The following is a 57,671-nucleotide window of genomic DNA, read 5'->3' on the forward strand; positions in this document are numbered from 1 at the left end:
CCCACTCCGAGATCATCGGCATGCAGCCGGAGGGCAACTGGATCAGTCGGGCGCCCTCGCTCAAGCGCAAGGCGATCCTGCTGGCCAAGGTCCAGGACGAGGCGGGCCACGGTCTCTACCTCTACGCGGCCGCCGAGACCCTCGGCATCAGTCGCGACGAACTGGTCCAGCTGCTGCTCGACGGTAAGCAGAAGTACAGCTCGATCTTCAACTACCCCACGTTGACCTGGGCGGACGTGGGCGCGATCGGCTGGCTGGTGGACGGCGCGGCGATCGTCAACCAGGTGCCGCTGTGCCGGTGCTCCTACGGCCCGTACGCGCGGGCGATGATCCGGGTCTGCAAGGAGGAGTCGTTCCACCAGCGCCAGGGCTACGAGATCCTGCACACCCTGGCGCACGGCACCCCGGCACAGAAGGCCATGGCCCAGGACGCGGTGGACCGCTGGTGGTACCCGTCGCTGGCCATGTTCGGCCCGCCGGACGGCGACTCCACCCACTCCGCCCAGTCGATGGCCTGGAAGATCAAGCGCTTCTCCAACGACGACCTGCGCCAACGCTTCGTCGACATGTGCGTCCAGCAGGCGGAGATCCTCGGGCTGCGCATTCCCGATGACGACCTGCGCTGGAACGAGGAACGGCAGGCGTACGACTACAGCCAGCCCGACTACGACGAGCTGATGCAGGTCATCAAGGGCAACGGGCCGTGCAACCGGGAGCGGATGGCGCACCGCCGGGCCGCCCACGCCGACGGCGCATGGGTACGCGAGGCCGCCGCGGCGTACGCCGCCAAGCGAGCGGACAAGAGGGAGAAGGTGGCCGCGTGAGCAACGAGCACTCGCCTCTGTGGGAGGTCTTCGTGCGGGCGCGGCGCGGGCTGTCGCACACCCACGTCGGCAGCCTGCACGCCCCGGACGCCGAGCTGGCCCTGCGCAACGCCCGCGACCTCTACACCCGCCGACAGGAGGGCGTGTCGATCTGGGTGGTGCCGGCGGGCGCGATCACCGCGTCCAGCCCGGACGAGAAGGACGCCTTCTTCGACCCGGCCGCCGACAAGGTCTACCGCCATCCCACCTTCTACGAGGTGCCGGACGGGGTGGCACACCTGTGAGCGGGCCGTTCGGCTTCGCCCTCGCCCTCGGCGACGACGCGCTGATCGCCGCGCAGCGGCTGGCCGAGTGGACGACCCGCGCGCCGGAGATGGAAGAGGACATCGCGCTCGCCAACATCGCCCTCGACCAGCTCGGCGCGGCCCGGCTGCTGCTGTCGTACGCGGGTGAGCTGGAGGCGGCAGGTCGGGACGAGGACGCGCTGGCGTATCTGCGTGACGACCGCGAGTTCCGCAACGTGCTGCTGGTCGAGCTGCCCAACGGCGACTTCGCGGTGACCATGGCGAAGCTGTTCTTCCTGGCGGCGTACCAGTTGCCGCTCTACACCGCGCTCGCGTCCTGCCCGGACGAGCGGCTGGCCGCCATCGGCGCGAAGGCGCGCAAGGAGTCGGCGTACCACCTGGACCACGGCGCGCTGTGGGTCAAGCGGCTCGGCGACGGCACCGAGGAGTCGCACCGCCGGATGCAGGAGGCCGTCGACCACGTCTGGCCGTACACCCACGAGCTGTTCGCCGCGGACCCGGCAGCGCCGGTCGACCCGGCGGGCCTGCGGGCGGCGTTCGACGAGACCGTCGGCCCGGTGCTGGCCGAGGCGACGCTCACCCGCCCGGAGCGCGGCTGGGCTCCGACGGGCGGGCGGGCCGGCGTGCACACCGAGCACCTGTCCTACCTGCTGGCCGAGATGCAGGTGCTGCACCGCGCCCACCCCGGGGCGCAGTGGTGACCGACGCGCGAATGGCGGCGGCGAGCGTGGTGGACCCGGAGATCCGGGTGATCACCATCGACGAGCTGGGGATCCTGCGCGCGGTCGAGGAGGACCGGGCCAGTGGCCGGGTCACCGTCACCATCACCCCGACGTACACGGGCTGCCCCGCCATGGACGTGATCCGGGCCGACGTCCGGCGCGCGCTGGCCACGGCCGGTTATCCGGACGCCGAGGTGCGGACGGTCTACAGCCCAGCGTGGAGCACCGACTGGATCTCCGATGTCGGGCGGGCCAAGCTGGCCGCCGCCGGGATCGCCCCGCCGTCGCCGGCGCCCGCCCCCGGCGTGGTGGCGCTGACCCTCGCGGTCCGCTGCCCGCTCTGCGGCTCGCCGGAGACCGAGCAGGTCAGCCGGTTCGGCTCGACCGCGTGCAAGGCGTTGTGGCGCTGCCGTTCCTGCTCCGAACCCTTCGACCACCTGAAGGCGCTGTGACAGTCACCATCTCCCGGCCGGTCCGCCGCCGGCCGGCCTTCCACCCGCTGCCGGTCGCCGCCGTCGACCGGCTCACCGACGACTCGGTCGCGGTCACCTTCGCCGTACCGGAGGAGTTGCGGGAGGCGTTCGCGTTCCGCGCCGGTCAGCACCTCACCGTGCGGCGGGTGACCGACGACGGCGACGACGTGCGCCGGTCGTACTCCATCTGCTCCACCCCTGACGACCTGGCCCGGCACGGCCGGCTGCGGATCGGGGTGCGGGAGATCCCCGGCGGCGCGTTCTCGGCGTTCGCCTGCGGCGCGCTGCGCCGCGGCGACACCGTCGAGGTGATGACGCCGCTGGGCACCTTCACCACGGCGTTCGCGGCGGACCGGGTGCGCCACTACGGCGCGGTCGTCGCCGGCTCCGGCATCACCCCGGTGCTCGCGCTCGTCGGGACGGCCCTGGCCGTCGAGCCGGCCAGCACCTTCACCCTGGTGTACGGCAACCGCACGGCCAACCGGGTCATGTTCGCCGAGGAGCTGGCCGACCTGAAGGACCGCTACCCCACCCGGCTGCACCTGGTGCACGTGCTGTCCCGGGAGCAGGGTGAGTCGCCGCTGCTCTCCGGGCGGATCGACGCCGAACGACTGGAACGCCTGCTGGGCACCATCGTGCCGGGCGAGGTCATCGAGGAGTGGTTCCTCTGCGGCCCGTACGGCATGGTGGTCGACGCCCGGGACGTGCTGACCGCGCGCGGGCTGCCGGAGTCGGCGGTGCACACCGAGCTGTTCCACGTCGACGCGCCACCGGAGCCGGTGGCCCGCCCCGTCGACCAGCCGGGCACCGGTTCGGACGTCACCATCGTGCTGGACGGTCGGTCGTCGAGCTTCACGATGGGCCGCGAGGAGCGGGTGCTGGACGCCGCGCTCAAGGTGCGCGGCGAGCTGCCGTACGCCTGCAAGGGCGGCGTCTGCTCGACCTGCAAGGCGAAGGTCGTCGACGGGGCGGTCACGATGGCCCGCAACTACGCCCTGGAGCCCGACGAGCTGGCCGCCGGCTACGTGCTGACCTGCCAGTCCAGTCCGACCACCGACAGGCTCACGGTCGACTACGACGCCTGACGGCCGACTCGCGGACCGTGTGGCGTGCCGGACGGTCCACGGTCGATACCGAGCCTGTCGAGCTGCCCCAAAGATGGGGCAGTCAGGACGGCCGCACGGTGGGCTGGCCCCCGGCCCGGGGGGTGCGCAGCGCATCACAGCCGTCAGCACCCGTCCGGGAGAGGGCGCGGGGCGGGCGTAGGCTCGGAGGCGTGACGGTGAGCCGGGAGATCGACGACATCCTGCAGCGTGGCGCGGACGGCGGGCGGATCACGCCCGAGGAGGCTCTGCTGCTCTACACCGAGGCGCCCTTCCACGCCCTGGGCGAGGCGGCGGACGCGGTGCGCCGGCGGCGCTACCCGGACAACATCGTCACCTACCTGATCGATCGCAACATCAACTACACGAACGTCTGTGTGACGGCGTGCAAGTTCTGCGCGTTCTACCGGGCGCCGAAGCACGCCGAGGGGTGGACCCACCCGACGGAGGAGATCCTGCGTCGCTGCGGCGAGGCGGTCGAGCTGGGCGCGACCCAGGTGATGCTCCAGGGCGGCCACCACCCGGACTACGGCGTCGAGTACTACGAGGAGCTGTTCTCCTCGGTCAAGCAGGCGTACCCGCAGCTGGTCATCCACTCGATCGGCCCGAGCGAGATCCTGCACATGGCCAAGGTCTCCGGCGTGAGCCTGGACGAGGCCATCGCCCGGATCAAGGCCGCCGGCCTGGACTCGATCGCCGGCGCCGGTGCGGAGATGCTGCCCGAGCGCCCGCGCAGGGCCATCGCCCCGCTCAAGGAGTCGGGTGAGCGCTGGCTGGAGGTCATGGAGCTGGCCCACCGGCAGGGCGTCGAGTCGACCGCGACCATGATGATGGGCACCGGTGAGACGCACGCCGAGCGGATCGAGCACCTGCGGATGATCCGCGATGTGCAGGACCGCACCCGTGGGTTCCGGTCGTTCATCCCGTGGACGTACCAGCCGGAGAACAACCACCTCAAGGGTCGCACCCAGGCGACCACGCTGGAGTACCTGCGCCTGGTCGCGGTGGCCCGGCTCTTCTTCGAGACCGTGCCGCACCTGCAGGCGTCCTGGCTGACCACCGGCAAGGACGTCGGGCAGTTGTCGCTGCACATGGGCGTGGACGACCTCGGCTCGATCATGTTGGAGGAGAACGTCATCTCCTCGGCCGGCGCCCGCCACCGCTCCAACCTGCACGAGCTGATCGGGATGATCCGCTCCGCCGACCGGATCCCGGCCCAGCGGGACACCCTCTACAACCGTTTGGCGGTGCACCACACGCCGGCCGACGACCCGACCGACGAGCGGGTGGTCTCGCACTTCTCCTCGATCGCGCTGCCCGGCGGCGGCGCGGGGCGCTCGCTGCCGCTGGTCGAGGTCAACTGAGGTCGATCCCGCCCCGACCGTTCGGCTGACCGGGGATCATGCTCCCGCCCGGCAACGGCGGCGGTACGGGTGGTCCCCGCCGTCGCACCGTCAGGCTGCCCGCCACGGGGGTGGTGGAGATGATTGGCGGCCGCTACCGTCCCGCCTCGTATCCGTCGTCACCGCGGGTGGCACGGATCGCTGGAATCGGCCCGACCGCCCGGGTGACGGTGATCTGATGGGCTGGTCAGGGAGTGTCCTCCATCGGCCCATGAGGGTCGTTCATATAACGCACGGCGGTACGGGCGGGATGGGTGACCATTCCGCCCGTATCGTGTGCCGGGTCCAGTCCGGACGGTTGAAATTCGTCCGCCGCGCTGGCGGGGGAGATCGACCTCCGATAACGTCCGCTCGGTCCCACAACCATTCATTCTCTTCTTCCCTACACCCCCGGGGGACTGATGACAGCCTTCCACCGCTCGACGCTGGCTCGTGTCGGCGTCGTGGCACTGCTCGCTGCCGGTGGCCTGGCCACCGTTGCCGCCCCGGCGCAGGCCGCCGACCAGGCTGACCTGGCCCTGGTGCCCCTCAGCTACGAGTTGGCCCAGGGCGTCAAGGCGGCCAAGGCGAAGCCGTTCAAGTTTCAGGTCGACAACACCCGCAGCTCGGTCGACGCCAAGGACGTCCGGGTCACCGTGGAGACGAAGGGCCTGAAGAACCGCAAGGTCGGCGTGCTCACCCCGGTCGGGTGCGACCTCACCGGCACGACCTTCACCTGCCTGCTCGGCGATCTGGCGGCCGGCACCACCGAGGACTTCGGCATCCCGCTCTTCTCGACCGGCGGTCGCGGTGACGCCGGCACGCTGGTGGTCACCATCAGCTCGGCCACCGCCGACCCCAACCCGCGTGACAACACGGTGCGGCACGACATCACCGTCGCCAAGCCCGGTTACGACCTGACCTCCTGGGTGCAGGACGTCTACGCCGACGTGGCGGTGGACGGCGACGAGGCGGGCGAGTCCGGCCTCAAGCCGGTCAAGCGGGGCGAGACCGCGCCGCTGGACTGGGCGGTCTACAACGACGGCAGCCGCAAGGCGACCGGCGTGGCGTACGGGATCACCCTCCCGGCCGGCGTCACCTTCGCCGAGCTGCCGGAGAGCTGCGTCGAGCAGCCGCTGGGTGGGTTCGCGAACGCGTACTGCGAGGACACCGGCGTGGTGCTGAAGCCGGGGCAGTTCTACACCGCCGACGTGCGGGTGAAGGTCGGCGCGGACGTGACCGAGCCGGTGCTCCGACCCGGTTTCGTCTGGGCCGCCGGCCTGGAGGCCGCTGAGGGCAGCCCCGAGGAGCAGCCGCAGGTGGCCTCCAGCGCGCAGCGGCGGGCGTTCACCGAGACCGACGAGGTGGACAACACCGCGCAGTTCGACGTCTTCGTCGACCTGAGCGCGCAGCCGACCCCGACGCCGACGGCCACCCCGACGGCGACTCCGACGCCGGGCGGCACGACGACGCCGGGCACGACCACGTCGCCGACCACCGGTGGCGGTGGTTCCGGTGGCGGTGGGTTGCCGGTGACCGGTGTGCAGGCCGGCCTGATCGGCGGCATCGGCGGTCTGATCCTGCTCGCGGGTGGGGCGCTGCTGGTGCTCTCCCGCCGGCGCAAGGTCGTCCTGGTCGCCCCGGGCGACGAGACCTCGACCGACTGACGTCGGCACGATCTGAGAGATAGGCACGATCTGACGTAGGCACGACGCGAGGGCGGGGTGGGCGACCACTCCGCCCTTTCGCCTGCCGGGCCGCGCGGCCGTCCGCCACCGCCGGCCGCGTCGACGCTCCCGGTTGCCATGGGGTACGCGGACCCAGCGGTCGAGGGCTTGAGCGTGGCTGGCAGAGTGGAGCGGGTGAGCCGTACACCGCAGGGCCAGCGCGCCAGCCTGGACAAGCAACCGCACGAGGTCGCCGCGATGTTCGACGGCGTGGCCGAGCGCTACGACCTGACCAACACGGTGCTCTCCTTCGGGCAGGACCGCTCCTGGCGTCGGGCCACCCGCGCGGCGCTCGGGCTGCGGCCGGGCGAGCGGGTGCTCGATGTGGGCGCGGGCACCGGCGTCTCGACGCGCGAGCTGGCCCAGTCCGGGGCGTACGCGGTCGGGGTCGACCTGTCGCTGGGCATGCTGTACGCGGGCAAGCGGGTTCGTCCCGAGGTGCCGCTGCTGGCCGGGGACGCGCTGCGACTGCCGTTCGCCGACGCGAGCTTCGACGCGGTGACCATCTCCTTCGCGCTGCGCAACGTCAACGACACCGACGCGGCCCTGCGCGAGCTGGCCCGGGTCACCCGGCCGGGTGGACGGCTTGTGGTGTGCGAGTTCAGCACCCCGGTCAACCCGGCCTTCCGGACGGTCTACCTGTCGTACCTGATGCGGTCGCTGCCGGTGGTCGCCCGCGCGGTGTCCAGCAACCCCGAGGCGTACGTCTACCTGGCGGAGTCGGTCCGGGCCTGGCCGGACCAGGCCGCGCTGGCCGGGCGGGTCGCCGCGGCCGGGTGGGGTCGAGTGGCGTGGCGCAACCTGACCGGCGGCGTGGTCGCGCTGCACCGGGGGATCCGCGAGTAGCGCGGAGACGCCGCGACGCCGCGACGCGTTTCAGGAATATCCGACTTTAGTCCACTTTGCCCCGTACGCTCGTCCGCATGACCGGAGCAGACCGGGCGGACCCGGTGGCCGCCACCGACGATGACGCGGCCGAACTCATCGCGCAGCTGCGCGCGTTGGCCGGCGCGGATCCGGCGGACGTCCGGCAGGTGGTCGCCGAGGTGCTGGCCGCGCTGGACCGGGCGGCCGGTGGCGCGCTGCGGGAGCATCTGCCGGAGGCGATCCGGGTCGACGCGGGCCTGGACGCCTCCCGATCGGCCTGACACTCGCCTGCTGTGGACGGTCGCCGGCTGTCACATCGGCGAGTTAGGTACCCCTGATCCTGCGCAGGTATGACGCCGGTCATACACTCGTCCCGTCTGGCTTGTGAAGCATTTCACGAGCGTGCGGGAGGAGGCGCGAATGACCGCGGTGGAACACGACGCCGACGTCATCGTCGTTGGCGCCGGTCCCGGTGGATCGGCTACTGCGTACCACCTGGCCCGGCACGGCGTACGGGTGTTGGTGTTGGAGAAGACCGAGTTTCCCCGGGAGAAGGTCTGCGGCGACGGGCTGACCCCGCGCGCGGTGCGCCAGCTCATCCGGATGGGCGTGGACACTTCGCCCGAGGCCGGCTGGCTGCACAACCGCGGCCTGCGGGTGATCGGCGGCGGCGTACGCCTGGAACTGGACTGGCCCGAGCTGGCCAGCTTCCCCAACTACGGCCTGGTCCGCACCCGACTGGACTTCGACGATCTGCTCGCCCAGCGGGCGGTCGCGGCCGGCGCCAAACTGCGGACCAACGTCAACGTGCTGGGCCCGGTGCTCGACGGCGACGGCCGGGTGACCGGCGTCGAGGCGGAGGTGGGGCCCGGCAAGGAGCCCGCCACCTTCCATGCCCCGCTGGTCGTGGCGGCCGACGGGGTCTCCGGTCGGTTCCCGCTCGCGCTCGGGCTGGCCAAGCGGGAGGACCGGCCGATCGGCGTGGCCGTCCGCCGCTACTACCACTCCCCGGTCAAGCACGACGACGACTACCTGGAGTCGTGGCTGGAGCTGCGCAGCAAGGACAGCGGCGACAACCTGCTGCCCGGGTACGGCTGGATCTTCGGGCTCGGTGACGGGCGGGTCAACGTCGGCCTCGGCGTGCTCAACTCGTCGTCCGCGTTCGGCAAGACCAACTACCGCCGGCTGCTCACCGACTGGCTGGCCAACACGCCCGCCGACTGGGGCATGACCGACGAGGCCAACGCCGACGGTCCGATCCTCGGCGCCGCGCTGCCGATGGGCTTCAACCGGGTGCCGCACTACACCCGCGGGGTTCTGCTCGTCGGCGACTCCGGCGGGATGGTCAACCCGTTCAACGGCGAGGGCATCGCGTACGCCATGGAGTCCGGCGAGCTGGCCGCGGAGGTGGCGGTGCAGGCCCTCGCGCGTCCCGCCGGGCCGGAGCGCGAGCGGGCCCTGATGGCGTACCCGAACGAGCTGAAGGCCCGGCTCGGTGGCTACTACCGGCTGGGCGGCATCTTCGTGAAGCTGATCGGCCGTCCGGAGATCATGCGGATCGCCACCAAGCACGGCATGCCCCACCCGACGCTGATGCGTTTCGTTCTCAAGTTGTTGGCCAATCTGACCGACCCCCGAGGCGGGGACGCGATGGACCGGGTCATCAACGCAATGACGAAAGCCGCGCCAGCCGTCTAGAGCGACGGCATCGGTGCTGGTCACAGCCCCGACGCCGACAAAGATCGACCCCCGCCGGCAGCCACCGCGAGGGACGTGAATAGTGTGATTTTCGTCAAGCACCGAGGGCAGGGAAGGACGAGCAGGAGAAAACGATGTCGCTCTCGCCTTACGCACCGATCATCGGGCTGTTCGCCCTCGCCGCGGCGTTCTCGCTGTTCTCTGTCGGCGCCGCCCGCTTCGCTGGTCCCCGTCGATACAACAAGGCCAAACTCGAGGCTTACGAGTGCGGCATCGAGCCCAGCCCTCAGCCGGTCGGCGGCGGGCGGTTCCCGATCAAGTTCTACCTGACGGCGATGCTCTTCATCGTCTTCGACATCGAGATCATCTTCCTCTACCCCTGGGCGGTCTCGTTCGACGCTCTGCCGATCTTCGGCTTCGTGGAGATGGTCCTGTTCATCGTCGCGGTCTTCGTCGCGTACGCCTATGTGTGGCGGCGCGGCGGCCTGGACTGGGACTGAGGAAGGAACGTCAGATGGGCATCGAGGAGAAGCTCCCCGCCGGCGTCCTGCTCACCTCGGTGGAGAAGCTGGTCAACTGGTCCCGGAAGTCGTCCGTGTGGGGCGCCACCTTTGGCCTGGCCTGCTGCGCGATCGAGATGATGGCCGCCGGTGGTCCGCACTACGACATGGGCCGCTGGGGCATGGAGGTCTTCCGGGCCTCGCCCCGGCAGGCCGACCTGATGATCGTGGCCGGCCGGGTGAGCCAGAAGATGGCACCGGTGCTGCGCCAGATCTACGACCAGATGGCCGAGCCCCGCTGGGTGCTCTCCATGGGCGTCTGCGCCAGCAGCGGCGGCATGTTCAACAACTACGCGATCGTGCAGGGCGTCGACCACGTCGTGCCGGTCGACATGTACCTGCCCGGCTGCCCGCCCCGGCCGGAGATGCTCATCGACGCGATCCTCAAGCTCCGCGAGAAGATCATGTATGAGCCGCTGGGCCCGAACGGTCGCAAGATGCTGGCGGCCCGCCAGGAGCGCGGCGACGTTCCGGTCGTGCCGTACGGCTCCATGCCGTCCTCGTACCGCAACGACAAGGCCCGGCGTGCCGAGTGGACCCAGGCGGTCCGCGAGGGGCGCGAGGAGCAGTTGCGGATCGAGAACTGGATGAACGCCCAGAACCACCTTCACGCGCACAGGGGCCCGAAGTGACCGCACCGAACGACAGGAACAACGACGGGGGTGTGCCGGTGCCGGTCACCCCGGCCGGCGCCAGCGGCACCGCCCCGGCCGAGTACCCGCCGTCCAGCCCGGCGGGGCGCGGCATGTTCGGCAACCAGGGCACCGGCGACGTGTCCGGCTACGGCGGCCTGGTCCGCCAGCGCCAGCCCATCGAGGAGGCGCCCCGGCCGTACGGGGGCTACTTCGACGAGGTCCGCGACGCCCTCGAAGAGGCGTACCCGGCCTTCGGCGACGCGATCGAGAAGGTGGTCGTCGACCGGGGTGAGTTGACCCTGCACGTCCGCCCGGAGCGGATCGCCGAGGTCTGCCAGGTGCTGCGCGACGACCTGGCGCTGCGCTTCGAGCTGTGCTCCTCGGTGTCCGGGGTGGACTACCTCGGCGCCGACGAGCGCCGGCTGCACGTGGTCTACCTGCTCACCTCGATGACCTACCGGCGCCGGATCCGGCTGGAGGCCGCGGTCTCCGTCGAGTCGCCGCACCTGCCCAGCGTCACCGCCATCTACCCGACGGCGGACTGGCAGGAGCGGGAGGCGTACGACATGTTCGGCATCGTCTTCGACGGCCACCCCAACCTGACCCGGATCCTCATGCCGGACGACTGGGAGGGCCACCCGCAGCGCAAGGACTACCCGCTCGGTGGCGTGCCGGTCGAGTACAAGGGCGCCGAGATCCCGCCGCCGGACCGCAGGAGGTCGTACCAGTGACCACGTCGAACTACGCGACCGAACGCGAGACCACCGAGGGCAGGGTCTTCACCGTCACCGGTGGGGACTGGGACACGGTCGTCTCGGGCACCGACCCGATCAACGACGAGCGGATCGTGGTCAACATGGGTCCGCAGCACCCGTCCACGCACGGGGTGCTGCGGCTGATCCTGGAGCTGGAGGGCGAGACGGTCCGCGAGGCCCGCTCGGTCGTCGGCTACCTGCACACCGGCATCGAGAAGAACCTCGAGTACCGCAACTGGGTCCAGGGTTCGACGTTCGTGACCCGGATGGACTACCTCGCGCCGATCTTCAACGAGACGGGTTACGCGCTGGCGGTCGAGAAGCTGCTCGGCATCACCGACGACGTCACCGAGCGCGCCACCACCATCCGCGTGCTGATGATGGAGCTCAACCGGATCTCGTCGCACCTGGTCTGGCTGGCCACCACCGGCATGGAGCTGGGCGCGATCTCGATCATGCTGTACGGCTTCCGCGAGCGGGAGTACATCCTCGACATCTTCGAGACCATCACCGGCCTGCGGATGAACCACGCGTACGTCCGGCCGGGTGGTGTCGCGCAGGACGTGCCGGACGAGGCGATCGTCAAGATCCGCGAGTTCCTGAAGATGATGCCGAAGAAGCTCAAGGAGTACGAGGACCTCCTCTCCGGTCAGCCGATCTGGATCGAACGGACGAAGAACGTCGCGGTGCTGGACGTGACCGGCTGCGTGGCGCTCGGCATCACCGGTCCGGTGCTGCGCTCGGCCGGGCTCGCCTGGGACCTGCGCAAGACCATGCCGTACTGCGGCTACGAGACGTACGAGTTCGACGTGCCGACCCACCCCGACGGTGACGTGTGGGGCCGCTACCAGGTGCGGCTCGCCGAGATCCGCGAGTCGATGAAGCTGGTCGAGCAGGCGTTGGACCGGCTGCGGCCGGGCCCGGTGATGGTCGCCGACCGCAAGATCGCGTGGCCCGCGCAGCTCGCCATCGGCGTCGACGGCATGGGCAACTCGCTGGAGCACGTCGCGAAGATCATGGGTCAGTCGATGGAGTCGCTGATCCACCACTTCAAGCTGGTGACCGAGGGCTTCCGGGTCCCGCCCGGCCAGGTGTACGTCGGCATCGAGTCGCCGCGCGGCGAGTTGGGCGTACACGCGGTCTCCGACGGCGGCACCCGGCCGTACCGGGTGCACTACCGGGAGCCGAGCTTCGTCAACCTCCAGGCCCTCCCGGCGATGGCCGAGGGTGGCCTCATCGCCGACGTGATCGCCGGCGGCGCCTCGCTGGACCCCGTGATGGGTGGGTGTGACCGATGACGACGACGTTCACCGAAGAGACGCGGGAGCGGGCACGCGAGATCATCGCCCGTTACCCGGCGGACCGGTCCCGCTCGGCGCTGCTGCCGCTGCTGCACCTGGTCCAGGCGGAGGAGGGGTACGTCTCCCCGGCCGGGGTCACGTTCTGCGCCGAGGTGCTCGGGCTGAACAAGGCCCAGGTCGGCGCGGTGGCCACCTTCTACACGATGTACAAGCGCAAGCCCACCGGTGACTTCCTGGTCAGCGTCTGCACCAACACGATGTGCAACGTGCTGGGCGGCCAGGAGGTCTACGACACCCTCGTCGAGCACCTGGGTGTCGGGCACGACGAGACGACCGCGGACGGCACGATCACGCTGGAGCACGCCGAGTGCCTGGCGGCCTGCGACTACGGCCCGGTGATGACCGTCAACTACGACTTCTTCGACCGGGTGGATCCGTCCACGGCGGTCGGCGTGGTCGACGAGCTGCGCGCCGGTGGCCGACCGATGCCGACGCGCGGCGCGCGGCTCTGCACGCTCAAGGAGATGGCGGTGCAGCTCGCCGGTTTCGCCGACGAGCGCGACGGCGCGGTCGCCGACGGCGGGCCGGGCGAGCCGACCCTGCGCGGTCTGCGGCTGGCGCAGGAGCACAACGTCTCGGTGCCGGGCTTCGACCCGAACACCCCGATCCGCAGCAAGGCCGAGGCCGACAAGGCCGCCGCCGAGGCGAAGGCGAAGGCGGAGGCCGCCAAGCCAGCGCCCGCCGAGGCCAGCGCGGCACCGGTCAAGGGTGGCGACGGGGCGTCCGCCCCGACCGGGGTCGCCGAGCCGGCGAAGCCGGAGGCCGCGACCGGCAGCACCGCACCCGACGTGAAGGCACCGGACGGCAAGTCGCCGCAGGTGCGTACCGCCGAGACCCGGCAGCCGGACGCGGGCACGGCGGTGCCGGACGCTCCCGGCACCAAGGTTCCGGTGGACGGCACCGGCACCGCGCCCGAAGCTGGCGACGCACGGTCGGCCGAGGCCGCCGGCACGGCGGCCAACCCACCGGCCGGCGACGGCAAGCCCGCCGGCGACGACGCCGGGGCGCAGGAGCGCAACCTCACCGAAGCGAAGGCCGGAACGGACGCCGACGGCGCCGAATCGGCCGACGCGAGCGAAACGGGGGCCCAGAAGTGACCACTCCCCGCCCGGAGACGCTGGCCAAGCTGACGCCGGTGCTGACCAAGCGCTGGCTGTCGCCGGACGCCTGGCGGATCGGCACGTACGAGCAGCTCGACGGCTACGCCGCGCTGCGCAAGGCGCTCAAGGCCCACCCGGACGACCTGATCCAGCTGATCAAGGACTCCGGGCTGCGCGGTCGGGGTGGCGCCGGCTTCCCCACCGGCCTCAAGTGGGGCTTCATCCCGCAGGGCGACGGCAAGCCGCACTACCTGGTGGTCAACGCCGACGAGGGCGAGCCGGGCACCTGCAAGGACCTGCCGCTGATGACCCACGACCCGCACGCGCTGGTCGAGGGCGTGATCATCGCGTCGTACGCGATCCGGGCCAGCCGCGCGTACATCTACATCCGGGGCGAGGCGGTGCACGCCGCGCGCCGGCTGCGCAACGCGGTCCAGGAGGCGTACGACAAGGGCTACCTGGGCCGGAACATCCTGCGCAGCGGCTACGACCTGGAGCTGGTGGTGCACTCCGGCGCGGGGGCGTACATCTGCGGCGAGGAGACGGCGCTGCTGGATTCGCTGGAGGGGTTCCGGGGTCAGCCCCGGCTGCGCCCGCCGTTCCCGGCCACCCACGGCCTGTACGCGAGCCCGACGGTGGTGAACAACGTCGGCACCATCGCCAGCGTGCCGCCGATCGTGCTCGGTGGGGCCGACTGGTGGAAGACCATGGGCACCGAGAAGTCCTCCGGGCCGATGATCTACTCGCTCTCCGGCCGCATCAACAACCCGGGCCAGTACGAGTGCTCGATGGGCGTCACGCTGCGCGAACTGCTGGAGCTGGCCGGTGGCATGCAGCCGGGCCACAACCTGAAGTTCTGGACCCCGGGCGGATCGTCCACCCCGCTGCTCGCCGCCGAGCACCTGGACGTGCCACTGGACTTCGAGGGGGTGGCGGCGGCCGGCTCGATCCTCGGCACCACGGCCACCCAGATCTTCTCCGACCAGGACTGCCCGGTCTACGCGACGTACCGGTGGCTGGAGTTCTACCACCACGAGTCGTGCGGCAAGTGCACCCCGTGCCGCGAGGGCAACTACTGGATGGTCCGGGTCTACCGGCGGATCCTCTCGGGTCAGGGCACCCACGAGGACCTGGACACCCTGCTGGACACCTGCGACAACATCCTCGGCCGCTCGTTCTGCGGCCTCGGTGACGGCGCGACCAGCTCGGTGACCTCGTCGCTGAAGTACTTCAAGCAGGACTACCTCGACTACATCGAGGGACGTACCGCACCCAAGCTGTCGGAGAAGACCCTGGTAGGGGCGCACTGATGACCGACGTAGCCAAGCAGACCGAAACCGTCACCCTCACCATCGACGGCGTCGAGGTCACCGCCCCGAAGGGGACGCTGCTGATCCGGGTCGCCGAGCAGATGGGCACCGAGATCCCCCGGTTCTGCGACCACCCGCTGCTGGCCCCGGCCGGCGCGTGCCGCCAGTGCCTGGTCGAGGTGGAAGGGCAGCGCAAGCCGGTCGCCTCCTGCACCCAGACCGTCGCCGACGGCATGGTGGTCCGCACCCAGCTCACCTCGCCTGTCGCTCAGAAGGCGCAGGAGGGGGTGATGGAGCTGCTGCTGCTCAACCACCCTCTGGACTGCCCCATGTGTGACAAGGGCGGCGAGTGCCCCCTGCAGAACCAGGCGATGTCCACCGGCCGCACCGACTCGCGCTTCCACGAGCACAAGCGGGAGTACGAGAAGCCGATGGCGATCAGCAGCCAGGTGCTGCTGGACCGCGAGCGCTGCGTGCTCTGCCAGCGGTGCACCCGTTTCTCTGAGGAGATCGCCGGCGACAAGTTCATCGACCTGATGGGCCGGTCGTCCGCCGAGGAGATCAACATCTACCGGGACGACGCGTACGGCGAGCAGGGCGACGCCGGAGACGTGCCGTTCAACTCCTACTTCTCCGGCAACACCGTGCAGATCTGCCCGGTGGGCGCCCTGACCGGCGCCCAGTACCGGTTCCGGGCCCGCCCGTTCGACCTGGTGTCCAGCCCGAGCGTCTGCGAGCACTGCTCGGCCGGCTGCGGGCAGCGCACCGACTGGCGGCGCGGCAAGGTGCTGCGCCGGCTCGCCGGTGACGAGCCGGCGGTGAACGAGGAGTGGAACTGCGACAAGGGCCGCTGGGGTTTCCAGTACACCCGCGCCGCCGACCGCCTGACCAACCCGCTGGTCCGCGACGAGCACACCGGTGAGCTGCGGGAGGCGTCCTGGAGTGAGGCGCTGACCAGGGCCGCCGAGGGGCTGCACGCGGCCCGCGAGAGCGGCCAGGGCACGGCGGTGCTCACCGGCGGTCGGCTGACCGTCGAGGACGCCTACGCGTACGCCAAGTTCGCCCGGGTCGCGCTGAACACCAACGACATCGACTTCCGGGCCCGCCCGGTCTCCCGCGAGGAGGCCGACTTCCTGGCCAGCTCGGTCGCCGGGGTCACCGACGTCACCTACACCGACGTGGAGAACGCGCCGGCGGTGGTGCTGGTCGGCCTGGAGCCGGAGGAGGAGTGCCCGATCCTCTTCCTGCGGCTGCGCAAGGCGTACCTCAAGAAGACCCTGACGGTGTACGCGCTGGCGCCGTTCGCCACCCGCGGCCTGGAGAAGCTCGGTGCCAAGCTGGCCCGGGTCGTGCCGGGCGAGGAGGCCAGCGTGCTCGCCGAGCACGCCACGGTCACCGAGGCGCTCAGCGCCCCGGGCGCGATCCTCATCGTCGGTGAGCGGCTGGCCAGCGTGCCGGGTGGGCTCTCCGCCGCGGCGGACGTGGCTCGCCGTACCGGAGCGAAGCTGGCCTGGGTGCCGCGGCGCGCGGGTGACCGCGGCGCGGTCGACGCCGGCTGCCTGCCCAACCTGCTCCCCGGTGGCCGGCTGGTCACCGAGCCGGCCGCGCGGGCCGAGCTCGGCGAGGCGTGGGACATCCCGGCCGGGGTGATCCCGAGCCAGGCCGGTCGGGACACCGACGGCATCCTGGCGGCGGCCGCCAACGGGCAGCTCGGTGCGCTGGTGGTCGGCGGTGTCGACCCGGCCGACCTGGCCGACCCGCGGCTGGCCGAGACCGCTCTGGACGCGGTGCCGTTCCTGGTCAGCCTGGAACTGCGCGCGAGCGCGGTGACCCGGCGGGCCGACGTGGTGCTGCCGGTGGCCCCGGTGGTCGAGAAGGCCGGCAGCTTCCTGGACTGGGAGGGTCGCCTGCGTCCGTTCGAGGCGGTGCTGAACACCGCCGCGATGACCGACGGCCGGGTGCTCGACGCGCTGGCCGCGCTGCTCGACGTGCGGCTCGGCACCGCCGACGTGCCGAGTGTGCGTCGGGAGCTGGGCTCGCTGCCGGCCACGCGCACGTCCCGGCCGTCCGCGCCGTCGGTGTCGCCGGGGACGGTGCCGCACCCGCGTGCCGGGGAGGCCGTGCTGGCGACCTGGCACCAGCTGGTCGACCTCGGCACCCTGACCGACGGCGACGAGCACCTCGCCGGCACCGCCCGCCCGCCGGTCGTCCGGCTGGGTAAGGGCACCGCCGAGGCACTCGGTGTGGCCGACGGGGACGCGGTCACGGTGGGCACCGACCGCGGGGCGCTGACCCTGCCGGCGGAGCTGACCGAGATGCCGGACGGCGTCGTCTGGCTGCCGACCAACTCACCCGGTTCGACCGTGCGGCGCAGCCTCGGGGCGACGTCCGGCGCGGTCGTCCGGATCTCCGTTCCCGCACCGAGCGCGACCGTTCCGGCCGGGCGGGTCGCGGCGGACGAGGCCGGTCTTCCGGGTCCGCTCCTCAACACTGGTGGTAACCCGTGAGTGCGAGGAGTGAACGAGCGCAGCGAGTGAGCCCCGCAGTCGCGAACGAAAGGTGGGCACAGTGACTCCGTCACTCCTGGCCCAGGACCCGACGCTGGCCGACTTCGGTCGGGATCCGTGGTGGCTGGTCCTTGGCAAGATCGTCTTCGCGTTCGCCTTCGGCCTGCTGGCCACCCTGCTCGGTGTCTGGTTCGAGCGGCGCGTGGTGGGCTACATGCAGGTGCGGCCCGGCCCCAACCAGGTCGGCCCGTTCGGCCTGCTGCAGACCCTCGCCGACGGCCTCAAGATGGCCTTCAAGGAGGACATCCTGCCGAAGGCGGCCGACAAGGTCGTCTACTTCTTCGCCCCGACGATCTCGGTGATCTGCGCGGTCACCGCGCTGTCGGTGGTGCCGTTCGGCCCGATGGTGAGCATCGCCGGTCACCACACGCCGTTGCAGGTCACCGACGTGCCGGTGGCGGTGCTGCTGCTGCTGGCCTGCTCCTCGATGGGCGTCTACGGCATCGTGCTGGGCGGGTGGGCCTCCGGCTCGACGTACCCGCTGCTCGGCGGCCTGCGGTCGAGCGCCCAGATGATCTCCTACGAGGTCGCCATGGGGCTCTCCATCGTGGCCGTCTTCATGACCGCCGGCACGATGAGCACCAGCGGGATCGTCGCCGCGCAGGGCGACGCCACCCGGCTGACCCTCTTCGGCACCGAGATCCCGGCCCCGGGCTGGTACGCGATCCTGCTGCTGCCCAGCTTCGTCATCTTCTTCATCGCCACCGTCGGCGAGACCAACCGGGCGCCGTTCGACCTGCCCGAGGCCGAGTCCGAGCTGGTCGCCGGCTTCATGACGGAGTACAGCTCGCTGAAGTTCGCGCTCTTCATGCTCAGCGAGTACGTCGCCATGGTGACCATGTCCGCGGTCACCACCACGCTGTTCCTCGGCGGCTGGCGGGCGCCGTGGCCGATCACGCTCTGGGAGGGCGCCAACTCCGGTTGGTGGCCGATGCTCTGGTTCTTCGGCAAGGTGATCGCGCTGGTCTTCGTCTTCGTGTGGCTGCGTGGCACGCTGCCCCGGCTGCGCTACGACCAGTTCATGCGCTTCGGCTGGAAGGTGCTGCTGCCGATCAACCTGGTCTGGATCCTGGTCCTGTCGGGCCTGCGCTCCATCGAGGACTGGGACTCGCGCGGCAAGCTGATCGCGGTCGGCATCCCGGCCGGCGTGCTGTTGCTCGCCACCCTGTTCTGGCCGAGTCGTCGCCCGCAGCCCAAGCCGACCGCGCAGGAGCAGGTGGACAGCCGGCCGTACGGGAGCTTCCCGCTGCCACCGATGGATCTACAGGTACCACCGAGCCCGCGTATCACGCGCGTGGTCGCCGAGCGGGAGCCGGCCAACATCGTCGCCGGCTCGGACTCCAGGGAGGTGTGACGTGGGCGCGATCACCGGAACGTTCAAGGGATTCGGTGTCACCTTCTCGCACATGTTCAGGAAGGTCGTCACGACCGACTATCCGTTCAAGCCGCCGGTGTCGGCGCCGCGCTACCACGGGCGGCACATCCTCAACCGGCATCCGGACGGCCTGGAGAAGTGCATCGGCTGCGAGCTGTGCGCCTGGGCCTGCCCGGCGGACGCGATCTACGTCGAGGGCGGCGACAACACCGACGAGCAGCGCTTCTCGCCCGGTGAGCGGTACGCCAGCACCTACCAGATCAACTACGCGCGGTGCATCTTCTGCGGGCTCTGCATCGAGGCCTGCCCGACCCGTTCGCTCACCATGAGCAACGAGTACGAGCTGGCCCGGGACAACCGGCAGGACCTGATCTTCACGAAGGAGCAGCTGCTCGCTCCGCTGCTCGAGGGCATGGAGCAGCCGCCGCACCCGATGCGCCTGGGTGACAGCGAGAAGGACTACTACGTCGGCGCGCTGGACAACCCGGGCACGTCCGCCGGTGCCGAGACGTCCCCCATGGGCCCCGGCCGCTACCAGGTCGAGGAGCACCCCGGCGTGACGTTCCCGGGCGCCGAGCAGGCCGCCCAGCGCGCGGCGGCCGGCAAGGGAGAGGGAGCATGACCACGTCTACGGTGCTGGCCGCGGCGGGCGGGGTGTCCGGCGGCGAGGAGGTCACCTTCTGGATCCTCGCGCCGCTCGCGCTCATCGGCGCGATCGGGATGGTGGCGGCCCGCAACGCGGTGCACTCGGCGCTCTGGCTGGTGCTCACGATGCTCTGCCTGGGCGTGTTCTACGTACTCCAGGCCGGGCCGTTCATCGGCATGGTGCAGATCATCGTCTACACCGGCGCGATCATGATGCTCTTCCTGTTCGTGCTGATGCTGGTGGGCAGGGACGCCTCCGACTCGTTGATCGAGACGCTGCGCGGTCAGCGCGTCGCCGCGATCCTGCTGGGGCTCGGCTTCGCCGGCCTGGTCGGCACCGCCGTCTACAACGCCATGGACAAGACCACGGCGGTCGGCCTGGACCAGGCCAACGCCGAAGGCAACGTGCAGGGCATCGCCCGGCTGCTGTTCACCAAGTACGTCTTCGCGTTCGAGCTGACCTCGGCGCTGCTGATCACCGCGGCGGTCGGCGCCATGGTGCTCGCGCACGTCGAGCGGCGCAAGCAGGACAAGGTCGACCAGCCGTCGACGATGCGGGCGCGCTTCGCGCCGGGCAACTACCCCGGCCCCAAGCCGGGCCCCGGCGTCTTCGCCACCTCCTCCTCGGTGGCCACCCCGGCGCGGCTGCCGGACGGGCGGCTCACCGAGCGGAGCACGCCGGACATCCTGCCGGTCCGCGAGCTGACCGCGCAGGAGACCACGCTGAAGGGGACCGACCAGTGACGCCCAATCATTACCTCGTGCTGGCGGCGGTGCTGTTCACCATCGGCGCGTCCGGGGTGCTCATCCGGCGCAACGCGATCGTGCTGTTCATGTGTGTCGAGCTGATGCTCAACGCGGCCAACCTGACGCTGGTCACCTTCAGCCGGATCAACGGTGACCTCAACGGCCAGATCATGGCGTTCTTCGTGATGGTGGTGGCCGCGGCCGAGGTCGTCGTCGGCCTCGCGATCATCATGTCCATCTTCCGGACCCGGCGCTCGGCGAGTGTCGACGACGCCAACCTGCTCAAGTACTAAGGGGCAAGCGAGTGGAAGAGACTGTGCAGTACGCAGAGGCCACGGGCTTGCTCGGCAGCGTCTGGCTGCTGGTGGCGATCCCGCTGGTCAGCGCGGCCATCCTGCTGCTGCTCGGCCGGCGGGCCGACCGCTGGGGGCACTGGTTGGGCGTCGCGGCCATCGGCGCCGCGTTCGTGCTCGGGCTGGCGTCCTTCTTCCAGCTGCGCGGCCTGGAGAACAAGTCGGCCGAGCTGAGCCTCTGGGACTTCATCGCGGTCGGTGATCTGCGGGTCGACTTCGGCCTGCTGTTCGACCCGCTGGCCGCGGTCTTCGTCCTGCTTATCACCGGCGTCGGGTTCCTGATCCACCTGTACGCCGTCGAGTACATGGCGCACGACGCGGGTCGCCGCCGGTTCTTCGCGTACTTCAACCTGTTCGTCGCGGCCATGCTGCTGCTGGTGCTCGGCAACAACTACGTGATGCTGTACTTCGGCTGGGAGGGCGTCGGTCTGGCGTCGTACCTGCTGATCTCCTTCTGGTACGGGCGGCCGAGCGCCGCCACGGCCGGCAAGAAGGCGTTCCTGATGAACCGGGTCGGCGACACCGGCCTCGCCATCGGCATCTTCATCATGTTCGCGACCCTGGGCACCACCCAGTACGACGAGGTGTTCAACGGTGTCGGCGCGTTGACCGGCACCACCGTGCTGGTGCTCGGCCTGCTGCTGCTGCTCGGTGCGGCCGGCAAGTCCGGCCAGTTCCCGCTACAGGCGTGGCTGCCGGACGCGATGGAGGGCCCCACTCCGGTGTCGGCGCTCATCCACGCCGCCACCATGGTCACCGCCGGTGTCTACCTGATCGCCCGGTCCAACCCGATCTTCTCCGCCAACTCGACGCTCCAGCTCGTGGTGGTCAGCGTCGGCGCGCTCACCCTGCTGATGGGTTGCGTCATCGGCGCGGCGAAGGACGACATCAAGCGGGTGCTGGCCTGGTCGACGGTCAGCCAGATCGGCTACATGTTCCTCGGCGTCGGCCTGGGCGGTGGCGCGTACGCGCTGGCCATCGTGCACCTGCTGGCGCACGGCTTCTTCAAGGCCAACATGTTCCTGGGCGCCGGCTCGGTCATGCACGGGATGAAGGACCAGGTGGACATCCGCCGCTTCGGTGGGCTGTCGACGTACATGAAGGTCACCTGGCTGACGTTCATGATGGGCTGGCTGGCCATCATCGGCATGTTCCCGTTCTCCGGCTTCTTCTCGAAGGAGCCGATCATCGTGGCCGCCTTCGAGCGGGAGGACTGGACCGCCTGGCTCTTCGGCGGGGCGGCGCTGCTCGGCGCCGGACTGACCGCGTTCTACATGACCCGGCTGTTCGTGCTCACCTTCCACGGCCCGAAGCGGTGGACCGAGGACATCGAGCACCCGCACGAGTCGCCGAGGCTGATGACCATCCCGCTGATCCTGCTGGCGGTCGGCTCGGTCGGCGCCGGTTTCCTGCTCTCCACGTCCGTTCCGGACTGGCTGACGGCGACCGCCGGGCTGGGCGGCGAGCACGCGGAGCACGAGGCGGTCCTCGCGCACGGCGTGATCACCGCGCTCTCGCTGCTGGTGACGGTGCTCGGCGCCGGGCTGGCCTGGTTCCTGTTCCGGGCCGGTACGGCCACCGCGCCGCAGCCGGCCGGGGTGCTGGTCACCGCCGCCCGGCGCAACCTCTACACCGACGCGGTCAACGAGGCGGTCTTCGAGAAGCCGGGCATCTTCCTCACCCGGGCGCTGGTTTTCCTCGACAACCGGGGCATCGACGGGCTGGTCAACGGGCTCGCCGCCGGCGTCGGCGGCGGTTCGGGCCGGCTCCGGCGGCTGCAGACCGGTTTCGTCCGCTCGTACGCCACCTCGATCCTGGCCGGTGCGCTGCTGGTGATGGCGGCGTTCCTGGCGGTGCAGGCGGGGTGGTTGGCGTGATCGACCTGAATACGCCCGCCCCCGCCGGCGGACCACGCATCCACGACGGAGGTAAGGCCGCATAATGTCCAACTTCCCGTTCCTCTCGGTGCTCACCGTGGCGCCGCTGGTGGGCGCCCTGGTGGTGGCCTTCCTGCCGCGCCACCGGCCGGAGCTGGCCAAGCAGGTGGCGTTCGTCTGGTCGCTGCTGGTGCTGGTGCTCTCGGTGGTGATGTGGGTCAGCTTCAACGCGGGCGGTGACCGGTTCCAGTTCCGGGAGTCGTACTCCTGGATCCCGAACTGGGGCGTCAGCTTCACCTTCGCCGCCGACGGCATCGCGCTGGTGATGCTCATGCTGATCGCGGTGCTGGTGCCGCTGGTGATCCTGGCCTCCTGGCACGACGCGGAGTCCTCCAAGCGGTCCATCCCGGTCTACTTCGCGCTGCTGCTGATCCTCGAGAGCACGATGATCGGCGTCTTCGCCGCCGCCGACGTCTTCCTGTTCTACGTGTTCTTCGAGGTCATGCTGGTGCCGATGTACTTCCTGATCGGCAGCTACGGCGGCCACCAGCGGCAGTACGCGGCGGTGAAGTTCTTCCTCTACTCGCTGGTCGGCGGTCTGTTCATGCTGGCCGCGGTGATCGGCCTCTGGGTGGTCGGCGGGAAGACCTTCGACTGGCAGGCGCTGTCGCAGGTGGACATCAGCACCGGCACCGAGCGGTGGCTGTTCCTCGGCTTCTTCCTCGCGTTCGCCATCAAGGCCCCGTTCTTCCCGTTCCACACCTGGCTGCCGGACGCCGGTGGCGCCGCCCCGGCGGGTGCCGCCGCGCTGCTGGTCGGTGTGCTGGACAAGGTCGGCACGTTCGGGATCCTGCGCTACTGCCTGCCGCTGTTCCCGGAGGCGTCGAAGTGGTTCGCGCCGTGGGCGCTGGCGCTGGGCGTCATCGGCATCATCTACGCGGCGCTGCTGGCGGTCGGCCAGAACGACCTCAAGCGGCTCGTGTCGTACACGTCGATCGCGCACTTCGGGTTCATCGGGGTGGGTATCTTCGCCTTCACCACGCAGGCCGGTACGGGCGCGGTGCTCTACATGCTCAACCACGGTCTGGCCACCGGCCTGCTGTTCCTGGTGGTCGGCATGCTGATCTCCCGGCGTGGCTCGTCGTTGATCAGTGACTTCGGCGGCGCCGGCAAGCTGGTCCCGGTGCTCGCCGGTGTGCTGTTCTTCGCCGGTCTCGCCTCGCTCGCGCTGCCCGGCACCGCGCCGTTCATCTCCGAGTTCCTGGTGCTGATCGGCACGTTCACGGTGAACAAGCCGGTGGCGGTCATCGCCACGGTCGGCATCATCCTGGCGGCGGCGTACGTGCTGTGGATGGTGCAGCGCACCACGCAGGGCACGCTCAATCCGGCGCTGACCGAGGTCGACGGGATGCGCCGGGACCTCAACCTGCGCGAGAAGGTCGTGGTCGCCCCGCTGGTCGCGCTGATCGTCCTGCTCGGCTTCTATCCCAAGCCGGTCACCGATGTGATCAACCCGGCCGTCCAGGCGACCATGGACGACATCGGCAGAACCGACCCGGCCCCGTCCGTGGGCGGCACCGTCCAGGAGGCGGCAAAGTGACCGAGTTGAAATTGCCGTCGCTCGACTACGCGGCACTCGCCCCGATCATGATCATGCTGGGCACCGCGTTGCTCGGTGTGCTGGTCGAGGCGTTCGTGCCGCGCCGCTCGCGGCACGTGGTGCAGCTGACGTTGGCGCTGCTGGCCGTCCTCGCCGCGCTGACCATGGTGGTCCTCAACGCCGACGACCGGCTCGTCACGGCCGGTCAGTCCATCGCGGTGGACGGGCCGACGCTCTTCCTCCAGGGCGCCATCCTGGTGCTGGCCGCGATGGCGCTGCTGCTGATCGGTGACCGTTCCGTCGAGCGGGGCGGCGCGTTCGTCGCCCAGGCCGCGGTGACCGCCGAGTCGGCCGACGACCGCAAGCAGGCCGAGGGGCGCAACGGGCTCACCGAGGTGTACCCGCTCGTCACGTTCGCGATCGGCGGCATGCTGATCTTCGTGGCGGCGAACGACCTGCTGACCATGTTCATCGCGCTGGAGGTCTTCTCCCTGCCGCTCTACCTGCTCTGCGCGCTGGCCCGCCGCCGGCGTCTGCTGAGCCAGGAGGCGGCGATGAAGTACTTCCTGCTCGGCGCGTACGCCTCGGCGTTCTTCCTGTTCGGGGTGGCCCTGATCTACGGCTTCACCGCCGGTGTTCCCGGCCGGTCGGCCGGGGTCGACTTCGCCACCGTCAACGCGGCGGTGAGCGAGTCGCCGGCCAGCCCGGTGCTGCTCTTCGCCGGCATGGCGCTGCTCGCCATCGGTCTGCTCTTCAAGGCCGCGGCGGCCCCGTTCCACGTGTGGACACCGGACGTCTACCAGGGTGCGCCGACCCCGGTCACCGGCTTCATGGCCGCCTGCACCAAGGTCGCGGCGTTCGGCGCGCTGCTGCGCGTCTTCCACGTCGCGTTCGAGGGCGGGGGTTGGGACTTCACGCCGGTGCTCGGTGCGGTGGCGGTGCTGACCATGCTGGTCGGCGCGGTGCTCGCGGTCACCCAGACCGACATCAAGCGGCTGCTCGCGTACTCCTCGATCGCCAACGCCGGCTACCTGCTGGTCGGTGTGCTGGCGCCCTCCAAGGTCGGTCTCACCGGCACGATGTTTTACCTGGTCGCGTACGGCTTCTCGGTGCTGGCCGCGTTCGCGGTGGTGACCCTGGTGCGTGACGCCGACGGGGAGGCCACCCACCTGTCCCGCTGGGCCGGGCTGGGGCAGCGCTCGCCGTTCTACGCCGGGCTGTTCACGTTCATCCTGCTGGCGTTCGCCGGTATCCCGCTGACCAGCGGCTTCACCAGCAAGTTCGCGGTCTTCGGGCCGGCGTGGGAGAGCGGGCACGTGTGGCTGGTGGTGGCCGGCGTGCTGACCAGCATGGTGCTGGCGTTCCCGTACCTGCGGGTCGTGGTGATGATGTGGCTGTCCGAGCCGGGCGAGTCCACGCCGACGGTCACCGTGCCGGGCGGCCTCACGTCCGCCGCGCTCATGGTCGGCGTGCTGGCCACCCTCGCGCTGGGTGTCGCCCCTGGTCCACTGCTCGACCTGGCTACCGGAGCCGCAGAATTCGTGCGGTGAGACGTACCTCGGACACCGGGGGCCGGCGCGCGACAGCGTGCCGGCCCCCGCTGCGTATCCCCGACCCGGAGCAGGTCGAACGGGTGTGGCATGGTTGATGGTGTGGTGATTCCGGCTGGCGAGCGTTCAGGTGCCACCGGTTCCGGCGGTCGCCGGGGTCGGGCGAGCACGAGTCAGTTCGGCGCGCTCGGCCTCCATCTTGCCGATCCCCGCGTCGAGGCGTCCGTGCTGGGGCTGCTGGACGCGGTCGAGGTCGAGCTGCGGGCCAGTGTGGCCAGCGCCGACCCGTTCGTCACCGAGGCGGCCCGGCACCTCCTGGAGGCCGGCGGAAAGCGGTTCCGGCCGCTGCTGGTGGCGCTCGGCGCTCAGTTCGGCGATCCGTCGGGCGCGCAGGTGGTCCCGGCGGCCGTGGTGATGGAGCTCACCCACCTGGCCACCCTCTACCACGACGACGTGATGGACGAGGCCGCCGTGCGGCGGGGCGCACCGAGCGCCAACTCGCGTTGGACCAACTCGGTCGCCATCCTGGTCGGCGACTACCTCTTCGCCCGCGCCGCGGACATCGCGGCCGATCTGGGCCCCGAGGCCGTCAGGTTGCAGGCGCGTACCTTCGCCCGCCTGGTGCACGGTCAGATCGCGGAGACGGTGGGTCCGCGCGCCGGGGAGGACCCGGTCGCGCACTACCTGAGCGTGATCGCCGAGAAGACCGGATCGCTGATCGCCACGTCGGTCCGGTTCGGCGGCATGTTCGGCGGCGCCCCGGCCGAGCAGGTCGAGGCCCTCGCCGGCTACGGCGAGACGATCGGCGTCGCGTTCCAGCTCACCGACGACCTGCTGGACATCGCTTCCGAGTCGGTGCAGTCGGGCAAGACGCCCGGTACGGACCTGCGCGAGGGTGTCCCGACGCTGCCGGTGCTCTACGCCCGTGCGGCCGACGACTCCGACGCCGCGTCGGTGCGGCTACGGGAGATCCTGGCGACCGGCCCGTTGACCGACGACGCGCTGCACGCCGAGGCCCTGGGGCTGCTCCGGGAGAGCCCGGCGCTCAAGCGCGCCCGGGAGACCGTACGCAGCTACGCCGAGGACGCCCGCGCGCGCCTGGCCCCGCTCCCCGCGAGCGCGTCACGCCAGGCGCTGGAATCGCTCTGCGACTACATCGCCGACCGCACCAGCTAACCCCCACCCCCACCCCCACCCGGCACTCGGTTGATCATGAAGTTATTGCCCCGACACGCCGTCTGATCGGGCAATAACTTCATGATCACGCGGGGTTGGGGCGGGTGGCGGTCAGGAGGCGGCTGCCCATCAGCATGAGGGCGGCGGCGAGCAGCATCGCCACCGCCGCCGTGGCCCACATGGCCGGGTAGCCGAAGTGGGCGGCGAGCGGGCCGAGGCTCAACGGGCCGAGGCAGCCGCCCGCGTACACCCCGGTCTGCGTGATCGAAGTGGCGGCGGCCGGGGCCTGCGGGTGCAGCCGGACCACCGCGAAGTTCATGAGGCCGGGCCACGCCCAGCCCAGGCCGAAGCCGAGCACCACGCCGGCCACCAACGGCACCGGGCCGGCCACCGCGAGCAGACCGAGCCCGGTCGCCCCGACCACCAGCATCGCGGCGATGAGCGCGACGTGACCGCTGGCCCGGCGGTCGGCCAGTCCGCCGGCGCCCACCCGGGCGGCCACGCAGACCGCGCTGCCCAGGGTCAGGGTGAGGCCGGCGAGGCCCGGCGAGAGACCCCGGGCGGCGGCCGAGTCCACCAGGAAGGTGCCCAGCGCGTTGGCCGCGCCCGCCGCCAACGTCGCCGCCGCGCCGAGCACCACCAGCGCCGTCGTGGCCCGGCCCGCGCGCGTCGCGTCGGCCCGTCGGTCCCGGCCGGGCAGCTGCCGGGGTACGGCCGGCAGCGTCGTCAGCGCCGCGACGGCCGCGGCCACGAACGCCCAGCGCCACCCGGCGGTGAGCGCGATGGTGGGCACCGCCGCGCCAGCCAGCAGGGTGGAGACCGGAATGGCCGCCTGCTTGACACCGAACGACAGCCCCTGCCGGTTCGGGGGCACATGCTGGGCCAGTGCGGCGTTGCTGGCCAGTTGGCCGAGGGCGTTGGCGGCGGCGCTGAGCGCCAGCAGGGCGAGCAGCACCTCGTACGAGCGGGCGACCGCCGCCACGGCCAGCATCGACCCGGAGGCCAGCACGATGCCGCAGCGGGCCACCACGGCCGGCCCGTACCGCTCGACGAGCCGGCCGGAGGGCACCGAGGCCAGCGCGCTCACGCCGAAGTAGACGGACACGGCCAGGCCCAGCCCGGCCGGGGAGAACCCGAGGTCCGCTCCCATCTGCACGGCGAGGCCGCCGAGGAGGAAGACGGGCAGTACGCAGGCCACAGTGGTGGCGACGGCACCGGCACTGGCCCGGATCGGGCGGGTCCGGGCGCGGTCTTCAGCGGGGGTGAGGGCGGTGTTGGTCATCGTCCGGCAAACCTACGCGAGTCAGACTCGGACCACTCCCGGTGACCAGTGGCCTACGAGGAGTGGATGGTGATCTGGCATCCTCGACCCGAACAGGCATTTCGCACCCGGCCTGTTTTTCATATGGTGTAAGTCCCCGGCGGCGGAGGTGGTTGTGCGCGACCCCTTGGCAGAACCCTCGGACCTGATCCGCAGCGTGTCCCGAGCACTGCGGGTGCTCGAGTCGGTCGGTCGCGCTCCGAAGGGCCTGACCGTCAAGCAGATCGCCCGACGGTGCGAGCTGACCGTGGCCACCACCTACCACCTGGTCCGCACGCTCGCGTACGAGGGCTACGTGATCCGTCGGGAGGACGGCACGTACATCGTGGGGCTGGAGGTGGCCGACCGTTACCGCGAGCTGGTGACCGCGTTCCGGGGCCCGCCGGTGGTCGGTGAGACGTTGCGCCGGGCCGCCGTGGACACCGGCTACAGCCACTACCTGGGCCGCTTCGTCGGCGGTCAGGTCGCCGTCACGGCGGTGGCCGAGGGGCACCGCTCGCCCTACCTGGAAGACCTGGTCCCCGGCTTCGACGAGGGGGCGCACGCGACCGCCCTCGGCAAGTCCCTGCTCGCCACCCTCACCACCGAGCAGCGTTTCCGCTACCTGCGCGAGTACGGCATGCGCTCGTTCACCACCGCGACGCTGACCACCACCGAGGCGTTCGAGGCCGACCTGGCCGCCGGCGACCGGCGCGGGATGCAGCTGGAGCTGGGGCAGTTCCGCCAGGGTGTGGCCTGCGCGGCGGTGCTCGTCACGCCGGACAAGGACATGGAACGTCGGGTCGTGCTGGCCTGCGCCCTGCCGGCGAGCGAGATGATGACCTCCGCTCGGGTCGTCCGGGCCAAGCTGCTCACCGTCGCCCGCACGGTCGCCGACGGCATCGCCGCCGACCACTGACCCGCCGGATGCCGAGAGGCCCTCTCCCGGGCTGGGAGAGGGCCTCTCGGGGCGGTCCAGCGCCGAACCGCCGGAGCAACGTCAGCGGCCTGCCGGCCGCGGGAGCACCGTCAGCTGCCCACCGGGCCGCCGTCGAGGCGCCAGGTGACCACCACGCCCGGCTTGGCGTAGTCGCCGTCCGGCCAGTTAGAGGCCGGGTTCTCCACCGACGCGCCGGTGATCTCACCCGGGTGCTGCACGGCGACGAAGACCGAGCGGTTGTCGCCGGTGATGAACGGGCCGCAGGTCTCCGCGCCGAGCGGCACGGTGAGGAACTGCTTGAGGTGACCCTTCTCGGGACCCTCGACGGCGGTGGCGAAGAGGCCGTCGTTGCTGCCCAGCGCGTTGCCGTCGGTGGAGATCCACAGGTTGCCGGTGGCGTCGAAGGCGACGTTGTCCGGGCACGAGATCGGGGAGACCTTGGTCTTGTCGTACCCGGCGAAGAAGGTCGACGGGTCGGTCGGGTCGCCGCAGACGATCGGCAGCGACCAGGCGAAGGTCTCCGAGGTGTTGTCGTTGCGGTCCTCGACCAGCTCCAGGATCTGCCCGTGCTTGTTGGCGTTGCGCGGGTTGGCCTCGTCGGCCGCCGCCTTGCCGGCCTTGCCCCGGTCGGTGTTGTTGGTCAGCGCCACGTAGACCTTGCCGGTGAGCAGGCTCGGCTCGACGTCCTCGGGGCGGTCCATCTTGGTCGCGCCGACCTTGTCGCCGGCGAGCCGGGTGAAGGTCAGCACGTCCGCGGCGGTCATCCCGTCGACGAACGAGCGGTTGCCGCTGACCAGCTTGATCCAGCGACCCCGGCCGTTGAACGCGCCGTCGGCGGGGAGTGTGCCCGAACCGTCGATCTCGCCCGCGCTGGTCTGGTCGAGCTGCGCGACGTAGAGCGTGCCGGACTCCAGCAGCGTGAGGTTGTGCTTGCGGGCGGCCCAGGAGTTGCCCTTCAGGAACTTCTTCGCCGAGACGAACTTGTAGAGGTAGTCGAACCGCTCGTCGTCGCCCATGTACGCGACCACGTGCCCGTCCTTGGCGACGATGACGTTCGCGCCCTCGTGCTTGAAGCGGCCCATGGCGGTGTGCTTGCGCGGGCGGCTCTCCGGGTCGAACGGGTCGATCTCGACGACCCAGCCGAACCGGTGCGCCTCGTTGGGGTGCTTGGCCAGGTCGAAGCGCTCGTCGGCGCGCTCCCACTTACGGCTGCCGCTGGGGTAGCGGGACGCGGTGGTGATGCCGTAGCGGTCCAGCTTCGGCTTGAGGTCGGCCGGAGCGGCGTCCGCGCCGACGAAGTACTGGTTGAAGTTCTCCTCGCCGGAGAGCACCGTCCCCCACGGCGTCACGCCACCGGAGCAGTTGTTGAGCGTGCCGACGACCGTACGGCCCTTGGGGTCGGCCGCGGTCTTCAGCCAGGCCGAGCCGGCGGCCGGGCCGGTCAGGTCGAACTTGGTGCTGAGCGCGGTGACCCGCCGGTTGTACGGCCGGCGGCCGTTGTCCACGGGCTTCCACTGCCCGGTGCCGGCGACCCGCTCCAACTCCACCACGGACATACCGTGCGCGGCCATCGCCGTGCGCAGCTGCTCCACGGAGAGCCCGTCCAGGCCGGGGAAGCCGGGGAACATCAGGTCCTCGTTGGTGTACTCGTGGTTGACCACGAGCAGCGCCCGCCTGCCCTGCTTGTCCAGCGGCAGCACCCCGACGAAGTCGTTGTTGTAGCCGAACTGCTTCGACTGGGCGGCGGCGGTCTGGTGGTGCAGATCGAACTCCGGCGCGCCCGGCAGCACCGGGTCGCCCCACTTGATCACCACGGCGTTGTCGTAGCCGTTCGGCACGACCAGGGTGTCCAGCTTGTTCGGCGGGATCGGCTTGAAGGTCAGCGCGCCGCTGCCGACGCCCGTGGCGGGGCGGCCGAAGCCGAAGCCCTCCGGCACGTCCGGGGTGGCGGGGGCCGCGGCGGCGGCGGGGGCCGCGCCGGCCAGCGCGCCGGCCGCCGCGCCACCGAAGCCGAGGACCAGGGCGCCGACCGCGCCGGCCCGGACGACGCCGCGCCGGGAGACCTCCGCGTTCACCACGTCGCCGAAGTACGCGTTGTCCGACGTGTTCGGGACGGGGTGGTCACAGGCGTTGCCGCAGCGGTACAGACAGGTCATGGCGTCACGGGTGCCATGACGGTTACCGGTCAACAGGGGGAGCAGCCGGGGACGGTCGCTCATTTCAGTGGCCTCCAGGAAAGTCGGTGGCACGACAGGCGGCGTACCAGCCGGACGCTAGGAGGACGTGGTGAGCGGTCGTCGGCCGCAATGTGAACCAGGCGTGAACACCTGCGTGGGGACCAGCGGTCTGACCTCGGGCTGAACCGTTCGGCGTGACCGCACGTATTCCCGAGCGGACACACCGCCGGACGCGCGCCGGAAGTGAGGAGACCGCCATCAGCGACCATGACGCCCAACTGCTGCGGGCGCTGCACGACGAGCACGCGGAGGCGCTGTACGCACACGCCCTGCGGCTGGTCAACGGCGATCGGCAGCGGGCCGAGGACCTGGTGCAGGAGACGCTGCTGCGGGCCTGGCGGCACCCCGAGTCCCTCGACCCGCGACGCGGCTCCGTACGCGCCTGGCTGTTCACCACCGCCCGTAACCTGGCCATCGACGCCTGGCGGCGACGGTCCACCCGGGTCGGTGAGGTGTTCACCGACGAGCTGCCCGAGCCGCCCGAGGTGGTCGACGAGGCAGAGCGTGCGGTGGAGGCGTGGACCGTCGCCGAGGCGTTGAACCGTCTCAGCCCCACCCACCGCGAAGTGCTTGTCGAATGCTTCTACCAGGGGCGGTCGGTGGCCGAGGCGGCGTCGCGGCTGGGCGTGCCGCCGGGCACGGTGAAGTCGCGCACCCACTACGCCCTGCGCTCACTACGGTTGGTCCTGGCCGAGATGGGGGTGACGGGATGACTCGGTGCGAGTTCGCGCACGACGACGGCGCGTACGTGCTGGGTGCCCTGGCCCCCGCCGAGCGGGCGGCCTACGAGCGGCACCTCGCCGGCTGCGCCTCCTGCCGGGACGCGGTCGCCGAGATCGCCGTCCTGCCCGGACTGCTCGGTCGCCTCGACCCGGCGGGCCTGGAGCAGTTCCTGCCGCCGCCGTCCCCGCCCCGGGTGCCCGCGCTGCTCGAGGAGGCCCGGAGCCGCCGGCGCCGCGAGCGCGCCGCGACCCGTCGCCGGTACGCCCTCACCACGCTGGCCGCCGCCGCGCTCGCCCTCGTGGTGGGTGTCGGCACGGCTGCGGTGCTGCCCCGACCGGTCGCCCCGCCGGTCACCCCGGGGGCACAGGGCACCCGCCCCGCCCCGCAGGTGTCGATGGTCGCCATGCGGCCGGTGGCCACCGCCGGGCCGGTGCACGCCGAGATCGGGTTGGCCGGCAGCAAGTGGGGCACCGAGGTGACCATGCACTGCGGGTACGACGCGCGGACGAGCTACGGCAAGGCGTACCCGTTCCGGCTGGTGGCGCACGGCCCGAACGGCAGCAGCGAGCAGATCGGCTCCTGGCTGGCGGCCCCCGGCGACGACCTCAGCTTCACCGGCGTCACCCGCTTCACCGACGCCGAGCTGGTCAGCGTGGAACTCCAACGATCCGACGGCACCCCCCTGCTGACGTACGCGGTCCCCTAACCCCGCGCGCCCCATTGCGGTGGGGTGGGTCAGGGGGTTGGGACGGGGCTCGGGAGACGAGGGGTGCTGCGGGACTGGCGGGACTGGCGGGCCTGGCGAATGGCGTCGGCGGTGAAGACCACCAGCGCGAGCCAGACCAGTGCGAAGCCGGCGAGGCGGGCCGGCGGCATCGGCTCGTGAAAGATCAGCACGCCGCAGGCGAGCTGGAGGATCGGCGCCAGGTACTGGATCATGCCGAGGCCGGTCAGTGGCAGCCGGTTGGCGGCCCCGGCGAAGAGCAGCAGCGGGATCGCGGTGGCCGCGCCGGCCAGCACCAGCAGCGCGGTGTGCCCGGCCGAGACGTGCCCGAAGGTCAACCCGCCATGCCGGTGCAGCCAGGCGAGATAGCCCAGCGCGGGCAGCGCCAGCACCGCCGACTCGACGAAGAGCCCCTCGGCGGCGGGCAACCCGAGCTGCTTCTTGATCAGGCCGTAGCCGGCGAAGCTGAACGCCAGGCTCAGGGCCAGCCAGGGCAGCCGGCCGTAGTCGACGGCGAGCACCGCGACGGCCGACGCGCCGATGCCCAGCGCCACCCACTGCGCCGGGCGGAGTCGTTCCCGCAGCACCGTCACCCCGAGCAGCACCACCACGAGGGGGTTGATGAAGTAGCCGAGCGCGGTCTCCACCACCCGGTTGGAGCTGACTCCGTAGATGTAGATGCCCCAGTTGATGGCGATCAGCGCGGACGCGGCGACGATCCCGGCGACCGTCCGGCGGCGGCGTAGCAGCGCCCGCAGGAAGCCGATGTTGCGCAGCGCGCCGAGCAGCAGGGCCACGAAGAGCACCGACCAGACGATCCGGTGGGCCAGGATCTCCAGCGGGCCGGTGGGCCGCAGCAGCTTGAAGTAGAGCGGAAAGAAACCCCAGAGCAGGTACGCACCGATGCCGTAGAGGTATCCCAGGCGGAGTGGCGTCACGCCTCCACCGTAAGGGGTGAACCTCCGCTTTGTTCCTTTCCGGTGATCGGAGTCACCGGTGGCCGCCGGTCGAGCTGCATCCACCGCTCCGGAACGTCCAACGGGGTGAAGCCCACCCGCGCGTACACCTCGTGCGCGTCGTTGGTGGCCAGCAGGATCCGGCGTACGCCCAGCTCGGCCAGGTGGTCGCGCACCGCGCCGGCCAGCCAACCACCCAGCCCGAGGCCCCGAAAGGCCCGGTCGACGTACAAATCGCAGAGCCAGGCGAAGGTGGCGCCGTCGGTGACCACCCGGGCCACCGCCACTTGGCGGCCGTCCCCGGGCCGGTAGACGCCGAACGGCAGTGACCCAGCGAACGCCCGCACGACCGTCTCCCGGTCACGCCCCAGCGCCCAGTACGCGTCGGTGGACAGCCAGTGGTGTATCCGGTCCAGGTCGAGCCGGGCGGGATCGGTGCTGATCAGGTGGCCGTCGGCGCGGGTTAGCGAGAACACGCCTGCGAGGCTAGCCAACCCGACCGGCTCGCAGACCCGCCAATTCCCGAACTCTGGTCGCCGCACCGCCCGGCCCATCGGGAGCCGGGCGGTGCGGGTCGGTGGTGGTCGGTCGCCGGTCAGTCCCGGTCGAGAACGGCGCCGAGGATCCAGGTCACGATGCTCACGAACAGGGCGCCGAGCACGGCGGCCGGCCAGAAGCCGTCCACCGAGAACGGCAGCCCGGCCTGGTCGGCGATCCAGCTGGTGAGCAGGAACAGCAGCCCGTTCACCACAAGCGCGATGAGACCCAGGGTGAGCAGGTAGAAGCCGCAGCCGACGGTCTTGATGACCGGCTGGAGCACCGCGTTGACGACACCGAAGATCACCGCCACCAGGATCAGCGTGGTGACCGTCTCCACGGCCGAGGTCGACTCCAGGTCGATGCCCGGAATGAGCAGTGTGGCCAACCAGAAGGCCAGCGCCGTGGTGGCCAGCCGAATCAGCAACCCTTTCAGAAAACCCATGGCCGGGATCGTGCCACGGACCACTCACCGGCGTAACCCACCGGTTGACCATCCAGGACGATGCGGCCCAGGGCGGGCCCGGCCGCAGCTCGGGTCGGCGCCCCCGTCGGCTCAGCCGCGCGCCGGCCGGCCGATCAGCTGGGCCTCGATCGGGGTGGGGGAGAGCAGCGCCCACCGCAGGGCTCGGCGGTTCACCACCGCCACCATGTCGTCCCGGATCCGGGTGAGCCAGTCGGCCGACCCACCCAGCCCCAGCGCCGCGCCGGCCAGCGCGGCCTCGGCCGCGTGCAGCGGCTGCAGCACCGCCAGGTCGGCGCGGCTCAACGCGTCCACATCGGCCGGGGTCAGCTCGTCGCGCACCACGAGAGTGGCCCGCCACGCCGGCCCCGGCTCGGTCTCGGCCGGCGCCGGCCCGGCGTCGACCACCAGCAGCAACGGCTGGAGCGCGGTGCCCACCGAGTCGGCGACCGGTCGGCCCGGCGGGATCAGCGGGATCGTTCCGCCCGGAGCGCCCACACCTCGCACGAACGGCTCCCAGACACGGGGTCGCGCCGTCTGCACCACCACCAGCGCGCCCAGGGCCATCGCCCGCAGCGCCACCAACTGCGCGGCGCGCACCCCGCCCACCAGCATCACCCGGGTGCTCTCCGGCCGGAACAACCGCACGGTGACCGCACCGCCGTGCCGGTTGGTGCCGACCATCATCCCCGCCTCGCCCAGGGGCAGCTCCCAGTCGTCCAGCGCCACCGCCGATTGCCCCCCGGCGCTGGTGAGCGCCACCGGCAGCGTGCCAGCCAGCCCGGTCAGGTGCGCGCCGTCGAGTCTGCGCAGCGTCCCGCCGACGCCGCTGACCAGTCGGCCCAGCGCGTCGACAGCCACGGTCAGCTCGGCGGTCGACGCGGCGGCCAGGCGTACGGCCAGTTCGGTAGGCGCCGTCCCGGTGCCGGCGGCCGGCGGTGGCCCCACGCAGAGCGACACCGTCGTCGCGGTCGCCGGCAGCGCGAGCAGCCGGGGCACCAGCCGCCGCGCGGCCGGGGCGCCGGTCTGCGGCCAGTCGACCAGCCGGAACGTGGCCTGGACGAGAGCGCCCGAGCGGAGCAGCGGCCACGACTCCCGCACCGGCTGGCCGTCGTGGTGGGCCAGCTCGCCCAGCACGCGCAGCGCCGCCGGTACGCCGAGCGGCCGGGCGGTAAGCGGCCCGAGTCGGCGGACGATCCGGCGTACCGTGCCGGCGAGCGCGCGACGCAGGGCCTCCTGCGTCCACCCGTCCGCCCGCAGCACCCGGACCGCCAGCACCGCCCGCTCCCGCCCGGCGAGCCGTCCGTCGGTGAGCTGCCGGTACGACGTGCCGACGGTGCCACCCGCCGTCGGGACGGGCGCCGGCGTCCCGCTGAGGAGCAGCTGGATCCGCAGCGGCGGGACGTCCGGACCGGGCGTCGGCAGCAGCGCGGCCGGCGCGGGGATCGCTCGGGACGCGTCGCCCAGCAGGTCGCCGGGATCGCCGAGCTCCAGAAGCGCCACCATGCCGCCGGTGTCCTCCAGCACCGCCGCCGGCCCGCCGGACAGCTCCGTCGAGTGGACCACGGCACCGGGTGCGACCAGGGCGAGCAACTCGGCCGGGCCGGGCTGCTGGCCCAGCACACGGCGCCGGGTCACATGCCCGGCGGCGGTGCCCAGCCACTCGAAGAGCCACCGGCCGCGGACCCGGACGCCGGCGACCGCCACGAGGAGCGCCGCCACCAGCAGCGCGGCGACGGTGACCGGCGTGCCCCGGCCCAGCGCGGCGAGGACGACCGCGACGGCGACCTGCCCGGTGACCAGTTGACCCGCGCGGATCCCCGCGCCGCGTCGGCTGAACGCGGCCCACCGGCCGCGAGATCGTCGATCGTGTACGCGATCCCTGGCTGCCCCCGACCCGGGGACGCCGAGGGCGGCCGGCGCGGTGTCGACGGCTACGGTCGCGGTTGCTCCGGTGTCGACACCCGGCGCGGTGCCGACAGACGTGGTTGTTCCGACGGCGGTGGCGCCCGACCCGGCTGTCGGGGCGCTGGCGGCCGGGACCGGGCCCCAACCGGGCCGGCTCGCCGGCTGCGAGCCTCCGGTGGTGATCGGCGACACCGCGCCTCCTCGACCAGTTGGGACGTGCCGGGCGGCCGACCGCCCCGGGACTGCCCGTCACGCGCCGCGACGTGGCTGCCGCACATCGTAAGCGACCGATGGCTGCCGTGGTTGTCCACAGGGGAGGCCAGTGGGGTAGCAGAACGGCTACCGGGCCGCTACCGTCAGCCACGAAGTTCATCGCTGACCCGCGTCCACCCATGCTCGTCGACCGGGCCACGCGATCGGTGCGCTCCCACGGTGGGCGCAGAGCCGGCCAGGCACGACCGAGGAGACGAGGTGATGTTCGGGTGTCCCAGACCCAGGCAGAAGCGGCGGTGATGCGGCAGACCGCCGCGAAGTTCGAGCAGGTGGACCAGTCGTTGCAGTCCATGCTGACCGGCCTGCTGGCCGAGCTGGAGGTGTTGCAGCAGGCCTGGCGCGGTGCCGGTGGGCGGTCGTTCGAGCAGGTCAAGCGGCAGTGGTCAGAGGATCAGGCCGCGTTGCACCGGGCCCTGCGGGAGACCGCCGGGGCCATCCGCACCGCCGGCCGACAGTACGACGTCTCGGACGACGAGGCGGCCAGCCGGGTGGCCGGCACCAACCGCGGCGGCATCCAGCTGCCGCTCTGACCTGCCGGAAGGGGAGTTCCGATGGACCACGGTGTGCTGGTCGTCAACTTCGCCGCGCTGCAACAGGCCGGCGCGGACATTCAACGGGCGCTGAACACGCTCGACTCGCAGCTCGGCCAGCTCGAACGCGACGCCGCGCCGCTGGTGTCGGCCTGGGCGGGTGACGCCCGACAGGCGTACGAGCAGCGCCAGGCGCGGTGGCGGTCCGCCTCGCAGGACCTGCAGGCGATGCTGCGCGCCATCAAGGTGGCGGTGGACGATTCCGCGGCCGACTATCTGGACACGGAGAAGAAGAACACCGGGCTGTTCCAGTGACGCCGGTGGGCCGGGAGCGCTGACCGTGCCCGCGTCGGCGCCCCGGCCACCCTCCGACGAGGGGCGCCCGCGTGCTGGCCGATCGAGGCGACATCCCGCACGCGGGGCACCGGGGTCGAAGCCCGCCGAGGCGGACCAGAACCGGGCCGGGTCAGGTTGGCTCGGCAGGTCGCCAGCGCCGGCGCGCGCCGCGGGGCAGCACGAGGGCGAGCAACACCACGGCGACCGCCGTCAGGCCGATCGCCGCGCCGGCCACCAGAGCCCGGTCCCGGGCGGTCGCGCGGCGGGCCTGGCGGGCGAGCACCGCCGGGTCGGGCCGGTCGTCGGCGAGTGCGGCAACCGGCCGAGGAGCGGTCGTACGGCCGTCGCCGGTCTCGGTGACCGCGCGGTAGGGGTTCAGCACGCCGGCGCCGTACCCGCCGCCGTGTCCCGGGCCGGGCGCCGGATCGACCGTGGCGACGATCCGCCGCACCACCTCGGCGGCGGTCAACTCGGGACGGTACGCGCGCAGCAGCGCCGCCGTGGCGGCCACGAACGGCACCGCGTAACTGGTGCCCTCGACCTGCTGGTGGCCCTGCGCGGGCGCGGCGACCAGCACCGCGCTACCCGGGGCGACCAGATCGACGTACGAGCCGGTCTGGGAGAAGGTCGCCCGTGCCCCGTCCGCCCCGATCGCGCCCACCCCGAGCACCCCGTCGTACGCGGCAGGGAACGGGCGCGGGTCGCCGCTGTCGTGCAGGTTGCCCACTGCGGCCACCAGCACCACGTCCCGCTCGACGGCGTACCGCACGGCGGAGCGGACCTCCGGGTCGTCGGCGTACAGCACCACGGAGAGGTTCACCACGTCGGCGTCGTGGTCGACGGCCCAGCGGATGGCGCGGGCGAACTCGTCGGCGCTGACCGTGCGCCCCGACTCCCGGCCCTGCACCACCTGCTGCTCACTCACCCGTACCGGCAGGATCCGGGCGGCCGGGGCCAGGCCGTGGAAGGCGACACCGGGCCGGGGCGCCGCCGCGATGATGCTCGCCACGCCGGTGCCGTGCCCGGCGCAGTCCCGGCTGCCGTCCCCACCCGGGTCGAGCAGGTCGGTGCCGGCCAGCACCCGTCCGGTCAACTGGGGGTGCGCCCGGTCGACTCCGGAGTCGACGACCGCGACCGTCACCCCGGCGCCGGTGGTCAGCGGCGCGAGCCGCGCGGGGTCGTACCGCTGCTGGGGCCAGGGTGTGGCCTCGACCGGCCGGACGGGCGCCAGTGGGGTCGCGCAGGCCGGGGCCAACCGGAGCCCGGCGCTGGCGGCGACGGCCGGACCGGTCGCGGCGGTCAGCAGAGCAGCGGCCAGACCTGCCAGGACGGGGTGCGCGATCGACCGGGACATCGACAGCCTCCGTATCGTGTCGGCTCCGGAACGGGATGTTATCGCCTCGACGCCGCCCCGGCGGACCGCCGCCGGCCAGCCATTGTGATCTTGATACCACCTTGTAGGTTGTACGCGATACCTGTGGCCTGTTCTCGGAAGGAGAGGTGGCCGTGACCGAATGGGAGCCGGCCACGGAGGCCGAGGTGGCGATGTGGGACGCGCTGCGCGCCAACGACCAGGAGCTCTACTTCCGCCTCCTGTCCCGCACCGATCTGCTGTTGCCGGTCTCCACGCCGGCGCCGTCCGGTCAGGCGTCCGCCGGCTGGGGCACCTGGACCACCGGTGGCCGGACCCACGTGCTGGCCTTCACCTCCGCTGCGGCGCTGCGGGCCTGCCTCGGTGAGCACGGCGGCACCAACCGGCGCGTGCCGTTCACCGACCTCGCCCTCGGTTGGCCCAACCACGAGTGGTGGCTCGCGGTCAACCCCGGGTTGCCGGTCGAGGGCTACCTGCCCGCCTGGTTCGTGTCCCAGCTCTCCCGTGGTGACGTCCGGCTGCCGGGCCGCGCCATGGGCGCCCGCGCGCGGCTGGAGCGGGCCGAGACGCTGGCCCGGTCGAGAGCCGGTACGACCGGCCGGGACGCCTCGCCCTCCACCGGGTTCGTGCCGCCCGCGTCGGACCCGACGCCGTCCGGACGACCCGCGCCGAGGAACGCGGTGCCGCCGGTGGGCACACCCCCGGCGTCGGGCACCCCGGGCCGGGCGCCCGGTCCGGGTGAGCTGTCGCGCCGGTCCGGCTCGGAGGACCTGCCCGCCGCCGGTCAGCGGCAGCCGACCGTCCCGCCCCGACCGGCCCGCCCCGGCGTCGGCCCCGTGCCGGGCGTTGGCCGTACCGGCGCATCCCGGTACGTGCCGCTGGCCTCCACCGACCGCGCCCCGGCCGACCAGCCGGGTCCGCGCGCCGGCCGACCGTCCGCGAGCCCTCCGGCCACCGACGGCGACGGCCCGGCCGCCGGTGACGGCAACAGCCAGGGTGGTCGGCGTTCCTTCTTCGAGCCGACGTCCGGTCGAGCGTCCGGCCCTGTCTCCGGCGATGGTCGGTCGGGCGACCGCGCGGTGCCGCCGTCCCGGTTCGGGCGGGGCAGCCAGCCCTTCCCGCGCCGCCGTCCCGCAGACACGCCGGGCGGCGACAACGCGGCCCCGGCCTTCCCGATGCCGACACCGGACGCCACCCGACCGCTGCGGCCACCGGCCGGCGACCTGGGCGCGTCCCGGGTGGTACGAGCGCCCGCGACCGACGACGAGACCACCCAGCCTCTGCCACCGCGACGGCCCAACCCGTTGGCCGAGGAACCCACCCGTGCGTTCCGGGTGCCCGGTCCAGCCGCGGGTGAGCCCTCACCGACCCGCGTCGGAGGGCCCGTTCCCACGGCGGACGAGACCCAGGCGATCCCGCGTGGCCGATCCGGGGACCGGCAGCGCTTCGAGCCGGTGGAGGAACTGCCGCCGTCGGTCGCGGAGCCGGTCTCCGGCCCACCCGCCCCGCGTCGCGGCTTCACGCCCATCGTCATCGAGGGCACCATCATCGAGTCCCGGGATCTCCTCGACCCGACCGAGGGCGCTCCTGCCTTCGACGCGGCACGGCGACCCGGCCCGACCACCGCCGCCCCGCCGACGTTCGGCCCGGCCGCGTCCGGCCCGGCCGCGTCCGGCCCGGCCGCGTCCGGCCCGTCCGTGCCCGGCCCGTCCGTGCCCGACCCCGCTGTCCCCGGCGCCTCGATGCCCGGCCCCTTCGTTCCCGGGCCCTCCGCTGCGGCCCCGGATCCGTTCGGCGTTCCCTCGTCGTTCGAGCCCGCGTCGTCCGGCCCGGTCTCGTTCGAACCCGCCGACACCGGCACGGGCCGGCCCGATTCCACCGAGACCGCCGCGCGCCTGTTCGGCACGGACGGCACCGGCACGGGCCCGCTCGATTCTGCCGGCCCCGACCTGAGCAGCGCAGACCTGAGCGGCGGCGGCCTGGGCGGTGGCGGCCTGGGCGGCGCTGGCGGCTCGGCTGGCGTGGCCGCCGGTTGGTCCTCGCCCCGGTCCCCGGTGGGCTACGAGCCGGAGGCGGTACGCCCCGACACCGACGACGAACGCCCGGTCGTGGACGACCAGCGTGCGTTGGTCGACGAGCCGGCGTCGGTGCAATTCGAGCCGGCCAACACGGTCGAGGAGGACCTGCTCGGCGCGGCGGGTGCCGGCAGTACGGACACGTTCCTGTCCACCCTGCTGTTGGCCCGGGTCCTGCTCCCGGCGGCGGCGGACTCGGTGCGCGGCAGCCGTCCCGGCGACCCGGGCTTCGTCTGGCGTACCGCGCAGCTCGACGGCGAGACGTACGTGGTGGTCTACACGTCCCCGGAGCGCCTCGCCGACCACGTCGAGGGTGACGTCGACACGGTCCGGGTGAAGTTCGCCCAACTGATCCGGCGCTGGCCCGACGAGGACTGGTCGTTCGCCGTCAACCCGGGCACGCCGGTCGGCGCGAAGCTGCCCGGCGAGCAGATCGTCGCCCTCGCCAACTGGGCCGCCGAGGTCGGGCTCGGTGACGACCTGGAGGTCGACGCCGAGGAGGCGCCGGCCGTGGCGGAGCCCGCCGTCCGTCCCCGGTACGCTCCCGCGGCGGTCGACCCAGCCCGACCGACCGTGATGCAGAAGGCGATCGCGCCCAGTCAGCTCGCGTACTACCTGGAGCGGGGGTACGACCGGGTCTCCGGCTTTGTGCACCGGGCCGGCGAGTTGGCCCACCTGACCACGCCGGCCGAGCTGCATGACGCGCTGGGCCTGAGCTACCCGGGGTCACCGTTCGTACGGGACGCCGAGGAGATCTACGTGCTGCGCTGGCCGGCGCACCGGCCCAGCCTCTACCGGATCCCGTACGGCGGCCAGAACGAGCCGGCGATGCGGGCCATGGAGGGCTGGGTCATCGAGCGCCCGCCGTTCCGGGGCAACGGCTTCGCCCCGGGTGAGAGCAGCGACGTGGTGGCGGAGTTCAAGGTGGACAGCGCCCGCCTCCCGCACGGCGCGCAGCTCTGGCGCATCGGCGGGGACGGCACCGAGCGGGTGATCGCGGTGCTCGACACGGACGCGGTGGTCTGGCGACGGGTTCCGGAGGAGTGATGCGCGACGGCTACGTGGCCCGCTGGCGGGGCCGGGAGTACCAGGCGAGCCCGGACGGCGACGACATCCGGCTCTACCAGCCGGAGCCGGGTGAGGGCTTCGAGGAGGTCCGTCCGGGCCGGTACGTGCGGGTGCTGCCGGCGAGCGAGATCGAGGACCTGGCGTACGTGCGGACCACCTGCACGTGGCAGGGGCAGCCGTTCATCGTGCTTGGAAAACACGACGCCTGGCTGCGGGTGGAGTACACCGGCGGTCGTTGGCCGGTGGCCGAGGCGATGCGGCTGGAGGTCTTCGACTTCGGCGTCTACCAGGGCTGGGCGCCGGCCGCCGAGGTCACCGACCTGCGCGAGCAGCGGGTCTGACCGATCAGGACTTGGCCCACCGCAGGATCTCGCCGAGCACCAGCTCGGGGGCTTCCAGGTGGGGGAAGTGCCCCACCCCGTCGAGCAGGCGCCACTCGTACGGCGCCACGACGTACCGGCCGGACCCCAGGGCGGTTCGTGGCAGGGCGGCGACGTCCCGTGCGCCGTGCAGTTGAAGGGTCGGGGTGACCAGCGGCTTCTGCATGAGGCGGACGAACCGGTAGCCGTGCAGCCGCAGCACCGAACGGAAGGCCCAGCGGTAGCCTTCCAGCGCGCAGAAGGCGGCCTGCGGGATGCGCATCGCCTCCCGGCACCGCTCGGCGTACGCCTCGAAGTCGCCGCTGGCGACCCAGCGCGGCCCGGCCCAGCGGCGCAGGATCTCCCCGACGGCCGCCCCGCCGTCCTTGGTGAGCACGTGCTCGTAGCGGGGGAGCTGGAACTTCAACGCCGGGGTGGAGGCGGCGAACTGCCCGCGTGGGTCGGCGAAGATGGCGGCGCGCAACCGCAGCGGGTGGGGTGCACCCAGGACCACCAACCGCCGGACCAGCGACGGGTGGAACGACGCCACCGTCCAGGCCACCATGCCTCCGACGCCGCTGCCGACAAGCGTCGCCGACCGTTCACCGAGGGCACGGATCAGGCCGGCGATGTCGGCGGCGAGGGTGTAGCCGTCGTACCCCCGGGGTGGTTTGTCGCTGGCGCCGTAACCGCGCAGGTCCACGGCGACCGCGCGGAAGCCGGCGTCGGCGACCGCCGGGAGCATCTGGTGCCAGGCCCACCAGTGCTCGGGGAAGCCGTGCAGGAAGAGCACCATCGGCCCGGTGCCGGCCTCGACCACGTGGAACCGGGTGCCGTTGGCGCCGACGAAACGGTGCGTCCACGGCCCCTCGGTGAGGACGCAGGACTCGTCGACGGCTCCGCCGCGCTGGTCGGTCATGGTTGACAGCCTAGGACCCCGTCGGCAGGCAGCCGTTCTGCCTGCCCGGGAGCGTCGGCAACGGTCAGCCGACCGGGCTGATGTCGACGATGCTGGCCGGGGTGCCCGGGCCGCAGTCGGCGGTCGGGTCGGCCGGGCCGATGGTCACCAGGACGGTCGTGCCGACGGCGAAGGTGCCCTTGCCGGTGCCGTGCAGCGCGTACTGCCGGCCGTCGTCGGTGACCAGGCCGTAGCAGGGGCCGTCGCCGCCCCGGTTGATCCGTCCGGCCAGCACGTTGGCCTTGCGGGCGTCGGTCGGCGTGCGCGGCGGCCCGGTCGGCGGGCGCAGGGTGGGCAGCGGGACGCGCGAACGCGACGGGCGGCCGGAGGGGGACGACGGCGTCGGATCGGTGGGCCCGGTCGGCGCGGCGGCGGACGGCGGTGTGCCGGTCGAGGGAGCGTCGGAGGGGCTCTGCTCGGAGGACACGCCGTCTCCTTCGTTCCGCGTCCCGGCGCAGCCGGTGAGCGCCAGCAGGACAGTCAGACCGGCGCCGGTCAGGGTGGTGCGGGTTCGCGGGTGCACGGGTGATCGGACGCGCGGGGCGCGACCGGGGTTCCCGGAACGGGCGATGCCCGGGCAGGTGACCTGCCCGGGCATCGCCGTGGTGCGGGTGTCGCCTGATCCGAGGATCAGAAGAAGCGGACGTTGGTGTAGATGCCGTCCTGCGACAGAACCTTGATCTTCCGGCCGGTCGCCGGGAGCTTGACGCCGTGGTTCGGCAGCTCCGGGTACCAGTACTGCTGGGTGTCGTCGAACAGAGGCTGCGCGGCCTGGCCCCGGACGTACTGGGGCTGGCTGTCGATGTGCAGCGTGAACGAGTCGGCCTTCTTCAGGCTGAACGGCGCGTCGTAGACCTGGACGCGGGCCCGCCAGGGGGCACCGGTCAGGTTGTAGAGCGGCCGCGGGTGCGCGTCGATGATCATGTTCCGACCCTCACCCGGGTGAGCGAACGTGTCGTTGTCCGCCCAGCGCAGGTTCCAGTAGGAGATCAGCAGACCCTCCTGGTACGCGTAGTGGTCCACGTAGTCCGGGCGGGTGTTCGCGTAGCCGAAGTAGTACGGGCCGGTCTTGAGGTACTTGTCGTACGAGGTGTACGACCGGGTACCGGCGATGTAGTAGTTCGCGAACTTCTTGGTGTAGGTGGCCGCGGCGATCTCGAACTTCCCCGCGAACGTCCAGCCGTTGGCACCGTTCTCGGCGCCGTCGGTGAACACGGTCTGACCGTCAGCGGTCACGGTGATCGCGTCACCGTAGAAGCCGCCCTTTGACAGCCCGCCGTCGGTCTGGTAGCGCAGCCGGAACTGCACGACCTTGCCCGCTACGGAGTTCATCGGGATGTTGACGTCAACCCACTTGCCGTTGCTGGAGCCGTCCAGGGCGAAGCGCCCGGGGGAGATCTCCTTCAGCGGGTTGCCGTTGACGGTGCCGGGCAGGGTCGCCCAGGTCTTGCCACCGTCGACCGAGGCCTCGAAGAACAGGTAGTCGAACCCGCTCTCGATGTTGTAGCGGCCCTTCATGGCCAGGGCGGCCGTCGACTTCCCGGTGAGGTCCAGCGTCCGGGTCATCGTGCTGTTCAGGTCGTCCTCGTTGCCCGTGAAGAACTGCTTGCTGCCCTCGAACGGTGCGCCGTTCGAGAAGGTGTACTCACGCGGCGGCAGGTTGACCACCGCGGCCTGCGCCTCCGGCGAGTTGTACTCCTGCGGGCCGAGCTTTACGGTGCGCTTCTCGTTCGGCCCGAGCGTGTCGTGGTCGAGCCAGCCGAGCTGGAGCTTGTTCCACGCGCCGAGGTCGCCACCGCGCTCGCCGATGCCGCCGTCGTTCTTGGCGCCGAGCCGGCTCTGGGCCATCAGGGTCCAGTGCTCGTTGTTGTTGTCGCCACCACTGACCACGTTGTAGTCGTCCGGCAGACCGAGGTCGTGGCCGTACTCGTGGTAGAAGACGCTCCGGCCACCGTTCTCCGGCTGGATGGTGTAGTCGCCGATCCAGACGCCGGTGTTGCCGATCTGGGTGCCGCCGGCCGGGAAGTTCGCCGGGCCGGTGTTGCCCTGGTCCGAGGCGTACGCGTACCAGCGGTGGCTCCAGATGGCGTCCTCACCCTGGATCGGGTCACCGTCGGCCTGGTCGCCGCCGGAGTGGACGATCTGGAAGTGGTCGATGTAGCCGTCCGACTCGTTGAAGTTGCCGTCACCGTCGAAGTCGTACCGGTCGTACTGGTCCATCGACTTGACATCGGCGGCGATCTGCGCGTCGGTGCGACCGGCGGCCTTCTGGTCGATGACCCACTGGTTGGCGGCGTCGCGGACCAGGTCCCAGGTGTTGCTGCAGACGTTGCTGTCGCAGACGTTCGGGTCACCGGTCGGGTCGTCGTCGGCCTTCGGGTCGTCGGAACGACCGTAGCGGGCCTCGTTGTACTTGACCTTGACCCAGTCGGTGACCTCGCCCTCGACGCTGTAGCGACCCGAGGACTGGGCCTCGTAGTACTGCTTCAGCGACTCGTCACCGGGGTTGGTGCCGAAGTAGAGCTGCCGGTAGTGGTCGGCGTTGTAGTCCGGCTGCCAGACGGTGGAGTTGTCCACCGCCCGGTTGGGCGCCGGGATCTCGTTGTGCAGCGGACCGGTGAACTTGGTCGGCCCCGCGGTGTTGGGGTCGATGTTCTTGTCCGGGAAGTCCGGGTGCCGCTCGTTGCCGAACTCGGCGAGGATCACGAAGATCTTGTCGGTCCGCTGACGGGAGAGCTCGACGTACTGGTCTTCCGTCTGGGCCGTGCCCGCCCCGGTGGTGCGGGCGGCGGCCCCGTCGGCCTGGGTCTTACCGACCTTGACGACGGTGCTGCCGTTGATCTTCTCTGCCTTGGCCTTGCCGGACAGGACCTCGCTGAGGCCCTCCTGGCGCAGCGCTCGCCGCTTGTCCTCCAGCGGGTTCGGCAGGTCGTGGTCGGCAAGGGCGGGCTCGGCGACCGACGGAGCGGCCGTCGGCAACTTCGGCTGCGGCGCGGCACTGGCGGACGGTCCGAACGCCAGCCCCGTCGCCGTCAGTGAGAGCCCGAGCAGACCCACTGCGACTTTGCGCACGTGGTACCTCCGGTGTGAGGGAACCGGCCCAACGGGGGTACGGGCCGGTGATAGATCGATCCCACTAGTGGGACCAATGGTGAACATAGACACTGCCGGGACGGGTGGGAAGATGTGCGCGTCGATTTGTTGCAAGATTTTGTTGGGAACGCTTTTCACCGTCACACCCCTGCGGTTCATCAGCACGCGAATCAGGGTGGACTGGTCGGCAACGTCCGCAGCGATGCATTTCGATCAATAAGATCAGCCGTTACGACAGTGGGGCCGGCAGCGTTCCCGCCACCGGCCCCACCATCAGTTGTTGCTGCGCGAAACCGTTACTTCTTCGCCGGGGTGACGAAGATGGTCGCGGACGAGTTGTCCCGCGCGGTCTTACGGATGGTCAACGAGACGCCGTTCTGCACGCCCGCGTCGCCCGGGTTACCGGTGCCGAGCACGATCACGCCGCCGCCCAGCGTCACGCCGTAGAACTCCGGCGCCGGGCTGCCGTCCGGGTTGGTCACCCGGGTGGTGTACGGCGCTCCACCGCGCGACGGCACCACCACGGAGGCGTCGTTGTCCCGCGCGTACGGAGCCCCGTTACGCATCTCGATGCCCGGGTACCAGCCCTTGGCGTCGGTGAAGCTCTTCACCGGCGCCTGCGCCTTGAACTTCGTGCAGTACGCGCTGTACGGCTCGCCCGCCGCCTCCAGGCACTCCGTGAAGGGGTACGTCTTCTGGAGCGTGAAGGCCGCGTTGGACGACTGCGGCCGGCTGGGCAGGTTGTCCGTCACCGACGGGTCCTTCTCGGCCGCCGTGCCGGTGCGCCGGTACGGGTCGAAGTGCGAGTCCACGATGAGCAGCCCGCCCTTCGCGCCGTAGCTGGGCAGCGCGGTCATCTGCCCGGTGACGTGGTTGACGTCGCCGAGCGCGCTGTCCCGGTACCACACCAGCATGCCCGGCGCGTTGTAGGAGATCCGGTCGACCTTCCACGCCTCGTGGGAGTAGATGGTGTCGTAGGCGTACTTTAGGCCCTTGTCGAAGCCGTCGAAGTTGCGCCACTCGGCCAGGTAGTACTGCGCGTGCACCTCGGTGCCGCCGGAGACCTTCCAGCCCGCGCCGGTGGTGTCCACGAACGTGCCGCCGGTGGCCGTCCAGCCGTTGGCGCCGCCCTCGACGTCGTCGCTCCAGGTGGTGGCGCCGCCGCCGGTGACCGAGAAGTCGTCGACGAACCAGTTGCGCTCCTCGAACGCCTCATCGGTGGCGAGACGCAGTCGCACCTGGACGGTCTTGCCCGCGTACGCCGACAGGTCGACGTAGTCGTGGCGCCAGCCGTCGGTGCTGCCGGTCAGGCCGTACTTCTTGCCGCCGAAGTCGTTCATCCGGCCGTTCGGGTCCGGGTAGTTGTCCGGCGTGGTGACCACCGTGCCGCCCTCGGCGTACACCTTCTGCTCGGACCAGGTCGTACCGCCGTCGGTCGAGAGCTCGACGAAGCCGTAGTCCCAGTCCTCCTCGATGATGTAGTTGTTCCACATCCAGAACTTGGCGTCCGCGGCGTTGGGCACGTCGACCGAGCGGCTCAGCTTGACGTCGGCCCAGCTCTGGTCGTTGTTGCTGTGCCACATCTTCGTGCCGCTGTGCGGCGTGGCCAGGACCGTCACCTTGTCCGGCAGGTCGACCTTGATGCCGTCCTCGGAGTCGATCGGCGTACGCGAGGTCTGCCCGAGCTTCACCTCACGCGGGTTGGAGCCGGGGCGGATGGTCAGCGGGTCGGCCCAGCCGAGCACCCACTTGTCCCAGATGCCCATGTGCGTGGGCAGCGCCTGGAAGATCTCACCGGAGTGCGAACCCGAGGCCATCAGGTCCCAGAAGTCCACGTCGGAGTCGGCGTTGCCGGAGGTGTCGTAGAGGTCCGGCAGGCCGAGGTCGTGGCCGAACTCGTGGGCGAAGACGCCGACGCCGGCGTCCTCCGGCTGCACGATGTAGTTCGACACCTTCAGGCCGGTGCCCGGGATGGTGTAGCCACCCGGGACCGAGGAGGAGTGCGCCCAGACGGCGTACACGCCCTGGTCACCGCCGCCGCGCGACTTGCCCTGGCCGGCGTGCACCAGCACCAGGTGGTCGATCACGCCGTCCGGCTCGAAGAGGTTGCCGTCACCGTCGCGGTCGGCCTGGTCCTCCTTGTCGTACTCGGCCCACGGGAAGCTGGGGTCCTTGGCGGCGAGCGCGTCGATCGCGTCGGTCGCCAGCCTGCCCGCGCCAGCCGGGTTGTCCGGGTGGCCGTTCATCGACTGCTCCCGGCCGGGGACCCAGTTGCCGTTCTCGTCCTGGGTGCAGCGGTTGGCCGCGTACCAGCCCTCGGAGTGCGGCACGGTGATCCACGGGCTGGCCTGCCCGGCGACCGTGTACGCGTTCTTGGACATCTCCAGGTACATGTTGTGCATCGTGCGACCGGTGAGGTCGATGCCCTTCTTGCCGTCCGGGCCCTTCAGGTCCTTGCGGACCCGCTCGGTGATGCCGTTCTTGCTGTACAGCATCTTGTCGTAGTGCGACGGCGAGAAGTCCGGCACCCACATCGAGTTGTTGTCCTCGTGCGGCAGCGTCGCCGGGTTCGGGATGGTGTTGTGCTTCGGCCCGTTCTGCACGGTGCCGGGGACACAGGTCCGATCCTCGAACACCGTCTTCGGGACCATCACGTTCGTGAAGTCGTCGTTCGCCTTGTCGTTGAACTCGACAAGCAGCGTCAGCAGCTTCGCCGTCTGCGTGGTCGGCGACTGCTTGATCTGCCGCGGGCTCTTACCCGTCTTGATCGACTTGGCTTCGATCTGCGCGAGCTGGCGCGCGGTCACCGGGTTGCCCCGTGCGTGCTTCTGGTCGAACGCACGCGCGGCGTCGACGGCCGGGGTGTAGACGCCACCCTTGCCCTTGACCTCACGGCCGGTGGTGTCCGTCTGCACCTCGGGCTCGGCGTAGTTGATGTAGTACTCGTCAGCCCCGATCACCGCCCGGGGGGTGATGGACGGCTGCGCCGCCGCACTTCCACTCACGGTCAGTGAGGTGGCCGCGAGGGCGATGACGGGCAGCGCGACGAGTAGTCGTCGACGCGACCCCGGATGGGAGTTTCTGTTCATGCCGCTCCGTTTCTCGGGCATGGGCGGAGGAAGCCGGCCGACTCCGGACGCGCAGGGACGCATCGAGGCCCGCCGACCTCCGTGAAACTAAATGAGAAACACGCCGAACGGCGGGAACGTGATGGAGGCGTTATTCGTCCAACCACCGCAGCCGGCGGCGCGCGGTGGTCGTACCTCCACAAAAGATGACGGTGGGTGACGGTCCGTGCGGACCGTCACCCACCGATGGGGTACGCCTGTCGTCAGTCCTCGTCGGACTTCGCGCCGCTCATCCCGGAGGAGATCAGCTCCATCACCGAGGAGTCCTGCAGCGTGGTCACGTCGCCGAGCGACCGGTTCTCGGCCACGTCCCGCAGCAACCGACGCATGATCTTGCCCGAACGGGTCTTCGGCAGCTCCGGCACCAGCATGATCTGCCGCGGCTTGGCGATCGGGCCGAGCGTCTTTGCCACGTGGTTGCGCAGGTCCGCGATGAGCTGCTCACCCGCCTCGCCGACGATGTCCGTGCTGCCCCGCGGGATGGCGAACGCCACGATCGCCTGGCCGGTGGTCGGGTCGGTCGCGCCCACCACCGCCGCCTCGGCCACCGACGGGTGCGACACCAGCGCCGACTCGACCTCGGTCGTCGAGATGTTGTGCCCGGACACCAGCATCACGTCGTCGACCCGACCGAGCAGCCAGATGTGCCCGTCGTCGTCCTTCTTCGCCCCGTCGCCGGCGAAGTACATGCCCTCGAACCGCGACCAGTACGTCTCGATGAACCGGTTGTCGTCACCCCAGATGGTGCGCAGCATCGACGGCCACGGCTCGCGCAGCACCAGGTAGCCGCCCCCGCCGTTCGGCACCGACTGGCCCTGGTCGTCCACCACGTCGGCGACGATGCCCGGCAACGGAGTCATCGCCGAACCCGGCTTCGCCGCCGTCACCCCCGGCAGCGGGGAGATCATGATGGCGCCCGTCTCGGTCTGCCACCAGGTGTCCACGATGGGCAGCTCACCCCCGCCGACGTGCTGCCTGTACCACATCCACGCCTCGGGGTTGATCGGCTCGCCGACGCTGCCCAGGAGCCGCAGCGACGACAGGTCGAAGCCGGCGGGGATGTCCTCGCCCCACTTCATCATCGTCCGGATCAGGGTGGGCGCGGTGTAGAGAATGCTGACCTTGTACCGGTCGACGATCTCCCAGAACCGGCCCTTGTGCGGGGTGTCCGGGGTGCCCTCGTACATGACCTGCGTGGCGCCGTTGGAGAGCGGGCCGTACACGATGTAGGAGTGCCCGGTGACCCAGCCGATGTCGGCGGTGCACCAGTAGACGTCCGTCTCCGGCTTCAGGTCGAAGACCGCGTGCGTGGTGTACGACGCCTGCGTGAGGTAGCCGCCGGTGGTGTGCAGGATGCCCTTCGGCCGGGCCGTGGTGCCGCTCGTGTAGAGAATGAACAGCGGGTGCTCGGCATCGAACGGCTGCGCCGTGTGCTCGGCCGACGCCGTCTGGACCTTCTCGTGCCACCAGTGGTCCTTCTCCGACCAGGCCACGTCCTCACCGGTGCGGCGGACCACCAGCACGTGTTCCACCGACGGGCAGCTCGCCACCGCCTCGTCCACGGTCGGCTTCAACGCCGACGGCTTGCCCCGCCGGTAACCACCGTCCGCGGTGATCACCACCTTGGCGCTGGCGTCCTGGATGCGGTTGCTCAACGAGTCGGCGGAGAACCCACCGAAGACCACGCTGTGCGCCGCGCCGATCCGGGCGCAGGCCAGCATCGCGACCGCCGCCTCCGGGATCATCGGCAGGTAGATCGCCACCCGGTCGCCCGCCGTGACCCCCAGGTCGGTGAGCGCGTTCGCCGCCCGGCAGGTCAGCTCGTGCAGGTCGGCGTACGTGAGAGTGCGGGTGTCGCCCGGCTCGCCCTCCCAGTGGATCGCCACCTTGTCACCCCGGCCCGCCTCCACGTGCCGGTCCAGACAGTTGTACGCCACGTTGAGCTGCCCACCGACGAACCACTTCGCGAACGGCGGGTTCGACCAGTCGAGCACCTCGTCCCACTTCTTCGACCAGGCCAGCCGGTCGGCCTGCTTCGCCCAGAAGGCGAGCCGGTCGGCCTGCGCCTCGGCGTACGCGTCGACGGTGACGTTGGCGTGCGCGGCGAGTTCGGCCGGCGGGGGGAACTGGCGCGTCTCGTTCAGCAGATTGGCCAATACCTCGCTCATGCCGTGACTCCTCGTCCTCGGGGTGACCTGCGTCTCGCTGGGCACGAGGGTAGTCGCGGGGTCCCCGGCCGGCGACCGCTGCCCACCCCGTCGCGCCGAGCGGCCCCCGCCGCGCGCCCGACGGCCGGCCCTGCCCGTCCCGCCGCGCCCGTCCCCCGCCCGGGTGGGCCGGCGGGCCTTGCCCGTCCGCGCTGTGCTCGGCCCGTCCGGCGTTGATCGACACGGGTTCGGCGATATCGGGGTGTCCGGACCGGTGGGACACCCCGATATCGCCGATCTCGTGTTGACCTTGCCCGGCGGCGGGCCGGCCGGGTGGTCCGGGTCGCGTTGCGGGTGGGTGCGGCCCGCCGGGCCGGGTCGGGTCGCTAGCGTGGCGAGATGACCACCGACCCGCTCGCCCCGCTGCTCGCGCTCGCCGACGTCGCCGCTGCCGTCGACCGGGCCCGTGAGCGCTTCGACCAGGCGCTCGGGCACCGCGCGCTGCGCCGCAACGGTGGCCAGGTCGCGGCCGAGGTCAGCCTTCGGTCGGCGGTGGCCAGCGCAGCGCTCGAAGGCGCCGTCCACGAGCGTGAGGAGGTCCGGGCCGGCACCGTCACCGACCCGGTGCTCCAGGGGGCGCTGCGGGTCGCCGGGGCGCTGCCCGGCCTGAGCGAACTCTGGCCGAAGGCACCCCGGCAGGCACTCGCCCGGCTGCACGTCCTCGCCGCCCGCGACATCGTGGGGGAGGCCGAGCTGGGCCGACCGGTGCCCGACCCGGTGGTCGCCGCCCGCCTCGACGGGCTCGCCGCTCTGGTGGCCGGCGGCACGAAGGTCTCCCCGCTGGTGCTCGCCGCCGTCGTACACGGAGAGTTGTTGAACCTGCGTCCGTTCGCCGGGCCGTCCGGCGTCGTGGCGCGCGGTGCCGCCCGGCTGGTGCTGCTCGCCAGCGGCCTCGACCCGCGCGGCCTGCTCGGCGTCGACGTCGGTCACCGGGAACGGGAGCCCGAGTACGTCGGCTCGGCCGGCGCGTTCGCCACCGGCACCCCGGACGGGCTGCGCTCCTGGCTACGGCACTACATGGCGGCCGTCGAGGTCGGTGCCGACCAGCTCACCACCATCGGCGACGAGATCCTCGCCGCCGCTTGAGCACCGCCCGCCCTCAGGGCGTCGATCATGGAGTTGTGGTGCCTTGCAAGAGTCGCGAAAGCGTCGAAGGCGCCCACCACAAGTCCATGATCGGCCGGAGAGCGGGGTGCGGCGGGGTGTCAGGCGGTGGCGGTGGAGCGGGTGCGACGGTGCCGCCCGTACCAGGCGATGCCGATGGCGACGCCCACGCTGACCCCCAGAGCTGCCGCGGCCACCGGAACCCCCGGCCGCTCCCGCAGCCGGCGACCCAGCGGGATCGGATGCCGGAACTCCAGCACCGGCCAGGCGTTCTCCGAGGCCAGCTTGCGCAGCTGCCGGTCCGGGTTGACCACGCTCGGGTGACCCACGCACTCCAGAAGCGGACGATCGCTGTACGAGTCGGAGTAGGCGTACGAGTCGGCCAGGTCGTAGCCGCGCGCGGTGGCCAGCTCGCCGACCGCCTCGACCTTGCTCGGACCGGCCGCGTAGAACTCGACCTGGCCGCTGTACCGGCCGTCCCGCACCGCCATCCGGGTGGCGATCACGTCGGTCACCCCGAGCAGCTCGCCGATCGGCCGGACCATCTCCTCGCCGGACGCGGAGACCAGCACCACGTCCCGCCCGGCCGCCTGGTGCTCCTCGATCAGAGCGGCAGCCTCGGCGTACACATAAGGGTTGATCAGCTCGTGGAGCGTCTCCGCGACGATCTGGCGGACCTGTTCCACCTGCCAGCCTTTGCAGAGCGCGGCCAGGTAGTCCCGTGTTCGGGCCATGGTCTGCTCGTCGGTGCCGCCCAGCCGGAACATCAGCTGCGCGTACGCCGACTTGACCACGTCACGCCGGGTGATCAGCCCGTCCCGGTAGAACGGCCGACCAAACGCCAGGGCGCTCGACTTGGCGATGACGGTCTTGTCCAGATCGAAGAAAGCGGCACTTCGGCCCACGGCGCGAAAGTCTAGCCGGATGGTCTATCGTCGGCGGGTGCCCGGGGTCAGGCCACCCCTCGGACCTGCGGGCGGGCGCCTCCAACTCCGGTCGGCGTGACCGCGCTCACACTCCGCGAGGAGATTTTCGCGCTGAGTGGAGTGAACACCACTCGACGTGACGGGTCCGCTCAGGCAGACTTGTTCGCACGACGAGTTCTCACATCCCCGAAACAGACAGACCCTCGGCGGTTGCACCCCCCGTGACCGCTGAGTGGTTCGGCTCGACCCCCCCGGAGCCGAACCGTCGACGACCCCCGTCTCCCCCCGACGGGGGTCGTCTCTTTCCGGTCGCCCTCCCGCCCAGGTGAAGGCGCTTCTCCCGGAGCGGTCGGACCGGGCGACGGGCGGAAAGTCAGCGAATCGTCAGTGAACGTCAGCCGGACCCGGTCGGCATAGTCCTCGGGCGTGTGCGTGTACCGGTCCAGCGTCGTCGACGCCTTCTCATGCCCCACCACCCGCCGCACCACGTTGATTGGCACCCCGTCGGTCACCAACCAGGTGATGTACGAGTGCCGCAGGTCGTGGAACCGCAGCCCACCGAACGCCGAAGCTGCCGCGTGCGCCACCGCCGCCGCTTCCGTCGCGAACTCCGCCCGCTGCTCCCGGCCGTGCCGGTCTGGCCACACCGCCAGCCACCGGCCCGGCGCCCTCTCGGTGACCCGGCCGAGCAGCCCGGCCCGCACCAGCGACGGCAGCCACACCCGCCGACGGAAGTTCGACCGCCGCGGCGGCCCGCCGTCCCGATCGGCGAAGACCAGCGCCCGGCCGTCCGGCGAGGCGGGGCCGCGCCGCTGGCGCAGCTCGTCGACAAGGAACGGCGGCATGGGCACCGCCCGCACGCCGGCCCGACTTTTCGGGTACGACCGCAGCACGATCCCGCCGTGGGTCTCCACCGCCACCTGGGCGACGTACAACAGCCCCCGATAAAGGTCGACCGCCTCCCATGGCAGGCCCGCGCACTCCCCCCAGCGCAGTCCCGCCCCAGCGGCGGCGCAGACGATTCCCCGATGTTCGGCCGGGACGGCGGGCAGCAGCCGGCCGACGAACGTCTCCCGACTGATCGTGGTTGCGCGAGCCTCACCCGCCCGGTTGCGAGGCACCCGGACCCCTTCGCACGGGTTGACCGCGAGAACCCGCGCCCGGATCGCCGTATGCATGATCATCGAGAGCAGCCCGAGGTGCTTCGCCGTGGTCGAGGGCGCCAGAGTCCGACCCAGGTTGGTCACCCACTCCTGTACCGCCAGATAGTCGATCCGCCCCAATGGCCATTCGGCCCACTGCGGCAGCAGATGGGCTCGCAACATCGACTCCGTCCGCTCGCTCGTCCGGGCCTCCACCGACCGCCCAGCCAGCCACCGAACCACGAACTCGTCGAACCGCATTTTGCTCGCGTGCGGATCGACATACGTGCCCTTGTTCAGAGAACCCTCAACCTCCGCGAGGTAGGCGTTCGCTGCCTTCTTGGTGCGGAAGGTCTTGGCCTTCTGCCGATTCGCCGAGTCGCGCCAGTTCGCCCGGTACGTGCCCGCCGGAGTCTTGATGACGAAGCCCACGATCACCGACCTCCGCGTGGCGCTTCGGTACCGGTGGCGGCAAGGTCACCGGATGCTCCGTCAAGCCAGGCGTGGAAGCGGCTAACCGGCACCACCCAGCGTCGCCCCAGGCGCTCGGCGGGGATCTGCCCGGACCGGACCAGGGCGTAGGCCGAACTGACCGACAGGGACAACATGACGGCCACTTCCTTGACTGTGTAGACCGCCCGGACCGGCCGGGGATGGGCTTCGCCAACCCGAGGGCCAGCCTGCCGTGGCGCGAACGGCACGACGATGGACAAGGTTTCCTCCGAGGGGTTCATGCCGCGAGCGCGGCGGGTTGATCGGTTGCCGAAACGGGGTGGGCTGTTCGTATGCGTGCGGTGTCGAGGTCTGCTCGCCATCGGATGCGGGCCGAGATCGCGCGCAGGAGGCGGTGTTCCAGGGGCGGCACGTCGGGGTCTTCGGGGCGGGCGAGCTCGAACCGGTACCGCTTCGACCCGTCCGCGTCGTCGGCCGCCTGGTCCTGGTCCTCGGTGTCGGCCATGCCCCCGGCGAGGATGGCGCGCACCCAGGCTCGGTTGTCGGCGCGGTGGTCGGCGAGGGTCTTGCCGGACCACTGTCGGGAGACGAGCACGCGTCGGCCGGTGAAGCCGAGGGTGGAGCGTTGGTGGACCTTCCCGGTGCACCGGCCGGGGGTCAAGCCCGCCTTGACGCAGTCGGGCTGGACGCCGTAGAGCAGCCAGTTGGCGCAGGTCGGCGAGCACGGCAGTACGGACAGTTCGGCGTGGAGCCGGTCGAAGTGCGCCTTCTGCGGGTCTGAGCGGGGCTTGGCTTGGTCGGTCAGATCCTTGGTGACGTACTTGGTCACGTACCGGATCGACCGTTCGGCGTCCGTGGTGCCTTGTTCGATGCCTCGTGCGTCGATGCGACCCAGTCGGGCCACGTAGGCGGGCCGGCTGTCGGGTTCCTCCAGGGCGTCGAGCGCTTCACCCCAGGTGGGCAGGGGTTCGCGGGTCTTCGGGTCGACGTACGCCTGTCGGTCGACGTCCCAGACTGGCGGCTTGTCGACCCCGTAGGCCAGTTCGTCGAAGCGGGGCCACCACACCTGGTGGTAGGTGGCCGCCGCGATCTGCTTGAGCAGCCGACGCGGAAGGGTGCCCCGGATGGCGAAGTGCGCGTGTGGGGCAAGTCGGCGTTGCAGCTCCACGGCCCCGGCGTACTGAACGTTCCAGCCGGCGGCCCGGCGGACGTTCTGCCACCACCGGTCCAGGACCCGGGCGAAGTGGATCGAGTCCAAGGCCGCCCGTCGGTAGTCGTAAGTGGTTGGGTCGACGGGGGTGCCGAGCACGTCGTCATGAGGGCCGTGGCGCTGGCCGCATTCGCACGGCGCGATATAGGCGCCGCGTCGAAGGTGGGAGTGCACCGGCCCGTGCGAGCCCAGGGTGAGCGTGACGAGCATGGACGGCCGGTAGGTCTTCCCCGCCTTGCCGGAGTAGGCGCGGCCGACGGTGCGCGGGCCAATGGGCAACCGGGGCAGGTCGGGCGAGTCCTGCCGCCGCCGGGTGGATCGCTTGCGTCGGGGTCGCTCGTCGCGGTCCTTGGGCGTGAGGTGCCCGCGCAGGCTGGTTTCGCCAAGGGCTTCGTCCAGCTCGGCTATTGCGGCGTCGATCTCGGCCAGGTGGGCGGCCCGCTCGTCGGGAGTCATCGGCTGGTACTGCACGGCTTCGCGTTCGAACTCCAGGTGCGCCCGGACCCGCACCAGGGCGAGGACGTCTTCCCCGGGCTTGTCGGGGCGCACGGCGGGTTCGTCGGCGAGGTGCCAGCCCTCGCGGATCTGTTGAATGCGCAGCCGCCGGCCCCGCTCGGCGCAGGGCTTGCACTTGACGGCGAGGGTCGCGCCGCAGGGCACTTCGACGACCTCGGTGAGGCCGGTGGTGGTGTCGGTGCGGCGCAGGGCCAGGGGCCGGACGCAGACGCCGTTCTGTTCGGCGAGCTGCTTGAGCGCGTCCTTCGCGAGGGGTTTACGCAGCCGGTCGGCCCGGGATCCCCGGCGGGGCTGCTCGACGGGCGTGGTGGGGATGAGTTCGAGTTGGTTCACCGGTTCTGCTCCAGGACGAAGCTGTTGCTGTTGCGGGGCGTGAAGGCAGCCGCAGGCACGGGCACCAGTCCTGGCCGACGCTGAACCG

Annotated in this window: 50 protein-coding genes (2 of these 50 cut by a window edge); 33 read left to right on the forward strand and 17 right to left on the reverse strand. The window is 71.4% G+C overall.

Annotated elements, in window-relative coordinates; genetic code table 11:
* From paaA to ABZT87_RS07585, 25 genes are all read left to right on the forward strand, one after another.
* Positions 1 to 824, forward strand: the 3' portion of a protein-coding gene (paaA, locus tag ABZT87_RS07465) for a 1,2-phenylacetyl-CoA epoxidase subunit PaaA (protein WP_355065331.1). 256 nt of this gene lie to the left of the window's left edge; 824 of the gene's 1,080 nt are visible here — the last part of the coding sequence; the start codon falls outside the window, past its left edge; the stop codon is at positions 822 to 824.
* Positions 821 to 1,108: a 1,2-phenylacetyl-CoA epoxidase subunit PaaB gene (gene paaB, locus ABZT87_RS07470; protein WP_266248073.1), complete on the forward strand. Its 288-nt coding sequence runs from the start codon at positions 821 to 823 to the stop codon at positions 1,106 to 1,108. The genes paaA and paaB overlap by 4 nt, the downstream gene beginning before the upstream one ends.
* Entirely contained in the window at positions 1,105 to 1,830 is a 726-nt protein-coding gene (gene paaC, locus ABZT87_RS07475; RefSeq protein WP_354853868.1) for a 1,2-phenylacetyl-CoA epoxidase subunit PaaC, read from the forward strand. The genes paaB and paaC overlap by 4 nt, the downstream gene beginning before the upstream one ends.
* Positions 1,827 to 2,303 (forward strand): 1,2-phenylacetyl-CoA epoxidase subunit PaaD, encoded by a 477-nt coding sequence (gene paaD / locus ABZT87_RS07480; protein ID WP_355134254.1) that lies wholly within the window; start codon positions 1,827 to 1,829, stop codon positions 2,301 to 2,303. Before paaC ends, paaD begins: the two co-directional genes overlap by 4 nt.
* Positions 2,300 to 3,409 carry a 1,2-phenylacetyl-CoA epoxidase subunit PaaE gene (gene paaE / locus ABZT87_RS07485; RefSeq protein ID WP_355134256.1) on the forward strand — a complete coding sequence of 370 codons (1,110 nt, stop codon included), beginning with the start codon at positions 2,300 to 2,302 and terminating at the stop codon, positions 3,407 to 3,409. The genes paaD and paaE overlap by 4 nt, the downstream gene beginning before the upstream one ends.
* A gap of 191 nt (positions 3,410 to 3,600) precedes the next feature.
* Complete coding sequence (gene mqnC, locus ABZT87_RS07490; protein WP_355134258.1) at positions 3,601 to 4,791, forward strand: cyclic dehypoxanthinyl futalosine synthase; 1,191 nt, start codon at positions 3,601 to 3,603, stop codon at positions 4,789 to 4,791.
* Positions 4,792 to 5,231: 440 nt separating this feature from the next.
* Complete coding sequence (locus ABZT87_RS07495; RefSeq protein ID WP_355134260.1) at positions 5,232 to 6,476, forward strand: LPXTG cell wall anchor domain-containing protein; 1,245 nt, start codon at positions 5,232 to 5,234, stop codon at positions 6,474 to 6,476.
* A 195-nt stretch (positions 6,477 to 6,671) separates the two neighbouring features.
* Complete coding sequence (locus ABZT87_RS07500; RefSeq protein WP_354853882.1) at positions 6,672 to 7,382, forward strand: demethylmenaquinone methyltransferase; 711 nt, start codon at positions 6,672 to 6,674, stop codon at positions 7,380 to 7,382.
* Between the two features lie 77 nt (positions 7,383 to 7,459).
* On the forward strand, positions 7,460 to 7,684 hold the full coding sequence (locus ABZT87_RS07505; RefSeq protein ID WP_354853885.1) for a hypothetical protein: 225 nt from the start codon (positions 7,460 to 7,462) through the stop codon (positions 7,682 to 7,684).
* A gap of 139 nt (positions 7,685 to 7,823) precedes the next feature.
* The gene (locus ABZT87_RS07510; protein ID WP_355134262.1) at positions 7,824 to 9,101 is read left to right on the forward strand and encodes a geranylgeranyl reductase family protein; all 1,278 of its coding nucleotides are present in this window, start codon (positions 7,824 to 7,826) and stop codon (positions 9,099 to 9,101) included.
* A 134-nt stretch (positions 9,102 to 9,235) separates the two neighbouring features.
* Complete coding sequence (locus ABZT87_RS07515) at positions 9,236 to 9,601, forward strand: NADH-quinone oxidoreductase subunit A (protein WP_007454588.1); 366 nt, start codon at positions 9,236 to 9,238, stop codon at positions 9,599 to 9,601.
* A gap of 14 nt (positions 9,602 to 9,615) precedes the next feature.
* On the forward strand, positions 9,616 to 10,293 hold the full coding sequence (locus tag ABZT87_RS07520) for an NADH-quinone oxidoreductase subunit B family protein (protein WP_354853890.1): 678 nt from the start codon (positions 9,616 to 9,618) through the stop codon (positions 10,291 to 10,293).
* Complete coding sequence (locus tag ABZT87_RS07525) at positions 10,290 to 11,027, forward strand: NADH-quinone oxidoreductase subunit C (protein ID WP_355065343.1); 738 nt, start codon at positions 10,290 to 10,292, stop codon at positions 11,025 to 11,027. Before ABZT87_RS07520 ends, ABZT87_RS07525 begins: the two co-directional genes overlap by 4 nt.
* The gene (locus ABZT87_RS07530) at positions 11,024 to 12,349 is read left to right on the forward strand and encodes an NADH-quinone oxidoreductase subunit D (RefSeq protein ID WP_355134264.1); all 1,326 of its coding nucleotides are present in this window, start codon (positions 11,024 to 11,026) and stop codon (positions 12,347 to 12,349) included. The genes ABZT87_RS07525 and ABZT87_RS07530 overlap by 4 nt, the downstream gene beginning before the upstream one ends.
* Positions 12,346 to 13,509, forward strand: coding sequence for an NADH-quinone oxidoreductase subunit NuoE (gene nuoE, locus ABZT87_RS07535; protein WP_355134266.1), 1,164 nt, complete (start codon positions 12,346 to 12,348; stop codon positions 13,507 to 13,509). The genes ABZT87_RS07530 and nuoE overlap by 4 nt, the downstream gene beginning before the upstream one ends.
* A complete protein-coding gene (gene nuoF, locus ABZT87_RS07540; protein WP_344360932.1) occupies positions 13,506 to 14,822 on the forward strand; it encodes an NADH-quinone oxidoreductase subunit NuoF in 1,317 nt (438 codons plus the stop codon). Before nuoE ends, nuoF begins: the two co-directional genes overlap by 4 nt.
* A complete protein-coding gene (locus ABZT87_RS07545) occupies positions 14,822 to 17,329 on the forward strand; it encodes an NADH-quinone oxidoreductase subunit G (RefSeq protein WP_354862056.1) in 2,508 nt (835 codons plus the stop codon). The genes nuoF and ABZT87_RS07545 overlap by 1 nt, the downstream gene beginning before the upstream one ends.
* A 61-nt stretch (positions 17,330 to 17,390) precedes the next feature.
* Positions 17,391 to 18,743 (forward strand): NADH-quinone oxidoreductase subunit NuoH, encoded by a 1,353-nt coding sequence (gene nuoH / locus ABZT87_RS07550; RefSeq protein WP_355065347.1) that lies wholly within the window; start codon positions 17,391 to 17,393, stop codon positions 18,741 to 18,743.
* A 1-nt stretch (position 18,744) separates the two neighbouring features.
* Positions 18,745 to 19,386 (forward strand): NADH-quinone oxidoreductase subunit NuoI, encoded by a 642-nt coding sequence (gene nuoI / locus ABZT87_RS07555; RefSeq protein WP_007454597.1) that lies wholly within the window; start codon positions 18,745 to 18,747, stop codon positions 19,384 to 19,386.
* The gene (locus ABZT87_RS07560; protein WP_354862050.1) at positions 19,383 to 20,153 is read left to right on the forward strand and encodes an NADH-quinone oxidoreductase subunit J; all 771 of its coding nucleotides are present in this window, start codon (positions 19,383 to 19,385) and stop codon (positions 20,151 to 20,153) included. Before nuoI ends, ABZT87_RS07560 begins: the two co-directional genes overlap by 4 nt.
* Entirely contained in the window at positions 20,150 to 20,449 is a 300-nt protein-coding gene (nuoK, locus tag ABZT87_RS07565; protein WP_007454601.1) for an NADH-quinone oxidoreductase subunit NuoK, read from the forward strand. The genes ABZT87_RS07560 and nuoK overlap by 4 nt, the downstream gene beginning before the upstream one ends.
* 11 nt (positions 20,450 to 20,460) lie before the next feature.
* Entirely contained in the window at positions 20,461 to 22,386 is a 1,926-nt protein-coding gene (gene nuoL, locus ABZT87_RS07570) for an NADH-quinone oxidoreductase subunit L (RefSeq protein ID WP_354862048.1), read from the forward strand.
* Between the two features lie 64 nt (positions 22,387 to 22,450).
* Positions 22,451 to 23,986, forward strand: a complete 1,536-nt coding sequence (locus tag ABZT87_RS07575; RefSeq protein WP_355134268.1) for an NADH-quinone oxidoreductase subunit M — start codon at positions 22,451 to 22,453, stop codon at positions 23,984 to 23,986.
* Positions 23,983 to 25,536, forward strand: a complete 1,554-nt coding sequence (gene nuoN / locus ABZT87_RS07580; RefSeq protein ID WP_355065353.1) for an NADH-quinone oxidoreductase subunit NuoN — start codon at positions 23,983 to 23,985, stop codon at positions 25,534 to 25,536. The genes ABZT87_RS07575 and nuoN overlap by 4 nt, the downstream gene beginning before the upstream one ends.
* Before the next feature lie 90 nt (positions 25,537 to 25,626).
* Positions 25,627 to 26,712: a polyprenyl synthetase family protein gene (locus ABZT87_RS07585; RefSeq protein ID WP_354862043.1), complete on the forward strand. Its 1,086-nt coding sequence runs from the start codon at positions 25,627 to 25,629 to the stop codon at positions 26,710 to 26,712.
* An 85-nt stretch (positions 26,713 to 26,797) separates the two neighbouring features.
* On the opposite strand, the gene ABZT87_RS07590 is transcribed toward ABZT87_RS07585, so the two are convergent.
* Positions 26,798 to 27,994, reverse strand: a complete 1,197-nt coding sequence (locus ABZT87_RS07590; RefSeq protein WP_355134270.1) for an MFS transporter — start codon at positions 27,992 to 27,994, stop codon at positions 26,798 to 26,800.
* Between the two features lie 154 nt (positions 27,995 to 28,148).
* Here ABZT87_RS07590 and ABZT87_RS07595 point away from each other — a divergent pair, with 154 nt between their 5' ends.
* The gene (locus ABZT87_RS07595) at positions 28,149 to 28,931 is read left to right on the forward strand and encodes an IclR family transcriptional regulator C-terminal domain-containing protein (RefSeq protein ID WP_355134272.1); all 783 of its coding nucleotides are present in this window, start codon (positions 28,149 to 28,151) and stop codon (positions 28,929 to 28,931) included.
* Positions 28,932 to 29,041: 110 nt separating this feature from the next.
* Here the strand turns inward: ABZT87_RS07595 and ABZT87_RS07600 are convergent, their stop codons facing one another.
* Positions 29,042 to 31,171: a PhoX family phosphatase gene (locus ABZT87_RS07600; protein ID WP_355134274.1), complete on the reverse strand. Its 2,130-nt coding sequence runs from the start codon at positions 31,169 to 31,171 to the stop codon at positions 29,042 to 29,044.
* 215 nt (positions 31,172 to 31,386) lie between these two features.
* Between ABZT87_RS07600 and ABZT87_RS07605 the strand changes: the two genes are divergently transcribed.
* Together ABZT87_RS07605 and ABZT87_RS07610 are read left to right on the forward strand one after the other, a co-directional pair.
* Positions 31,387 to 31,902, forward strand: a complete 516-nt coding sequence (locus ABZT87_RS07605) for a sigma-70 family RNA polymerase sigma factor (protein WP_266249813.1) — start codon at positions 31,387 to 31,389, stop codon at positions 31,900 to 31,902.
* Positions 31,899 to 32,618 carry a zf-HC2 domain-containing protein gene (locus ABZT87_RS07610; RefSeq protein ID WP_354860435.1) on the forward strand — a complete coding sequence of 240 codons (720 nt, stop codon included), beginning with the start codon at positions 31,899 to 31,901 and terminating at the stop codon, positions 32,616 to 32,618. The genes ABZT87_RS07605 and ABZT87_RS07610 overlap by 4 nt, the downstream gene beginning before the upstream one ends.
* Positions 32,619 to 32,647: 29 nt before the next feature.
* On the opposite strand, the gene rarD is transcribed toward ABZT87_RS07610, so the two are convergent.
* The 4 genes from rarD to eccE all read right to left on the reverse strand — a co-directional run bounded on the left by rarD (position 32,648) and on the right by eccE (position 36,692).
* Positions 32,648 to 33,574 carry an EamA family transporter RarD gene (rarD, locus tag ABZT87_RS07615; RefSeq protein ID WP_355134276.1) on the reverse strand — a complete coding sequence of 309 codons (927 nt, stop codon included), beginning with the start codon at positions 33,572 to 33,574 and terminating at the stop codon, positions 32,648 to 32,650.
* A complete protein-coding gene (locus ABZT87_RS07620) occupies positions 33,571 to 34,068 on the reverse strand; it encodes a GNAT family N-acetyltransferase (protein WP_355065361.1) in 498 nt (165 codons plus the stop codon). The genes rarD and ABZT87_RS07620 overlap by 4 nt, the downstream gene beginning before the upstream one ends.
* 119 nt (positions 34,069 to 34,187) lie before the next feature.
* Complete coding sequence (locus ABZT87_RS07625) at positions 34,188 to 34,574, reverse strand: phage holin family protein (RefSeq protein ID WP_234584566.1); 387 nt, start codon at positions 34,572 to 34,574, stop codon at positions 34,188 to 34,190.
* Positions 34,575 to 34,685: 111 nt separating this feature from the next.
* Entirely contained in the window at positions 34,686 to 36,692 is a 2,007-nt protein-coding gene (gene eccE, locus ABZT87_RS07630; RefSeq protein WP_355134278.1) for a type VII secretion protein EccE, read from the reverse strand.
* Positions 36,693 to 36,982: 290 nt separating this feature from the next.
* Between eccE and ABZT87_RS07635 the strand changes: the two genes are divergently transcribed.
* On the forward strand, positions 36,983 to 37,303 hold the full coding sequence (locus ABZT87_RS07635) for a WXG100 family type VII secretion target (protein WP_354860428.1): 321 nt from the start codon (positions 36,983 to 36,985) through the stop codon (positions 37,301 to 37,303).
* Between the two features lie 21 nt (positions 37,304 to 37,324).
* A complete protein-coding gene (locus tag ABZT87_RS07640) occupies positions 37,325 to 37,618 on the forward strand; it encodes a WXG100 family type VII secretion target (RefSeq protein WP_354860426.1) in 294 nt (97 codons plus the stop codon).
* A 151-nt stretch (positions 37,619 to 37,769) separates the two neighbouring features.
* Here the strand turns inward: ABZT87_RS07640 and mycP are convergent, their stop codons facing one another.
* On the reverse strand, positions 37,770 to 38,993 hold the full coding sequence (gene mycP, locus ABZT87_RS07645; protein ID WP_355134280.1) for a type VII secretion-associated serine protease mycosin: 1,224 nt from the start codon (positions 38,991 to 38,993) through the stop codon (positions 37,770 to 37,772).
* A 152-nt stretch (positions 38,994 to 39,145) separates the two neighbouring features.
* On the opposite strand from mycP, the gene ABZT87_RS07650 reads away from it, so the two are divergent.
* Both ABZT87_RS07650 and ABZT87_RS07655 read left to right on the forward strand, forming a co-directional pair.
* A complete protein-coding gene (locus tag ABZT87_RS07650; RefSeq protein ID WP_355134282.1) occupies positions 39,146 to 42,133 on the forward strand; it encodes an SseB family protein in 2,988 nt (995 codons plus the stop codon).
* Positions 42,130 to 42,495 (forward strand): hypothetical protein, encoded by a 366-nt coding sequence (locus tag ABZT87_RS07655; RefSeq protein ID WP_354860421.1) that lies wholly within the window; start codon positions 42,130 to 42,132, stop codon positions 42,493 to 42,495. Before ABZT87_RS07650 ends, ABZT87_RS07655 begins: the two co-directional genes overlap by 4 nt.
* A gap of 4 nt (positions 42,496 to 42,499) precedes the next feature.
* Here the strand turns inward: ABZT87_RS07655 and ABZT87_RS07660 are convergent, their stop codons facing one another.
* From ABZT87_RS07660 to acs, 5 genes are all read right to left on the reverse strand, one after another.
* Positions 42,500 to 43,432, reverse strand: coding sequence for an alpha/beta hydrolase (locus tag ABZT87_RS07660; RefSeq protein WP_355134284.1), 933 nt, complete (start codon positions 43,430 to 43,432; stop codon positions 42,500 to 42,502).
* A 64-nt stretch (positions 43,433 to 43,496) separates the two neighbouring features.
* Positions 43,497 to 43,898, reverse strand: coding sequence for a hypothetical protein (locus ABZT87_RS07665; RefSeq protein WP_355134286.1), 402 nt, complete (start codon positions 43,896 to 43,898; stop codon positions 43,497 to 43,499).
* A 203-nt stretch (positions 43,899 to 44,101) separates the two neighbouring features.
* Complete coding sequence (locus ABZT87_RS07670) at positions 44,102 to 46,528, reverse strand: immune inhibitor A domain-containing protein (RefSeq protein WP_355065553.1); 2,427 nt, start codon at positions 46,526 to 46,528, stop codon at positions 44,102 to 44,104.
* A gap of 332 nt (positions 46,529 to 46,860) precedes the next feature.
* Positions 46,861 to 49,653, reverse strand: coding sequence for an immune inhibitor A domain-containing protein (locus ABZT87_RS07675; RefSeq protein ID WP_355134288.1), 2,793 nt, complete (start codon positions 49,651 to 49,653; stop codon positions 46,861 to 46,863).
* Between the two features lie 242 nt (positions 49,654 to 49,895).
* On the reverse strand, positions 49,896 to 51,860 hold the full coding sequence (gene acs, locus ABZT87_RS07680) for an acetate--CoA ligase (RefSeq protein ID WP_355134290.1): 1,965 nt from the start codon (positions 51,858 to 51,860) through the stop codon (positions 49,896 to 49,898).
* Positions 51,861 to 52,238: 378 nt separating this feature from the next.
* On the opposite strand from acs, the gene ABZT87_RS07685 reads away from it, so the two are divergent.
* Positions 52,239 to 52,985: an oxidoreductase gene (locus ABZT87_RS07685; protein WP_355065375.1), complete on the forward strand. Its 747-nt coding sequence runs from the start codon at positions 52,239 to 52,241 to the stop codon at positions 52,983 to 52,985.
* A gap of 119 nt (positions 52,986 to 53,104) precedes the next feature.
* Here ABZT87_RS07685 and ABZT87_RS07690 read toward each other — a convergent pair whose 3' ends face one another.
* The 5 genes from ABZT87_RS07690 to ABZT87_RS07710 all read right to left on the reverse strand — a co-directional run.
* On the reverse strand, positions 53,105 to 53,908 hold the full coding sequence (locus tag ABZT87_RS07690) for an HAD-IB family hydrolase (RefSeq protein WP_355134292.1): 804 nt from the start codon (positions 53,906 to 53,908) through the stop codon (positions 53,105 to 53,107).
* A gap of 170 nt (positions 53,909 to 54,078) precedes the next feature.
* On the reverse strand, positions 54,079 to 55,503 hold the full coding sequence (locus ABZT87_RS07695) for a site-specific integrase (protein ID WP_355134294.1): 1,425 nt from the start codon (positions 55,501 to 55,503) through the stop codon (positions 54,079 to 54,081).
* A 2-nt stretch (positions 55,504 to 55,505) separates the two neighbouring features.
* Positions 55,506 to 55,886 carry a helix-turn-helix domain-containing protein gene (locus tag ABZT87_RS07700; protein WP_355004874.1) on the reverse strand — a complete coding sequence of 127 codons (381 nt, stop codon included), beginning with the start codon at positions 55,884 to 55,886 and terminating at the stop codon, positions 55,506 to 55,508.
* On the reverse strand, positions 55,802 to 57,583 hold the full coding sequence (locus ABZT87_RS07705) for a replication initiator (protein WP_355134296.1): 1,782 nt from the start codon (positions 57,581 to 57,583) through the stop codon (positions 55,802 to 55,804). Before ABZT87_RS07705 ends, ABZT87_RS07700 begins: the two co-directional genes overlap by 85 nt.
* Positions 57,580 to 57,671, reverse strand: the final stretch of a protein-coding gene (locus tag ABZT87_RS07710) for a DUF2637 domain-containing protein (protein WP_355134298.1). Its footprint extends 565 nt past the window's final position; only the last 92 of its 657 coding nucleotides appear in the window; the start codon falls outside the window, past its right edge — the gene reads right to left on this strand; its stop codon occupies positions 57,580 to 57,582. The genes ABZT87_RS07705 and ABZT87_RS07710 overlap by 4 nt, the downstream gene beginning before the upstream one ends.

Source organism: Micromonospora sp. NPDC005237, assembly GCF_040607775.1.
GTDB lineage: Bacteria > Actinomycetota > Actinomycetes > Mycobacteriales > Micromonosporaceae > Micromonospora.

What these genes read in the sequence shown, in the direction of transcription:
- ABZT87_RS07560 (WP_354862050.1), top strand. Translation starts at nt 19,383, where the DNA reads ATGACCACGTCTACGGTGCTGGCCGCGGCGGGCGGGGTGTCCGGCGGC.
- ABZT87_RS07495 (WP_355134260.1), top strand. Translation starts at nt 5,232, where the DNA reads ATGACAGCCTTCCACCGCTCGACGCTGGCTCGTGTCGGCGTCGTGGCA.
- nuoE (WP_355134266.1), top strand. Translation starts at nt 12,346, where the DNA reads ATGACGACGACGTTCACCGAAGAGACGCGGGAGCGGGCACGCGAGATC.
- mycP (WP_355134280.1), bottom strand. Translation starts at nt 38,993, where the DNA reads ATGTCCCGGTCGATCGCGCACCCCGTCCTGGCAGGTCTGGCCGCTGCT.
- ABZT87_RS07675 (WP_355134288.1), bottom strand. Translation starts at nt 49,653, where the DNA reads ATGAACAGAAACTCCCATCCGGGGTCGCGTCGACGACTACTCGTCGCG.
- acs (WP_355134290.1), bottom strand. Translation starts at nt 51,860, where the DNA reads ATGAGCGAGGTATTGGCCAATCTGCTGAACGAGACGCGCCAGTTCCCC.
- ABZT87_RS07520 (WP_354853890.1), top strand. Translation starts at nt 9,616, where the DNA reads ATGGGCATCGAGGAGAAGCTCCCCGCCGGCGTCCTGCTCACCTCGGTG.
- ABZT87_RS07625 (WP_234584566.1), bottom strand. Translation starts at nt 34,574, where the DNA reads ATGGGTTTTCTGAAAGGGTTGCTGATTCGGCTGGCCACCACGGCGCTG.
- ABZT87_RS07590 (WP_355134270.1), bottom strand. Translation starts at nt 27,994, where the DNA reads ATGACCAACACCGCCCTCACCCCCGCTGAAGACCGCGCCCGGACCCGC.
- ABZT87_RS07700 (WP_355004874.1), bottom strand. Translation starts at nt 55,886, where the DNA reads ATGGCGAGCAGACCTCGACACCGCACGCATACGAACAGCCCACCCCGT.
- ABZT87_RS07510 (WP_355134262.1), top strand. Translation starts at nt 7,824, where the DNA reads ATGACCGCGGTGGAACACGACGCCGACGTCATCGTCGTTGGCGCCGGT.
- ABZT87_RS07515 (WP_007454588.1), top strand. Translation starts at nt 9,236, where the DNA reads ATGTCGCTCTCGCCTTACGCACCGATCATCGGGCTGTTCGCCCTCGCC.
- ABZT87_RS07575 (WP_355134268.1), top strand. Translation starts at nt 22,451, where the DNA reads ATGTCCAACTTCCCGTTCCTCTCGGTGCTCACCGTGGCGCCGCTGGTG.
- ABZT87_RS07640 (WP_354860426.1), top strand. Translation starts at nt 37,325, where the DNA reads ATGGACCACGGTGTGCTGGTCGTCAACTTCGCCGCGCTGCAACAGGCC.
- ABZT87_RS07545 (WP_354862056.1), top strand. Translation starts at nt 14,822, where the DNA reads ATGACCGACGTAGCCAAGCAGACCGAAACCGTCACCCTCACCATCGAC.
- ABZT87_RS07585 (WP_354862043.1), top strand. Translation starts at nt 25,627, where the DNA reads ATGGTTGATGGTGTGGTGATTCCGGCTGGCGAGCGTTCAGGTGCCACC.
- ABZT87_RS07505 (WP_354853885.1), top strand. Translation starts at nt 7,460, where the DNA reads ATGACCGGAGCAGACCGGGCGGACCCGGTGGCCGCCACCGACGATGAC.
- ABZT87_RS07600 (WP_355134274.1), bottom strand. Translation starts at nt 31,171, where the DNA reads ATGAGCGACCGTCCCCGGCTGCTCCCCCTGTTGACCGGTAACCGTCAT.
- ABZT87_RS07660 (WP_355134284.1), bottom strand. Translation starts at nt 43,432, where the DNA reads ATGACCGACCAGCGCGGCGGAGCCGTCGACGAGTCCTGCGTCCTCACC.
- ABZT87_RS07685 (WP_355065375.1), top strand. Translation starts at nt 52,239, where the DNA reads ATGACCACCGACCCGCTCGCCCCGCTGCTCGCGCTCGCCGACGTCGCC.
- ABZT87_RS07610 (WP_354860435.1), top strand. Translation starts at nt 31,899, where the DNA reads ATGACTCGGTGCGAGTTCGCGCACGACGACGGCGCGTACGTGCTGGGT.